Origin of the sequence: Mesorhizobium delmotii, assembly GCF_900149755.1 — a bacterium.
GTDB lineage: Bacteria > Pseudomonadota > Alphaproteobacteria > Rhizobiales > Rhizobiaceae > Mesorhizobium > Mesorhizobium delmotii.
Map to the genome: position 1 here is coordinate 138,646 of NZ_FUIG01000024.1, position 54,302 is coordinate 192,947.

Annotated in this window: 59 protein-coding genes and 1 pseudogene; 41 read left to right on the forward strand and 19 right to left on the reverse strand. The window is 62.4% G+C overall.

Translation table 11 applies throughout. The features are described from left to right. From BQ8482_RS39255 to BQ8482_RS14575, 3 genes are all read right to left on the reverse strand, one after another. The coding region (locus tag BQ8482_RS39255; protein ID WP_244602810.1) for an SDR family NAD(P)-dependent oxidoreductase at positions 1-348 on the reverse strand (348 nt) is incomplete at its 3' end. A gap of 68 nt (positions 349-416) precedes the next feature. Continuing rightward, the gene (gene fabF, locus BQ8482_RS14570) at positions 417-1,721 is read right to left on the reverse strand and encodes a beta-ketoacyl-ACP synthase II (protein ID WP_123148270.1); all 1,305 of its coding nucleotides are present in this window, start codon (positions 1,719-1,721) and stop codon (positions 417-419) included. 47 nt (positions 1,722-1,768) lie between these two features. Next, entirely contained in the window at positions 1,769-2,347 is a 579-nt protein-coding gene (locus tag BQ8482_RS14575) for a TetR/AcrR family transcriptional regulator (protein WP_123148271.1), read from the reverse strand. Between the two features lie 124 nt (positions 2,348-2,471). Here BQ8482_RS14575 and BQ8482_RS14580 point away from each other — a divergent pair, with 124 nt between their 5' ends. Beyond that, complete coding sequence (locus BQ8482_RS14580; protein WP_123148272.1) at positions 2,472-2,930, forward strand: nuclear transport factor 2 family protein; 459 nt, start codon at positions 2,472-2,474, stop codon at positions 2,928-2,930. Between the two features lie 127 nt (positions 2,931-3,057). Here BQ8482_RS14580 and BQ8482_RS39260 read toward each other — a convergent pair. Then, a pseudogene (locus BQ8482_RS39260) lies at positions 3,058-3,258 on the reverse strand (TetR/AcrR family transcriptional regulator); the annotation flags it as partial. A 121-nt stretch (positions 3,259-3,379) separates the two neighbouring features. On the opposite strand from BQ8482_RS39260, the gene BQ8482_RS14590 reads away from it, so the two are divergent. Beyond that, positions 3,380-3,799, forward strand: a complete 420-nt coding sequence (locus BQ8482_RS14590; protein ID WP_165848569.1) for a hypothetical protein — start codon at positions 3,380-3,382, stop codon at positions 3,797-3,799. 73 nt (positions 3,800-3,872) lie between these two features. Here BQ8482_RS14590 and BQ8482_RS14595 read toward each other — a convergent pair whose 3' ends face one another. Continuing rightward, complete coding sequence (locus BQ8482_RS14595) at positions 3,873-4,832, reverse strand: LysR family transcriptional regulator (protein WP_123148273.1); 960 nt, start codon at positions 4,830-4,832, stop codon at positions 3,873-3,875. Between the two features lie 119 nt (positions 4,833-4,951). Between BQ8482_RS14595 and BQ8482_RS14600 the strand changes: the two genes are divergently transcribed. From BQ8482_RS14600 to gph, 10 genes are all read left to right on the forward strand, one after another. Then, positions 4,952-5,998, forward strand: a complete 1,047-nt coding sequence (locus BQ8482_RS14600; protein WP_123148520.1) for a class 1 fructose-bisphosphatase — start codon at positions 4,952-4,954, stop codon at positions 5,996-5,998. A gap of 5 nt (positions 5,999-6,003) precedes the next feature. Beyond that, on the forward strand, positions 6,004-6,876 hold the full coding sequence (locus BQ8482_RS14605; protein WP_123148274.1) for a phosphoribulokinase: 873 nt from the start codon (positions 6,004-6,006) through the stop codon (positions 6,874-6,876). A 10-nt stretch (positions 6,877-6,886) separates the two neighbouring features. Then, positions 6,887-8,893, forward strand: coding sequence for a transketolase (gene tkt / locus BQ8482_RS14610; protein WP_123148275.1), 2,007 nt, complete (start codon positions 6,887-6,889; stop codon positions 8,891-8,893). Positions 8,894-8,907: 14 nt separating this feature from the next. Further along, the gene (fba, locus tag BQ8482_RS14615; protein ID WP_123148276.1) at positions 8,908-9,987 is read left to right on the forward strand and encodes a class II fructose-bisphosphate aldolase; all 1,080 of its coding nucleotides are present in this window, start codon (positions 8,908-8,910) and stop codon (positions 9,985-9,987) included. Positions 9,988-10,008: 21 nt separating this feature from the next. Next, a complete protein-coding gene (locus tag BQ8482_RS14620; RefSeq protein WP_123148277.1) occupies positions 10,009-11,502 on the forward strand; it encodes a ribulose-bisphosphate carboxylase large subunit in 1,494 nt (497 codons plus the stop codon). Positions 11,503-11,520: 18 nt separating this feature from the next. After that, positions 11,521-11,955 carry a ribulose bisphosphate carboxylase small subunit gene (locus BQ8482_RS14625; RefSeq protein WP_123148278.1) on the forward strand — a complete coding sequence of 145 codons (435 nt, stop codon included), beginning with the start codon at positions 11,521-11,523 and terminating at the stop codon, positions 11,953-11,955. Positions 11,956-11,963: 8 nt separating this feature from the next. Beyond that, positions 11,964-12,902 carry a CbbX protein gene (gene cbbX, locus BQ8482_RS14630; RefSeq protein WP_123148279.1) on the forward strand — a complete coding sequence of 313 codons (939 nt, stop codon included), beginning with the start codon at positions 11,964-11,966 and terminating at the stop codon, positions 12,900-12,902. Positions 12,903-12,964: 62 nt separating this feature from the next. Further along, entirely contained in the window at positions 12,965-13,651 is a 687-nt protein-coding gene (gene rpe / locus BQ8482_RS14635) for a ribulose-phosphate 3-epimerase (protein WP_123148280.1), read from the forward strand. A gap of 23 nt (positions 13,652-13,674) precedes the next feature. Next, the gene (locus tag BQ8482_RS14640) at positions 13,675-14,232 is read left to right on the forward strand and encodes a thioredoxin family protein (RefSeq protein ID WP_123148281.1); all 558 of its coding nucleotides are present in this window, start codon (positions 13,675-13,677) and stop codon (positions 14,230-14,232) included. Then, positions 14,229-14,930, forward strand: coding sequence for a phosphoglycolate phosphatase (gene gph / locus BQ8482_RS14645; RefSeq protein WP_123148521.1), 702 nt, complete (start codon positions 14,229-14,231; stop codon positions 14,928-14,930). The genes BQ8482_RS14640 and gph overlap by 4 nt, the downstream gene beginning before the upstream one ends. Before the next feature lie 132 nt (positions 14,931-15,062). On the opposite strand, the gene BQ8482_RS14650 is transcribed toward gph, so the two are convergent. Beyond that, positions 15,063-15,443: a c-type cytochrome gene (locus BQ8482_RS14650; RefSeq protein WP_123148282.1), complete on the reverse strand. Its 381-nt coding sequence runs from the start codon at positions 15,441-15,443 to the stop codon at positions 15,063-15,065. 728 nt (positions 15,444-16,171) lie between these two features. Here BQ8482_RS14650 and BQ8482_RS14655 point away from each other — a divergent pair. The 6 genes from BQ8482_RS14655 (at position 16,172) to BQ8482_RS14680 (ending at position 20,947) form a co-directional block, all read left to right on the forward strand. Then, positions 16,172-16,381, forward strand: coding sequence for a hypothetical protein (locus BQ8482_RS14655; protein ID WP_123148283.1), 210 nt, complete (start codon positions 16,172-16,174; stop codon positions 16,379-16,381). Positions 16,382-16,420: 39 nt separating this feature from the next. Continuing rightward, the gene (locus tag BQ8482_RS14660; RefSeq protein WP_123148284.1) at positions 16,421-17,425 is read left to right on the forward strand and encodes an ABC transporter substrate-binding protein; all 1,005 of its coding nucleotides are present in this window, start codon (positions 16,421-16,423) and stop codon (positions 17,423-17,425) included. Then, the gene (locus BQ8482_RS14665) at positions 17,422-18,249 is read left to right on the forward strand and encodes an ABC transporter permease (protein WP_123148285.1); all 828 of its coding nucleotides are present in this window, start codon (positions 17,422-17,424) and stop codon (positions 18,247-18,249) included. Before BQ8482_RS14660 ends, BQ8482_RS14665 begins: the two co-directional genes overlap by 4 nt. Beyond that, a complete protein-coding gene (locus BQ8482_RS14670; RefSeq protein ID WP_123148286.1) occupies positions 18,218-18,958 on the forward strand; it encodes an ABC transporter ATP-binding protein in 741 nt (246 codons plus the stop codon). Before BQ8482_RS14665 ends, BQ8482_RS14670 begins: the two co-directional genes overlap by 32 nt. Positions 18,959-18,993: 35 nt before the next feature. Continuing rightward, the gene (locus BQ8482_RS14675; RefSeq protein WP_123148522.1) at positions 18,994-19,965 is read left to right on the forward strand and encodes a quinoprotein relay system zinc metallohydrolase 2; all 972 of its coding nucleotides are present in this window, start codon (positions 18,994-18,996) and stop codon (positions 19,963-19,965) included. Between the two features lie 118 nt (positions 19,966-20,083). Beyond that, positions 20,084-20,947: a quinoprotein dehydrogenase-associated SoxYZ-like carrier gene (locus BQ8482_RS14680; protein WP_123148287.1), complete on the forward strand. Its 864-nt coding sequence runs from the start codon at positions 20,084-20,086 to the stop codon at positions 20,945-20,947. A 187-nt stretch (positions 20,948-21,134) separates the two neighbouring features. Here the strand turns inward: BQ8482_RS14680 and BQ8482_RS14685 are convergent, their stop codons facing one another. After that, positions 21,135-21,488, reverse strand: a complete 354-nt coding sequence (locus BQ8482_RS14685; protein WP_123148288.1) for a hypothetical protein — start codon at positions 21,486-21,488, stop codon at positions 21,135-21,137. 672 nt (positions 21,489-22,160) lie between these two features. On the opposite strand from BQ8482_RS14685, the gene BQ8482_RS14690 reads away from it, so the two are divergent. From BQ8482_RS14690 to BQ8482_RS14705, 4 genes are all read left to right on the forward strand, one after another. Next, positions 22,161-24,059, forward strand: a complete 1,899-nt coding sequence (locus BQ8482_RS14690; RefSeq protein ID WP_123148289.1) for a methanol/ethanol family PQQ-dependent dehydrogenase — start codon at positions 22,161-22,163, stop codon at positions 24,057-24,059. Between the two features lie 180 nt (positions 24,060-24,239). Then, a complete protein-coding gene (locus tag BQ8482_RS14695) occupies positions 24,240-24,764 on the forward strand; it encodes a c-type cytochrome, methanol metabolism-related (protein WP_123148290.1) in 525 nt (174 codons plus the stop codon). A 1-nt stretch (position 24,765) separates the two neighbouring features. Next, the gene (locus BQ8482_RS14700; RefSeq protein ID WP_244602811.1) at positions 24,766-25,629 is read left to right on the forward strand and encodes a quinoprotein dehydrogenase-associated putative ABC transporter substrate-binding protein; all 864 of its coding nucleotides are present in this window, start codon (positions 24,766-24,768) and stop codon (positions 25,627-25,629) included. Between the two features lie 10 nt (positions 25,630-25,639). Further along, on the forward strand, positions 25,640-26,197 hold the full coding sequence (locus BQ8482_RS14705; protein ID WP_123148292.1) for a PQQ-dependent catabolism-associated CXXCW motif protein: 558 nt from the start codon (positions 25,640-25,642) through the stop codon (positions 26,195-26,197). 58 nt (positions 26,198-26,255) lie between these two features. Here the strand turns inward: BQ8482_RS14705 and BQ8482_RS38120 are convergent, their stop codons facing one another. After that, positions 26,256-26,393, reverse strand: coding sequence for a hypothetical protein (locus BQ8482_RS38120; RefSeq protein ID WP_165848570.1), 138 nt, complete (start codon positions 26,391-26,393; stop codon positions 26,256-26,258). Positions 26,394-26,613: 220 nt separating this feature from the next. Here BQ8482_RS38120 and pqqB point away from each other — a divergent pair, with 220 nt between their 5' ends. Genes pqqB through pqqE form a run of 4 tightly spaced genes read left to right on the forward strand, consistent with a single transcriptional unit; the run spans position 26,614 to position 29,718 of the window. Continuing rightward, the gene (gene pqqB / locus BQ8482_RS14715) at positions 26,614-27,552 is read left to right on the forward strand and encodes a pyrroloquinoline quinone biosynthesis protein PqqB (protein WP_123148293.1); all 939 of its coding nucleotides are present in this window, start codon (positions 26,614-26,616) and stop codon (positions 27,550-27,552) included. Continuing rightward, positions 27,549-28,307, forward strand: coding sequence for a pyrroloquinoline-quinone synthase PqqC (gene pqqC / locus BQ8482_RS14720; protein WP_123148294.1), 759 nt, complete (start codon positions 27,549-27,551; stop codon positions 28,305-28,307). The genes pqqB and pqqC overlap by 4 nt, the downstream gene beginning before the upstream one ends. After that, entirely contained in the window at positions 28,304-28,600 is a 297-nt protein-coding gene (pqqD, locus tag BQ8482_RS14725) for a pyrroloquinoline quinone biosynthesis peptide chaperone PqqD (protein ID WP_123148295.1), read from the forward strand. Before pqqC ends, pqqD begins: the two co-directional genes overlap by 4 nt. Further along, positions 28,597-29,718 carry a pyrroloquinoline quinone biosynthesis protein PqqE gene (gene pqqE, locus BQ8482_RS14730; RefSeq protein ID WP_123148296.1) on the forward strand — a complete coding sequence of 374 codons (1,122 nt, stop codon included), beginning with the start codon at positions 28,597-28,599 and terminating at the stop codon, positions 29,716-29,718. Before pqqD ends, pqqE begins: the two co-directional genes overlap by 4 nt. 127 nt (positions 29,719-29,845) lie before the next feature. Here pqqE and folP read toward each other — a convergent pair whose 3' ends face one another. Beyond that, positions 29,846-30,679, reverse strand: coding sequence for a dihydropteroate synthase (gene folP, locus BQ8482_RS14735; protein ID WP_123148297.1), 834 nt, complete (start codon positions 30,677-30,679; stop codon positions 29,846-29,848). A gap of 106 nt (positions 30,680-30,785) precedes the next feature. Here folP and BQ8482_RS14740 point away from each other — a divergent pair, with 106 nt between their 5' ends. From BQ8482_RS14740 to BQ8482_RS37715, 4 genes are all read left to right on the forward strand, one after another. Beyond that, complete coding sequence (locus BQ8482_RS14740; protein ID WP_123148298.1) at positions 30,786-31,256, forward strand: SRPBCC family protein; 471 nt, start codon at positions 30,786-30,788, stop codon at positions 31,254-31,256. A gap of 23 nt (positions 31,257-31,279) precedes the next feature. After that, positions 31,280-31,705: a GFA family protein gene (locus BQ8482_RS14745; protein WP_123148299.1), complete on the forward strand. Its 426-nt coding sequence runs from the start codon at positions 31,280-31,282 to the stop codon at positions 31,703-31,705. Between the two features lie 426 nt (positions 31,706-32,131). Beyond that, complete coding sequence (locus BQ8482_RS14750) at positions 32,132-32,329, forward strand: hypothetical protein (protein WP_123148300.1); 198 nt, start codon at positions 32,132-32,134, stop codon at positions 32,327-32,329. A 291-nt stretch (positions 32,330-32,620) separates the two neighbouring features. After that, on the forward strand, positions 32,621-32,863 hold the full coding sequence (locus BQ8482_RS37715) for a hypothetical protein (protein WP_133254773.1): 243 nt from the start codon (positions 32,621-32,623) through the stop codon (positions 32,861-32,863). 218 nt (positions 32,864-33,081) lie between these two features. Here the strand turns inward: BQ8482_RS37715 and BQ8482_RS14755 are convergent, their stop codons facing one another. After that, on the reverse strand, positions 33,082-33,801 hold the full coding sequence (locus tag BQ8482_RS14755; RefSeq protein ID WP_123148301.1) for a DUF899 domain-containing protein: 720 nt from the start codon (positions 33,799-33,801) through the stop codon (positions 33,082-33,084). Positions 33,802-34,256: 455 nt separating this feature from the next. Here BQ8482_RS14755 and BQ8482_RS14765 point away from each other — a divergent pair, with 455 nt between their 5' ends. Next, positions 34,257-34,841 carry a GNAT family N-acetyltransferase gene (locus BQ8482_RS14765; RefSeq protein WP_123148303.1) on the forward strand — a complete coding sequence of 195 codons (585 nt, stop codon included), beginning with the start codon at positions 34,257-34,259 and terminating at the stop codon, positions 34,839-34,841. 123 nt (positions 34,842-34,964) lie between these two features. On the opposite strand, the gene BQ8482_RS14770 is transcribed toward BQ8482_RS14765, so the two are convergent. Continuing rightward, entirely contained in the window at positions 34,965-35,903 is a 939-nt protein-coding gene (locus BQ8482_RS14770) for a carbon-nitrogen hydrolase family protein (RefSeq protein WP_123148304.1), read from the reverse strand. A 474-nt stretch (positions 35,904-36,377) separates the two neighbouring features. On the opposite strand from BQ8482_RS14770, the gene BQ8482_RS14775 reads away from it, so the two are divergent. Both BQ8482_RS14775 and BQ8482_RS14780 read left to right on the forward strand, forming a co-directional pair. Further along, positions 36,378-39,461 carry an ATP-binding protein gene (locus BQ8482_RS14775; RefSeq protein WP_123148305.1) on the forward strand — a complete coding sequence of 1,028 codons (3,084 nt, stop codon included), beginning with the start codon at positions 36,378-36,380 and terminating at the stop codon, positions 39,459-39,461. Positions 39,462-39,486: 25 nt separating this feature from the next. Continuing rightward, on the forward strand, positions 39,487-39,741 hold the full coding sequence (locus BQ8482_RS14780; RefSeq protein ID WP_123148306.1) for a nickel-binding protein: 255 nt from the start codon (positions 39,487-39,489) through the stop codon (positions 39,739-39,741). A 135-nt stretch (positions 39,742-39,876) separates the two neighbouring features. Here BQ8482_RS14780 and BQ8482_RS14785 read toward each other — a convergent pair whose 3' ends face one another. Both BQ8482_RS14785 and BQ8482_RS14790 read right to left on the reverse strand, forming a co-directional pair. Then, positions 39,877-41,019, reverse strand: coding sequence for an S-adenosylmethionine:tRNA ribosyltransferase-isomerase (locus BQ8482_RS14785; protein ID WP_123148307.1), 1,143 nt, complete (start codon positions 41,017-41,019; stop codon positions 39,877-39,879). Next, complete coding sequence (locus BQ8482_RS14790) at positions 41,016-41,738, reverse strand: SDR family NAD(P)-dependent oxidoreductase (RefSeq protein ID WP_123148308.1); 723 nt, start codon at positions 41,736-41,738, stop codon at positions 41,016-41,018. The genes BQ8482_RS14785 and BQ8482_RS14790 overlap by 4 nt, the downstream gene beginning before the upstream one ends. 85 nt (positions 41,739-41,823) lie before the next feature. On the opposite strand from BQ8482_RS14790, the gene soxR reads away from it, so the two are divergent. Then, positions 41,824-42,258: a redox-sensitive transcriptional activator SoxR gene (gene soxR / locus BQ8482_RS14795; protein WP_123148309.1), complete on the forward strand. Its 435-nt coding sequence runs from the start codon at positions 41,824-41,826 to the stop codon at positions 42,256-42,258. A gap of 396 nt (positions 42,259-42,654) precedes the next feature. Here soxR and BQ8482_RS14800 read toward each other — a convergent pair whose 3' ends face one another. The 6 genes from BQ8482_RS14800 to BQ8482_RS14825 form a co-directional block, all read right to left on the reverse strand. Further along, on the reverse strand, positions 42,655-43,491 hold the full coding sequence (locus BQ8482_RS14800) for a 3-oxoadipate:acetyl-CoA acetyltransferase (RefSeq protein ID WP_123148310.1): 837 nt from the start codon (positions 43,489-43,491) through the stop codon (positions 42,655-42,657). 9 nt (positions 43,492-43,500) lie between these two features. Then, positions 43,501-43,935 carry a type II 3-dehydroquinate dehydratase gene (locus BQ8482_RS14805; RefSeq protein WP_123148311.1) on the reverse strand — a complete coding sequence of 145 codons (435 nt, stop codon included), beginning with the start codon at positions 43,933-43,935 and terminating at the stop codon, positions 43,501-43,503. Positions 43,936-43,939: 4 nt separating this feature from the next. Further along, positions 43,940-45,241, reverse strand: a complete 1,302-nt coding sequence (locus BQ8482_RS14810) for a TRAP transporter large permease (RefSeq protein WP_123148312.1) — start codon at positions 45,239-45,241, stop codon at positions 43,940-43,942. Beyond that, on the reverse strand, positions 45,238-45,756 hold the full coding sequence (locus BQ8482_RS14815) for a TRAP transporter small permease (RefSeq protein WP_123148313.1): 519 nt from the start codon (positions 45,754-45,756) through the stop codon (positions 45,238-45,240). The genes BQ8482_RS14810 and BQ8482_RS14815 overlap by 4 nt, the downstream gene beginning before the upstream one ends. A 66-nt stretch (positions 45,757-45,822) precedes the next feature. Continuing rightward, the gene (dctP, locus tag BQ8482_RS14820; protein WP_123148523.1) at positions 45,823-46,809 is read right to left on the reverse strand and encodes a TRAP transporter substrate-binding protein DctP; all 987 of its coding nucleotides are present in this window, start codon (positions 46,807-46,809) and stop codon (positions 45,823-45,825) included. A gap of 48 nt (positions 46,810-46,857) precedes the next feature. Then, positions 46,858-47,766: a shikimate dehydrogenase gene (locus tag BQ8482_RS14825; protein WP_123148314.1), complete on the reverse strand. Its 909-nt coding sequence runs from the start codon at positions 47,764-47,766 to the stop codon at positions 46,858-46,860. Positions 47,767-47,941: 175 nt separating this feature from the next. Here BQ8482_RS14825 and BQ8482_RS14830 point away from each other — a divergent pair, with 175 nt between their 5' ends. The 7 genes from BQ8482_RS14830 (at position 47,942) to BQ8482_RS14860 (ending at position 54,235) form a co-directional block, all read left to right on the forward strand. After that, positions 47,942-48,628 (forward strand): TetR/AcrR family transcriptional regulator, encoded by a 687-nt coding sequence (locus BQ8482_RS14830; protein ID WP_123148315.1) that lies wholly within the window; start codon positions 47,942-47,944, stop codon positions 48,626-48,628. An 83-nt stretch (positions 48,629-48,711) separates the two neighbouring features. Next, on the forward strand, positions 48,712-50,604 hold the full coding sequence (locus BQ8482_RS14835) for a bifunctional sugar phosphate isomerase/epimerase/4-hydroxyphenylpyruvate dioxygenase family protein (protein ID WP_123148316.1): 1,893 nt from the start codon (positions 48,712-48,714) through the stop codon (positions 50,602-50,604). A 5-nt stretch (positions 50,605-50,609) separates the two neighbouring features. Continuing rightward, positions 50,610-51,410, forward strand: a complete 801-nt coding sequence (gene pcaD / locus BQ8482_RS14840; RefSeq protein ID WP_123148524.1) for a 3-oxoadipate enol-lactonase — start codon at positions 50,610-50,612, stop codon at positions 51,408-51,410. Beyond that, on the forward strand, positions 51,407-51,811 hold the full coding sequence (pcaC, locus tag BQ8482_RS14845) for a 4-carboxymuconolactone decarboxylase (RefSeq protein ID WP_123148317.1): 405 nt from the start codon (positions 51,407-51,409) through the stop codon (positions 51,809-51,811). Before pcaD ends, pcaC begins: the two co-directional genes overlap by 4 nt. Beyond that, on the forward strand, positions 51,808-52,566 hold the full coding sequence (gene pcaH / locus BQ8482_RS14850) for a protocatechuate 3,4-dioxygenase subunit beta (protein ID WP_123148318.1): 759 nt from the start codon (positions 51,808-51,810) through the stop codon (positions 52,564-52,566). Before pcaC ends, pcaH begins: the two co-directional genes overlap by 4 nt. Then, the gene (gene pcaG, locus BQ8482_RS14855; protein WP_123148319.1) at positions 52,566-53,180 is read left to right on the forward strand and encodes a protocatechuate 3,4-dioxygenase subunit alpha; all 615 of its coding nucleotides are present in this window, start codon (positions 52,566-52,568) and stop codon (positions 53,178-53,180) included. The genes pcaH and pcaG overlap by 1 nt, the downstream gene beginning before the upstream one ends. After that, complete coding sequence (locus BQ8482_RS14860) at positions 53,177-54,235, forward strand: 3-carboxy-cis,cis-muconate cycloisomerase (protein ID WP_123148320.1); 1,059 nt, start codon at positions 53,177-53,179, stop codon at positions 54,233-54,235. The genes pcaG and BQ8482_RS14860 overlap by 4 nt, the downstream gene beginning before the upstream one ends. The last annotated feature ends 67 nt before the right edge of the window (positions 54,236-54,302 follow it).

Genomic DNA, 54,302 nt, shown 5'->3' on the forward strand with positions numbered 1-54,302 from the left:
CAGGACCGCGTTGGTCACGCGGAGCACGCCGAAGACGTTCACATCGAACAGTGCCTGAGCCTGGACCATTGAGGACTCTTCCGCGCCACCAAACAGACCCATGCCGGCATTGTTGACGAGCAGGTCGATGCGCCCGGTCTCGGCCAGCACGTCATCGACCAGTTTCGCCACGGACGCGTCATCGGTCACGTCACAGGCCAGCATGGTTAGGCCGTCGGAGTTTTTGGCTGCGCGACGGCTGGTGCCGAACACGCGGAAACCGGCGCTTTGCAACGCTATGGCCGTCGCGCGCCCGATGCCGGAGGATGCCCCTGTCACCAGGGCGACGCCAGGATTGGTCTTGTTCATGGAAATCATTTCTTTCTTTGGGTTGGGCTGATTTTGGCTTGGCATGGAAGAAGCACGAAAGGTCGGAGTCAGTTATGAGCGCCTCTGGCGTTCGCACCGGCCAACTCGTCCGTCCAGCGCTGGAATAGCGCGCTGGCGTTGACGCCGCCAAAGCCGAAGCCGTTTGATATCGCGTAGTCCATTGCCATCGGGCGGGCCTGGTTTGCGACGAAGTCAATGCCGTCGCCGGCTGGATCCGGCGCGCCCAGATTGAGCGTTGGCGGCGCCACCTGATCCCTGAGCGCCAAAATTGCGAAGATGGCTCCAAGCCCGCCGGCGGCTCCGAGCAGGTGTCCGGTCGCCGATTTCGTTGCGCTGACGGCGATGGTGGAATCTGCGCCGAAGAGTGTTTTGATCGCCGCGATTTCCCCGAGATCACCGATCGGCGTGGAGGTCGCGTGCGCATTGAGGTGGCGAACCTCACGCGGCGAAATGCCGGCTTGGGCAATTGCGATCTCCATGGCTCGGCGCGCCCCGTCGCCATCCTCGGGACCGGAGGTGACGTGATGCGCATCCGCCGTCGTGCCGTAGCCGACGAGTTCGGCGAGCGGTTTCGCGCCGCGCGCCAGCGCGTGGCTCAACGCCTCGATGACCAGCACGCCGGCTCCTTCGCCCATGACGAAGCCGTCCCGCGACACGTCGAAAGGCCGTGACGCTTGAGCCGGCGCCCAATTGAAGCCGGTTGAAAGAGAGCGTGCGGCAGCAAAACCACCGAGACTGACGATGTTCATGCAGGCTTCCGTTCCGCCGCACACGGCGATATCGGCTTCGTTGGCGCGGATGAGGCGAGCCGCATCGCCGATCGCCTGGATGCCGGCCGCGCACGCCGTCACCGGTGCGCCGAGCGGCCCCTTGAAGCCATGGCGGATCGAGATGTGGCCCGCTGCGAGGTTCACCAGGAAGGACGGCACCGTAAACGGCGACAGACGGCGGACGCCGCGCTCGTCGACCGTGCGCACCGCCTCGGTTATGGCGGGGAAACCGCCGATGCCGGACGCGATGATCGTGGCCGTGCGCAGGCGATCCGCTTCCGAGACGGGCGCCCATCCTGCTTGCGCGAGGGCCTCTTGTGCAGCGGCGAGCCCGAAGATGATGAACCGATCTACCTTGCGCTGGTCCTTCGCAGCCAGGACGGCATCCGGATCGAAACCAGCGTCCGGATCGTCTTCCAGCGAGGGAACCACCCCGCCGATCTTGGCCGGGAGGTCTCCCACCATATCGTCGGGAAGCCTGCGGATGCCCGAGCGACCGGCCAGGAGCCGCGACCACGACGCTTCGACATCGGCAGCAAGGGGCGTGACCGCTCCCATGCCTGTAACAACAATCCGTCGCATCTATTTTCCTATCGATTTGGCTGCGCCGCCGGCGCTGCGCATGCCGTTCAAGCGCCGGCTGCTTCGCGAACCTGTTCGGTCGCCGCGTCCAGGAAGGCCTGGGCGAGATCCGGATCGTTGACGACGCGCGATAGCGTCAGCGCACCGACCATCGTCGAGAGAATGGCCATGGCCTTTCTGTCGGGCTCCTCACCATTGGCGTCGGCAATGAAACGGCCGAGGATTTCGAGATGCTCCTTGATCCCGGCTTCGAACGACGCTTTCACCTCGCTGCCCTGTCTGGCGGCATCCGAACCGAGCGCGACAATCGGGCAGCCGTCCATCTTTTCTCCGCGATGGTCCATACTGAGGTAGAATGCGATCACCGCGCCAAGCGGATCCTCGGATTTTGCCGCAGTCGCGGCCGACCACCGCAGCGTGGCGCTCTCCATCGCCCGCCTCGACGCCTGCACCGCCAGATCGTCCTTGGAGGTGAACTGCTTGTAGAACGCGCCCTGGGTCAGCCCGGCAGCCTGCATCAGGTCCTTGAGGCCGATGCCGTCAAAGCCGCGCTCCCGAAAAAGCCGGCTTGCCACATTGATCACTGTTTCGCGGTTTTCCGCCGCCTGAATGCGACTCACACGCATGTCGACCTCCTTAATTAGCTTGTGTTCGACATCTATAGCAGGTATAGAGTACGAACGCAATCCAATTCGGCTGCGCACGGTGCACCTCGATCACGCCATCGAACAAATTTGGAGGAGAGGTCAAATGCTATACAGTTATTTCGTCGAGAAATCGATCCGGCAGAGCTTCGACCACGTCAACAACCATCGCTGGGATGAGGCGGTGAAAGCACTCGTGCCGCATGTCCATCACCGCGTTTCGGGCGCCCACGCGCTTGGTGGTGAGCGCCACGACAAGCAAGCCGTGCGCCGCTGGTTTGAGCGCCTCGGCCGCGTCCTGCCCAATCTCCATCTCACGGTGAACCACGTCTGGGTGAAGGGCTGGCCGTGGCATACCACCGTGTTTGCCCAGTGGGACGGCACCGCAACGCTGCTCAACGGCGACGCGTCCTACGTCAACAGTGGTCTCCACGTGTTCACCCTGCGATGGGGCAAGGTCTATGCGCTTGAGGAATTCTACGATTCACAAGCAGCGGCCCGCGGTCTTGCCGCCCAAGCGGCAACCGGCCTCGAAGAAGCTGTCGCCGAACCAATTGTGGGCTAGCAGAAGCGCAGTCAGCGGCCCGCAGCGTAACCGCGGGTACGCTAGCCCGAGGCCATGCCGGACATCGCCCGCAGACGACCCATCAGCGCGCTCTCGGCGGCCGCTTGCAGGAACCGCTTCGACAGCCGCTCGTCGTTGACGGTCCGCGAGACCACCGGCGGGCGGTGCTCTCCATCGCCCGCCTGGACGCCTGCGCCGCCAGGTTGTGCTTGGGATGCGAACTGCTTGTAAAACGTGCCCTGAGTGAGCTCGGGCAGCCTCCATCAAAATCCTTAAGGCCGATGCCGTCAAAGCCACGCTCCCGAAAGAGCCGGCCTGCCGCATTGATCGCCGTTTCGCGGTTTTCCGCGGCGCCTCACACGCATCATCAATTTTCATTTTTTAGATTGCATTCGTAATCTATCTCCTATATAGAGTTCGAACGCAATCTAAAAAGAAGGAGATACGAGATGATCCGCAGAACCCTGAGCGCCTCGGTTTTGGCCGCGCTGTTTCTTGCCGCCCCGGCGTTTGCCGAGGAAGCCACCATAGGACGCCCGATCGAAGGCGGCAGCCTGCACGAGGGACACCTCGACATGGTCGTCTATTACGTCTCGGCCGACGGCGACCGCCTGGAGGTCACCGCCACCTTCGCGCCGAAGATCGGCGGCGATCCGCAGCGCGTCGTCATGGGCCTCGCCGACGGCGACTCCGTGGCCTTTTCGATGCCGGGCCACCGCGGCCCGCTCTACGCGTTCTCGAGGTCCGGCGAGCAGGTGACGGTGTCGTCCGAGACCGACCTGCGCGCCGATGCCAATGCACTGACCCGCCTTGCAGACGGCAGCCTGCGTGCTGCTGGCCGTGGGCTCGCGTCCGTGGGGCCGATGTAAAGGTCAAACCTATTTCGACAGGCGACGGACGGCCGTCGTTTGCTCGAAGCGTTTTGCTCATCGGCCGCGCGGCCTAGCTCGCGCGACCTCCAATGTTCGGTCCTTCGTGCGGATAGAGCTTGCCGAACAGGGGCAGGTACATCGCGCCCTTGCGCATCAGGAAATCATGGAACGTCGCCATCGCCGGCGAGATCGCGTGATCGCTGCGCATCACCGAAAACCATTGTCGGCGGATCGGCATGCCGACGACGTCGAGGATGACCAGCCGGCCGGCTTCGGTTTCGGCGGCGATGGTGTGGGCAGAGATGAAGGCAATGCCGAGCCCGGCCATCACCGCCTGCTTGATCGTCTCGTTCGAGCCCATCTCGACGCCGAGATCGTCGATGCGGCCGGGCACGTCGCTCAGGAATATTTCCAGCGAGATGCGCGTGCCCGAGCCGGGCTCGCGGATGAGGAAATGCTCTTCGGCGATCCGCTCCTTGGATATCTCGCGCACTGAGGCCAGCGGGTGGTCGGGCGGCGCGATGATGACCAGCGGGTGATCGCCGAAGACCGAGGCACGCACCGGGACTTCCCTCGCCGGGCGTCCCATCAGCGCGATGTCGATGTCGTGGTTCTTCAGACTGTCGATCGTTTCGGCGCGGTTGCCGATGGCGAGCCGCATATCGATGTCGGGATGTTCTTTCATGAAGCCGGCCATGAGCCGCGGCGCGAAATATTTGGCGGTGGAAACGACGCCGAGCCTCAAGCTGCCGATACGCACGCCCTTGATCGCATCCATTTTGTCTTCGAGCAGGCGAAGCCGCTCCTCGATGGCTTGCGCCGTCTCGACGAAGGCCAGCCCTGCGGCAGTGGGACGCATGCCGTCCGACGTCCGGTCGAACAAGGCCAGCTGGAACTCCTCCTCGACCTGCCGCAACTGGATCGTCACCGCTGGAGGAGACAGGCCTAACACCTTGGCCGCACTGACAATTTTTCCATGGCTGCTGATGGCCTGAACGGTCTTGAATTGCTTGAGCGTGAGGTTTCTCATGCGCCATACTAAATTTTTTTTAGCGCGAAAGTAAAGTTATTGAATTTTACTTATCTCACGCCTTTTGTTCTCATTCCCCAATCCGGCCGGAGGAGTTGCGGCTGGAGCGGGAGGTTACGATGCCAGCGGCAACGCTCGACGCTTTTCTGAATTCCTATCTCGGCCCGCCGGACGAACTGCGCTCTGCGGTCGTAGCGACTGTCCGTCAGCTGACGCAGGCCGCCACCAAGATCCGCAACACCATCAATCAGGGGGTGCTCGGCACCGCCTTTGCCGGGACCCGCGGCGCCAATGCCGACGGCGACATCCAGAAGGATCTCGACATCTTCGCCGACGACATCTTCCTCGACGCCATGCGCCACGCTCCGGTCGCGCTCTACGCCTCCGAGGAACTGGAGCAGCCGGTCCTGCTCGACAGGCAGGCGCCTCTCGCCATCGCCATCGACCCGCTCGACGGCTCTTCCAACATCGACACCAACGTGTCGATCGGAACGATTTTCTCGCTCCTCCCTGCAACTGGCGCGCCGGGCGAAAATCCGGCCGCCTCTTTTTTGCAGCCGGGCGTGAACCAGCTGGGCGCCGGTTTCTTCATCTATGGGCCGCAGCTGGCGCTGGTTCTGTCGCTCGGCAGCGGCACGCATGTCTTCGTTCTCTCGACCAGGCTCGGCACCTTCGTCCAGGCCTATGAAAGCCGGATCATCCCGCAGCGTACCCAGGAGTTCGCCATCAACGCCGCCAATTACCGGCATTGGGACGAGGCGGTGCGGCTCTACATCGACGACTGCCTCGAAGGCACCGAAGGCCCACGCGGAAAGGACTTCAACATGCGCTGGATCGCCTCTCTGGTCGCCGACTGCTATCGTATACTGATGCGCGGCGGTGTATTCCTGTATCCAGGCGACAAGCGCAAGGGTTACCGCCAGGGTCGGCTGCGCCTCGTCTATGAGGCCAACCCGATCGCCTTTCTCATCGAACAAGCCGCCGGCGCCGCTACCGACACGATCACCCGCATCCTCGAAATCGAACCCGAGAGCCTGCACCAGCGCGTGCCCATGGTGTTCGGATCGGCGCGGGAAGTCGCGCGCATCACCCGCTACCACATCGAGCCCAGCGCCATCGGCGAGCGTGCGCCGCTGTTCAGCCGCCGCGGCCTGTTCAGGGCCTGAACATCATGTCGGCAAAGCACCCCATCATCACCATCACCGGGTCGTCAGGCGCCGGCACCACCTCGGTCAAGCGCATCTTCGAGCTGATCTTCCGGCGCGAGAACATCGACGCCGCCTTCATCGAGGGCGATGCCTTTCACCGCTACGACCGCGCCACGATGAAGGCCAAGGTGGCCGAGCAGGAGAAGGCCGGCAATCCGAACTTCACCCACTTCCATGCCGAGGCCAACGAACTCGCAATCCTCGAAGAGGTTTTTGAGGAATATGGCCGCCGCGGAACCGGGAAGACCCGCACCTACATCCATGACGAGGACGAGGAGAAGCAGTACGGCACGCCGCCGGGACAATTTACCGAATGGCGCGAATTCCCGCCGAGCGACCTGCTGTTCTACGAGGGCCTGCATGGCTGCGTCGTCACCGACAAGATAGACCTGGCCCGGCACGCTGACCTCAGGATCGGCGTGGTGCCGGTCATAAATCTCGAATGGATCCAGAAGATCCATCGCGACCGCGCAACCCGCGGCTATTCCACCGAGGCGGTGATGGACGTCATCCTGCGCCGCATGCCGGACTATGTCCGCTACATCGTCCCGCAATTCTCGCAGACCGCCATCAACTTCCAGCGCGTGCCGATCGTCGACACGTCCAACCCGTTCATCGCGCGCTGGATTCCGACGCCCGACGAATCGATGCTGGTCATCCGCTTCGCCAATCCCCGCGGCATCGATTTCCCCTATCTGCTTTCGATGATCCACGACTCGTTCATGTCGCGGCCGAATTCCATAGTGGTTCCAGGCAACAAGCTCGATCTTGCCATGCAGCTGATCCTGACGCCGCTCATCCTGCAATTGATCGAACGCAAGAACCGTGTGTCGTGAGGAGGACGCCATGAACAGCCAAGCAGCAGCCCTGAAGCCCGTCGCCGCCGTCTCGGAACGCGACATGGCGAACGCCATTCGCGCATTGGCGATGGACAGCGTCCAAAAGGCCAATTCCGGTCATCCGGGCATGCCGATGGGCATGGCCGACGTCGCGACGGTGCTGTTCAGCCGCTTCATCAATATCGATCCGTCGGCGCCCAACTGGCCCGATCGCGACCGCTTCGTTCTTTCGGCCGGGCACGGCTCGATGCTGCAATATGCGCTGCATTACCTGCTTGGCTTTGAAGACATGCCGATCGAGGAATTGCAGCGGTTTCGCCAGCTGGGCAGCCGCACTGCCGGACATCCCGAATATGGCCATGCGCTTGGCATCGAGACGACGACCGGTCCGCTTGGACAAGGCATTTCGAACGCCGTCGGCATGGCGCTGGCGGAGCGCATGCTTGCCGTCCGCCACGGCGCCGATCTCGTCGACCATTTCACCTACGTGATCGCCGGCGACGGCTGCCTGCAGGAAGGCATCAGCCACGAGGCGATCGACCTTGCTGGCCATCTGAATCTGTCCCGGCTGATCGTCTTCTGGGACGACAATGCGATCTCGATCGACGGACCGACTTCGCTGTCGACATCGATGGACCAGCCGGCACGGTTCAAAGCCGCCGGATGGCATGTCCAATCGGTGGACGGCCACGACACGGAAGCCGTTGCAGCGGCAATCGAAGCGGCGCAGCAGTCTGACCGGCCGTCGCTGATTGCCTGCCGCACGGTGATCGGCAAGGGCGCGCCCAATCTGGGCGGTTCGGAAAAGACGCATGGCGCGCCGTTGGGCGACGCGGAGATCGCCGCGACGCGCGAAAACATCGGCTGGGCCTACGCGCCGTTCGAGGTGCCGGACGACATCCTGTTCGCCTGGCGCGAAATTGCCGAGCGCGGGCAAGCGGCACGGCACGCCTGGGAGCAGCGGCTTGCCGCCTCGCCGCAGCGCGACGCCTTCGAGAGCGCGGTCGCCGGCACCCTGCCCGACGCGGTCTTCGAAGCGCTCGGCGCTTTCCGCAAGGAGCATGTCGAGAAGGCGACCAAGGTTGCAACGCGAAAAGCCTCCGAAATGGCGCTCGCTGCGATCAACGCCGCAACCGACTTGACCGTCGGCGGCTCCGCCGATCTGACGCACTCGAACCTGACGATCACCAAGGGCATGGATCGCATAGCGCCGGATGACTATGCCGGCCGTTACATCCACTACGGCATCCGTGAACACGGCATGGCCGCGGCCATGAACGGCATCGCACTGCATGGCGGCTTCGTGCCTTATGGCGGCACGTTCCTGTGTTTCGCCGACTATGCGCGCGGCGCGATGCGGCTCTCGGCGCTCATGGGCCAGCGCGTCATCTATGTTATGACCCATGATTCCATCGGTCTCGGCGAGGACGGCCCGACCCACCAGCCGATCGAGCACCTGGCGATGCTGCGGGCGACGCCGAACCTCAACGTCTTCCGTCCGGCCGACATCATCGAAACGGCGGAGTGCTGGGAATTGGCGCTGAAGAGCAAGACCCGGCCGAGCGTGCTGGTGCTCTCGCGTCAGAACCTGCCGATGCTGCGCCAAGCACACAGCGACGAGAACCGGTCGAGCCAGGGCGCCTACGTCCTGCGCGAGCCAGCCGGGCACCGCGCCGTGACGCTGATCGCCACCGGCTCCGAGGTCGAGATCGCCGTTGCCGCCGCTGAACGGCTGGAGACCGAGCACGGCATCGCCGCCGCCGTCGTCTCGATGCCGTGCTGGGAGCTGTTCGAGGAACAGGATGCCGGCACCCGCAAGGCGGTCCTCGGTTCGGCGCCGCGCATCGCCGTCGAAGCCGCAGCACGGCTCGGCTGGGACCGCTGGATCGGCGATACCGGCGTGTTCGTCGGCATGGCCGGTTTCGGCGCCAGCGCCCCTGCCCCGGATCTCTACCGGCATTTCGACATCACGCCCGAAGCCGTCGCCGCAGCGGCGCTGAAGCTCATCATTTAGGAAGGACCCCAAAAATGGCCCGCATCACCCTTCGCCAGCTTCTCGACCATGCCGCCGAGCATGGCTACGGCGTTCCGGCATTCAACATCAACAACATGGAACAGGGCCTTGCCATCATGGAGGCGGCCAGGGCCTGTGACGCGCCGGTCATCATCCAGGCCTCGCGCGGCGCCCGCTCCTATGCCAACGACATCATGCTGGCCAAGATGATGGAGGCGTTGACCGAAATGCATCCGGCCATTCCGCTCTGCATCCATCAGGACCACGGCAACAACGAAGCCACCTGCCTATCGGCGATCCGCCACGGCTTCACCTCGGTGATGATGGACGGCTCGTTGCTGGCGGACGCCAGGACGCCGGCGAGCTACGACTACAACGTCGCCATCACCGAACGTGTCGCACGCATGGCGCATTGGGTCGGCGCTTCGGTCGAAGGCGAGCTCGGCGTGCTCGGCTCGCTGGAAACCGGCCAGGGCGAGGCCGAGGACGGGCATGGCGCCGAAGGTATACTTTCCCACGACCAGCTTTTGACCGATCCCGATCAGGCGGTCGACTTCGTCACCGCCACCCAGGTCGACGCCCTGGCGATCGCCTGCGGCACATCGCACGGCGCCTACAAATTCAGCCGCAAGCCCGACGGCGGCATCCTCGCCATGCAGGTGATCGAGGCGATTCACGAAAAGCTGCCCAACACGCATCTGGTCATGCATGGCTCTTCCTCGGTGCCGCAGGAACTGCAGGACGTCATCAACCGATATGGCGGCGAGATGCCCCAGACCTTTGGCGTTCCGGTTGAGGAGATCGAGCGCGGCATCCGCTACGGCGTGCGCAAGGTCAACATCGACACCGATTGCCGCATGGCCATGGCCGGGCAGTTCCGCCGCGTCGCGACGGAGGATCCGCGCGAATTCGATCCGCGCAAATTCCTGAAACCCGCCATGGACGCCCTGCGCGATCTTTGCCGCGATCGCTTTGAACGCTTCGGCACGGCGGGCAACGCCTCGAAGATCAGGGTCATCGCCATGGACGAGATGGCGAAACGTTACGCCGCGGGAAAACTCGACCCGCAAATCGCAACCGCGAAAGCCGCCTGAGCGGCAAACAGGAGACCTGTCATGAACAAGATCGACATGCCGTCAGCAGGCACGCTCAAGGAAGGCAAGGAACGCTACAAGTCGGGCGTCATCCCCTACAAGAAGATGGGCTACTGGGAGCCGGACTACCGGCCCAAGGAGACCGACCTGATCGCCATGTTTCGGATCACGCCGCAGCCCGGCGTCGACCACGAGGAGGCGGCCGCCGCCATCGCCGGTGAATCCTCTACAGCGACATGGACCGTGGTGTGGACCGACAGACTGACCGCCTGCGAGCTCTACCGCGCCAAGGCGTTCAAATCCGAGCCGGTGCCGAACACAGGTCCCGGCACCAAGACCGAGCAGCAGTACTTCGCCTACATCGCCTACGACCTCGACCTGTTCGAGCCCGGCTCAATCGCCAACCTGACTGCATCGATCATCGGCAACGTGTTTGGCTTCAAGGCAGTCAAGGCCTTGCGGCTCGAGGACATGCGCATCCCGGTGGCTTACCTCAAAACCTTCCAGGGCCCGGCGACCGGCGTCGTGGTGGAGCGCGAGCGGCTCGACAAGTTCGGCCGGCCGCTGCTCGGCGCGACGACGAAGCCGAAGCTTGGCCTGTCAGGCCGCAACTACGGCCGCGTCGTCTACGAGGCGCTGAAGGGTGGCCTCGACTTCGTCAAGGACGACGAGAACATCAACTCGCAGCCATTCATGCACTGGCGCGACCGGTTCCTCTACTGCATGGAGGCTGTGAACAAGGCGTCGGCCGCTACCGGCGAAGTCAAGGGCCATTATCTCAACGTCACCGCCGGCACGATGGAGGAGATGTACGAGCGCGCCGAATTCGCAAAACAGCTTGGCTCCTGCATCGTCATGATCGACCTCGTCATTGGCTACACGGCGATCCAGTCGATGGCCAAGTGGGCACGCCGCAACGACATGATCCTGCACCTGCACCGCGCCGGCAACTCGACCTATTCGCGCCAGAAGAACCACGGCATGAATTTTCGCGTCATCTGCAAATGGATGCGGATGGCCGGCGTCGATCACATCCATGCCGGCACGGTGGTCGGCAAGCTGGAAGGCGACCCGCTGATGATTAAGGGTTTTTATGACACGCTGCGCGAGGAGCGCACGCCGCAGAACCTCGAAACCGGGCTGTTCTTCGATCAGGACTGGGCCTCGCTCAACAAGGTGATGCCCGTCGCCTCGGGCGGCATCCATGCCGGCCAGATGCACCAGCTGATCCATTATCTCGGCGAGGACGTCGTCCTGCAGTTCGGCGGCGGCACGATCGGCCATCCGGATGGCATCCAGGCCGGCGCGACGGCCAATCGTGTCGCGTTGGAGGCGATGATCCTCGCCCGCAACGAGGGCCGCGACTATCTGCGCGAAGGGACCAAAATCCTCGAACAGGCGGCCAGATGGTGCACGCCGCTGAAGGCGGCCCTGGAGACCTGGAAGGACGTCACCTTCAACTACGAATCGACCGACACGGCCGACTTCGTGCCAACAGCAACGCCCAGCTTCTAGACGAAAGGAACCGTCGCCATGATGACCAATCCGGGAAACAAGGTCACGCAGGGACAGTTTTCGTTCCTGCCCGACCTGACCGATGAGCAGATTTCGGCGCAGATCAAATACGCGCTGAAAAACCACTGGGCGGTCAGCGTCGAGTACACGGACGATCCGCATCCGCGAAACACCTATTGGGAAATGTACGGCAACCCGATGTTCGACCTGAAGGACCCGGCGGGCATCCTGCTTGAAATCAATAGCTGCCGGAAAGCCATGCCCAACATGTATGTCCGGGTCACCGCCTTCGATTCGACCAAGGGCTGGGAAGCGCCGCGCATGTCGTTCATGGTCAACCGGCCGCCCAACGAACCCGGGTTCCGGCTGCTGCGCCAGGAGCGCGACGGCCGCAGCCAGGGCTATTCGATCGTGCCTTATGCGACCGACAGACCCGAAGGCGAGCGGAGCTAGCCGAAACCATGCTGGACGCGATAGCAAAGGGCACTGCCGCGCAGGACGAATCGGTTGATCTGCAGGCCGAGTTCGAGGCGTCCAACATCGACGAGGTGATGGGCAAGCTCGACCGCGAACTCGTTGGCCTGAAGCCCATCAAGACCCGCATCCGCGAGATCGCGGCGCTGCTCCTGGTCGACCGGCTTCGCCGCAAGTTCGGCCTGACCTCGGGCGCGCCGACGCTGCACATGAACTTTACGGGAAATCCCGGCACCGGAAAGACCACCGTGGCGCTGAGGATGGCCGAAATCCTGCATCGTCTCGGCTATGTTCGCGAAGGCCACATGGTCGCGGTGACGCGAGACGATCTCGTCGGCCAGTATGTCGGCCACACCGCGCCCAAAACCCGCGAAGTGATCAAGCGCGCCATGGGCGGGGTGCTTTTCATCGACGAGGCCTACTATCTCTACAAGCCCGAGAACGAACGCGACTACGGCCAGGAATCGATCGAAATCCTGCTGCAATGCATGGAAAACAACCGTGACGATCTGGTTGTGATTCTTGCCGGCTATAAGAACAAGATGGACCGCTTCTTCGACAGTAATCCCGGCATGCGCTCGCGCATCGCCCACCACCTCGATTTTCCCGACTACGGCGTCTGCGAACTCAAATCGATCGCCGAGATCATGCTGGCGGAACAGAATTATCGTCTCAGCGAGGCGGCGGCCAAGGCGCTCGAAGAGTATCTCCCGATCCGCATGCGGCTGCCGCATTTCTCCAACGCCCGCTCAGTCCGCAATGGGCTCGACCGGGCGCGGCTTCGCCAGGCCAACCGGCTTTTCGCGTCGCGCGACCGGGTGTTGACGAAAACCGACCTTATCACCATTGAGGAATCCGATATTCGCGGCAGCCGCGTGTTCGCGGAAGGTAAGCTCGAAGGCGAACCGGAGACGAAGGCGCGCTGACAAGATCACGCCGGTTGGTGTGCAGCGACCGGAAACGGAAGACAGAACGGGAGCCGACGACCATGGGTACTAAGACAATCATTGCGCCCTCGGTGCTTTCTGCGGACTTCTCGCGGCTCGGCGACGAGGTCGAAACGGTCGTCCGGGCGGGCGCCGACTGGATCCATCTCGACGTGATGGACGGCCATTTCGTGCCCAACATCACCTTCGGTCCGCCGGTGATCAAGGCGATCCGTGATCGAACGGACAAGATCTTCGACTGCCACCTGATGATCGCGCCGGCCGACGCCTATCTCGCCGCCTTCGCCGATGCCGGCTGCGACATCATCACGGTGCATGCCGAGGCCGGGCCGCATCTCGACCGTTCGCTGCAGGCGATCAGGAATCTTGGCAGGAAGGCCGGCGTGTCGCTGAACCCGTCGACGCCGGAAAGCGTCATCGAATATGTGCTCGACCGGCTCGATCTGGTGCTTCTGATGACCGTCAATCCGGGTTTCGGTGGCCAGGCGTTCATTCCGGCTGTGGTCGACAAGGTCAGGCGGGTCAAGGCACTGATCGGCAGCCGCCCGATCGACATCGAGATCGACGGCGGCGTCACGCCCGAGACCGCTCCGCTGGTCACCGCAGCCGGCGCCAATGTGCTGGTCGCCGGCTCGGCCATTTTTAAGGGCGGCACCGAGGTGGCCTATCGCGCCAATATCGGCGCCATCAGGCAGGCGGCCGACGGGGCGATCCGGAAAGCCGCGTAAAACCATTTCATCGGAGGAAACCCTTGGCGGCAATCCCACCTGTCTGCGATTTCGGCTGGCAAGCCATCGATGCCGTTTTGCCCGGCGTCGACGGCAAATCGCATTCGATCTTCAGCCACGCCGGCCCGAACGGGCTGGTCGTCGCCTTCATCTGCAACCATTGCCCTTATGTGAAGGCGGCGATTTCCCGCATCGTCCGCGATGCCAACGACCTCAAGCCCGAAGGCATCGGCTTTGTCGCGATCAATTCCAACGATGCCGACGCCTATCCGGATGATTCCTTCGACAACATGAAGCTCTTCGCCAGGACGAACGGCTTCACTTTCCCCTACCTCCACGACGAGCGCCAGACGGTGGCACGTGCCTATGGAGCCGTTTGCACTCCGGATTTCTTCGGGCTCAACAGCGACTTGACGCTGCAATATCGCGGCCGGCTGGACGCGGCGCGACGCGACGCCGGACCGCCCGGACTGAGACGCGACCTGTTCGAGGCTATGAAGCAAATTGCCCGGACCGGCGACGGACCGCTGGACCAGATCGCTTCGATCGGCTGCTCGATCAAATGGAAGGACGCCGCATGAACGTCGGCATGAGTAGGCCGTTTCGATCGTCGAAAGCGATCCTGTTCGATCTCGACGGCACGCTGGTCGATTCGGCGCCTGATATAACGGCCGCCGTCAACGAGTTGCTGGCCAGCCGCGATCTGCCGCCGCTGCGCCCGGTACAGGTTAAGGCGTTGATCGGCGGCGGCGTCAGGAAACTGGTCGAGCGAGCCTTCGCCGCTTCCGGTACGCCGCTCCTCGGCAGCGCGCTTGACGAGGCCAACCGCGCCATGACGCCGATCTACCGCAGACATCTGACCGGCCTGACGACGCTGATGCCTGGCGTCAGGGAGGTTCTCACCCACTTCCACTTGAGCGGGTTAGCCATGGGCGTGGTGACCAACAAGCCGCAGTTGGCGGCTCGCGAAATCCTGCTGCATTTTGGGCTGACGGAACATCTCGGCGCGATCGTCGGCGGAGACGCGGTGACATGCCTGAAACCGGCGCCCGACGCTCTGCTGCTGGCGCTCGACCAGCTTCAGGTCGAGCCTCGCGACACGCTGATGGTCGGAGACAGCAGCGCCGACGTGGCCGCCGCCCGCGCCGCCGGCATGCCCGTCATTCTGCTGCGCGGCGGCTACAGCCAAATTGCCGTTGAAGAGCTCGGCGCCGACCTCGTTTGCGATGGCTTGCTCGACCTGCCTTCCGCGATGCGGAGGCTGCAAGACGCCGCTTGACCGGCGCCAACCACCAAGGCGCGCGCCGGCCGAACGCAGTTTCGAACGGCCGGCGAAGTCGGGTTACTTCCTGCGGAAGAACCGGGCTACTTCCTGCGGAAGAACCGGGCTACTTCCTGCGGAAGAACCGGGTTATTTGGAGAATTGCTTCAGATAGGCGATGACGTTGGCGAGATCCTCGTCCTTCTTGAGACCGGGAAACGCCATCTTCGTGCCTTTGATCATGGCCTTGGGATCGCGAAGATAGGTCGTCAGCGTGGCTTCGTCCCATTTGACGCCGGATGCACCCGCCTCGGTCATGGGTTTAGAATATTTGAACCCCGGATGCGTGCCCGCCGTCCGGCCGATAACGCCGCTCAATGACGGACCGATCTTGTTCTTGTCCTCGTCGACGACGTGGCAGGCCTTGCATTTGGCGAAGACCTTCTCACCCGCGGCGGCATCCTGTGCCTGAGATTGGTTTGTGATGAACGTCGCAACGGACACGACGGCGAAAAATGCGATTGCACGCATGGCATTTCCTCATTGATCGTCAAGGTGCCCTGGACGATTTGCGCACGCCGTTGTTTTGATCATCGGCATGCGTCGTTTTATGGCAGAGCGAAAGCTTCTCCCCAATGGAGTTGCGGCGCCTGCATCCTGGAAGCTACCCGGCAGATGAGCGATGTCAACCGCTACCCGAATTCAAGGCAATCGCTTCAGACCAATTGCCGCTCGTGGCGCAGTCGGCGAAGCTGCCGATCTCCCCCCTTGCGGGGGAGATGCCCGGCAGGGCAGAGGGGGTGCTGTCCCGCTGGTCTGTCAGCCAATTACAGCCACGCCGTCAGGCTGGGAATGGTTTAATCGAGAGTTAGCGATCCTTCCCACCCCCTCTGTCCTGCCGGACATCTCCCCCGCAAGGGGCGGAGATTGGATGCCGCTTCGGCTTTCGCCAACCACCAACGCTGGAAGACTGGGCAAGGGGCAGTGCAACCCGAAGCGATTGCCCTGGTTTCGAGCTCGCGATTCGTTGCTTTGTGACGGCATTTGTGCTCGCCGCCGAGGCGGGTTTTTTGTTTCAGGTTCCGGCGCCCCCTATCCATTCGCCTTTGTTGACGGCCATCGGGCGAACGCGTAGCCTCAAACCATTCCGGTTTTCCATGGGCACCTCGGGAGTCCGGCAGTTGGCGATTTTGTCCAGGCTCGCAGATCGGGCCGGATCTCGCCGAAGCGGGCGTCTTCAAGCACGCAAGAGGTGCTGAATGGATATGGTCGACCTCATATTGACGGTTTGCCTGATTGCCAATCCGAGCAATTGCCGAGACGAACATCTCTATTTCGAGAGCCGCGGCTCTCTGGTCCAATGTATGATGCTGGCGCCCAGCGAAATCGCGAAATGGTCGCAGCAACACCCGACCCTCACGGTCAAGCGCTGGAAATGCGCTTTCCCGAACGAGGACCGTGCGATCTGATCGGCGCCCCGGCTTATTACCGCTCTGGGAGGAGACATCATGATGATTTCGCGTCGAGCAACGCTCCGGCTGGCAGCTCTTGGAACAGCCGCGGCTCTTGTCCCAGGGCCGTCCTTCGCCACGGCCCCCTCCTTCGCCACGGCCAGGGTTCGCATTGGTGTGCTGAAGTTCGGCACCGTGAGCTGGGCACTTGACACCATGAAACAACACAAGTTCGACACAGCCAACGGCATCGATCTGCAGATCATCGATTTCGCCGGCGAGGATGCAACCAACGTCGCCATGCTGGCCGGCGCGATCGACATCATCGTCTCCGACTGGCTGTGGGTCTCGCGCCAGCGCTCGGAAGGCGTCGACCTGACATTGGTCCCCTATTCGACCGCCGTCGGGGCAATCATGGTGAAGGAGGCGGCGCCGATCCGGACGATCACCGATCTCAAGCGAAAAAAGATCGGCGTCGCCGGCGGGCCTCTCGATAAAAGCTGGCTGCTGATCCAGGCGCTGGCCAGACGCGATCACGGCCTCGACCTGCCGGCAACCAGCGACATCGTCTTTGGCGCGCCGCCGCTGATTTCGGAAAAGGCGATGCAAGGCGAACTCGATGCGGTGCTCAATTTCTGGCATTTTTGCGCCCGGCTCGAGGCCAACGGCTTTCGTCGGCTGATCGGCGCCGACGATGCGGCGAAAGCGCTCGGGGCCTCGGGCGCCGTATCGGCGCTCGGCTATGTCTTTCATGACAAATGGGCGAACGAAAATCCGGACGCCGTCAGGGGCTTCATCAAGGCTTCGGCGCAGGCCAAGGACTTGCTGGCCAGATCCGACGACGAGTGGCTGCGCCTTGCGCCGATTATCCGCGCACAAGGCCAGGAATTGGCCAAACTGCGTGACCGCTATCGCGAGGGCATTCCCAGACGCCCCGTCGCCGAGGATGCGGCCGACGCGGGCAGGCTCTACCGCGTGCTGGCCGAGATCGGCGGCGACAAGCTGGTCGGCCGCGCGCCCGAGATGGCGCCCGGCACGTTCTGGCAGGAGCTGCCGAAATGACCGCACCTGACACCGGCGATCGCCCGCCTGGCGCTGCGGCCGACATCTCCAGCCAATCCGGCCTTGCAGCGGCGCTGACACCCGTGCTGACGGTCGCGGTCTCTCTGCTCGGGCTTTGCCTGCTGTGGGGTCTTGCAGCAAATGCCTGGCCGAGCCGTGCCTTTCCTGGGCCGGGGCGGGTCTGGCAGGTGCTGCTCGCAGAGGCGGCGAACGGCGACCTTTTCTACCATCTCGGCGCGACACTCGGCCGGGTTGCCGCGGCATATGTCGTCGCGATGGTTGTTGGCTCGGTCATCGGCGTTCTCCTCGGCAGCCACCGCAGCGCAGACCGGTTCTTCAGTCCCTGGCTGGTCCTGTTTCTCAACATTCCCGCGCTGGTCGTCATCGTGCTTGCCTACATCTGGTTCGGCCTCAACGAGGCGGCGGCGATTGGCGCAGTTGCCGTCAACAAGATCCCGAATGTAGTGGTGACGATGCGCGAAGGCGCCGGGGCGCTTGATCCGAGTTACGGCGAAATGGCCGCCGTCTACCGCTTCGGTCCCCTCGAACGCATCCGCCATGTCCTGCTGCCGCAATTGCAGCCCTATCTTGCCGCCGCCTCACGATCCGGCATCGCCCTCATCTGGAAGATCGTCCTTGTGGTCGAACTGCTCGGCCGCTCCAACGGCGTCGGCTTCCAGATCTATCTTTATTTCCAGCTCTTCGACGTCGCCGCCATTCTTGCCTACACGCTGGCTTTCGTGACGGTGATGCTTGTCATCGAACTTCTTCTGGTGCAGCCCATTGAACGACATGCAACCCGTTGGCGCCGTCGTCCCGCTTAGGGTCGACATCGCCGAAAAGACCTTCAGGTCCGCGCAAGGCGTCTCGATCACGGCGCTCCAGGACCTTTCCTTCGAGGTCCGGCAAGGCGAATTCGCCTGCTTGCTGGGACCGTCGGGTTGCGGCAAGACCACGACGCTGCGCATCCTGCTTGGATTGGACAAAGACTTTTCCGGCTCCTTCCAACTGCCTGAAGGCGGCTCCAACCGGATCGCCGCCGTGTTCCAGGAGCCGATCTTGCTGCCGTGGCGGACGGTGGAGCAGAATGTCAGGCTGGCGCTGCCGAAAAGCCTGAGAACGAAGAATCTCGACGGGCTGTTCGACACGCTCGGCCTCGCCGGCATGCGCTCGCTCTATCCGGCGGAGCTTTCGCTCGGCCTTGCGCGCCGGGCAGCACTTGCCAGGGCCTTCGCCACCGAACCGGCGGTGCTTTTCCTGGACGAACCCTTTGCCTCGCTCGACGAACGGACTGCCGAGCGGCTTCGGCACCTGCTTTTGACCGTGTGGTCGGCGCGGCCTACGACCGCCCTGATGGTAACGCACAATCTCCGCGAGGCGCTGATGCTGTCGGACCGCATCATCGTTCTCGCACAGCGGCCAGCCCATGTGCTCGGCATGTTCGACGTAAGGCTGCCGCGGCAATATCGCAATCCACAGGTGATGAGCGACCTTTTGCGGTCGTTCCACCAAAAATTTCCGGGCGTGGCCTGATCGCCTTACAGTTCGGAATGCATATCGGGGAAGCCATGCCGATCGATAGCGTACGACGCAAGCTTGTGAAAGGCTTCGCCTGCACCGCGGTCAGCGCCGCGATGCTGCCCTGTTGCCTCGGGCGGGCCGCTCTCGCCGCTGCCGGCGGCCTTGAATTCAAGCTCAGGAAAATCGCCGACGGCGTCTTCGCCTTCCAAGGCGTCGATGAATTGATGAGCGCCGCCAACCAGGGCGCGATTTCGAACCTGGGCGTCGTCGTCGGGACCGACGCCGTTGCCGTCATCGACAGCGGCGGCAGCCTGATCGAGGCGAACACCCTCATCGCCGCGATCGGCAAGATAAGCGCCAAGCCGGTTCGCTACCTTATCAACACCCATATGCACCCCGACCACATCTTCGGCAATGCGGCGTTCCGGGAGATCGGCGCCACCATTGTCGGCCATCGCAATCTGCCGCGCGCGCTCGAGGCACGCGGCGCGTTCTACCTGCAAAGTTTTCGCGAACAGATCGGCGGCGCGCTGATGAAAGGGATCGAGATCATACCGCCGACGATGCTGGTCGATGATCGCCTGCAGCTCGACCTCGGTGGACGCGTGCTCGAATTGCAGGCATGGAAGGCGGCTCACACCGACAACGACCTGACCGTCTTCGACAGCGCGACCCGCACGCTGTTTGCCGGCGATCTCGTTTTCATAGGTTCCTTGCCGACGCTCGACGGGTCGCTGCTTGGCTGGCTCCGCCAGATGGATGCGCTGGCAGCGATCGGTGCCGCTCGCGTCGTGCCGGGTCATGGCCCGGTGCCGGCCGACTGGCCGGAGGCGCTGACGGCGGAGCGGCGCTATTTCGAGGTTCTAGCGCGCGACATTCGCAAGGCGATCGCCGACGGGGTGCCGCTCAGCGAGGCAGTCAGGACCGCCGGCCGAAGCGAACGGGGCAATTGGCATCTGTTCGACGACTACAATGAACGCAATGCAACGGCCGCCTTTGCCGAACTCGAATGGGAATAGATCACACCGACAAGCGCTGGGCGGGATGAAGTGGGTCGATTTGCCAAATCCATCGTCAAAGGCTTATCCTCGACATCGGCCTGGGCACCACCTCTCTGATATTGGTGGAGGCATCGAAATGCAGAACCACGCTTACACGAGCCGGCAGCTCGTCTTGCCGCTCGCAGCCATCTTTGCCGCGATCACCCTGGCTGTCGGCACGCTCTTTGGCTCCTCCGGAGCCGCCAACGCGCAGCAAACAGCCGCGTCTTCGGACAGGATCTGGCAGGATTTGAAAGGCGACGTGTTCGGCGATCGGGCAATTCTGGTCGATACCGGCGTCGTCAGGGTCGAGGCGCCGAAGCGGGCGCAGGACGCCGCCATCGTGCCCGTCGACATCTATATCGACCCGGCCAAGGCAGCCGACGGCATCAAATCCGTCACCTTGATCATCGACGTCAATCCGGCACCGGTGGCGGCGACGTTCCAGATCGGCAAGGACGCCGGCGTGACGCATCTGTCGACGCGCGTGCGCGTCAACGACTATTCCTATTTGCGCGCCATAGCAGAGACGCAGGGCGGCGAACTCCACATGGCGCAGACCTTCGTCAAGGCGTCAGGCGGATGCTCCGCCCCGGCGGTCAAGAACCAGGACGAGGCGATAGCGACGATGGGGCAGATGAAGCTGCGCCAATTCCCACCGCAAGAGACGATGACAAAGGCGCAGGAATTGCAGCTGATGATCCGGCATCCGAACAATTCGGGCCTGCAGCGGAATCCACAGACCCAGTATTTCATCCCCGCGCATTTTGTTCAGAAACTGTCGATCTCGCAGGCAGACCGGCCGATCCTCTCGATGGAAGGCGGAATATCGATTTCGGAAGATCCCAATTTCCGGTTCGATTTCACCGCGCACGGCACTGGCGACATTCAGGTCGAAGCGATCGATACCGACGGCAAGGTATTTCGCAATCAATGGCCACTGGAGGCTACAGGACTCTGAAGCCTCGAAATCGCATACAGCGGTTGTCCCCCCCGTCGCCGCTCTTACCAGGGCACGCTCTAAAGCGCGTCGCGTTTGACCGGCCTCATGCGACGCGCTTTAGATTGTTGTTTTATGCATGTCGTTATCGCAAAACCGCTGCACACCCTCGGTTCAAGCCCGAGGGCATGCTTTTGCGCGACATGCATTAAAAGCAGCGCACGTCGGCTTCCGCCTGCGCGCGCTTCAATTCCGTGCTTGCGGCTTTTGCCGGCGCGCTTTCGCGAAACAGTCCCGAACGCTCGCCTGTCGTCAGGGACATGCTCTTAAAGGTCTCGGCCCTTTCATAATCCTCGAATGGAAGGATCGAGGCGATGACGTCGATCGAGCAGGAACAGTTCTCCAGCGCCTGACGTGTCTGGCCATTCGTCTGCATGCAGCCGAGCACATAGTCGACAATCGTCGCCGTCGGATAATCTCCGGCGGCGCCGGCCGGATTGGCGAAGGCCAGGGCCGATGCAAGCAACAGCGGCAAGGTCGAAAAGCCGACATATCTGAGCATGGGGAACCTCCGATTGGCGCGGACGTGACAGATCGAGCCCGATGGATCGAGACAGATCACCGCACCAGTTGGCCTCGTGCCACCACGCCAGTCAAGTTCTCATGCAGGCCATATAGTACCAAAGGAGCAAGGCCGTACCGGTCGGCAAAAGGCCTCCCCGACAGCACGAACATCCGCTCCGAAACCTGGTGCTGACCTTCATTTCATGTCTCCTTCACTATCGGCACCCGGAGCGACGCTCGCATACTTAAACCCATATGCTCCAAGGAATATTGCCAAATATAAATCAATACATTTCGCCAAAAAAATACGCAAAATTTGGCAACTTATATAAATCGCTCTTCATTCACAGTCGAACAATAGCTTTCTGTCTGGGTTTTTTCATATCTATTTCTCTATATTGCAGTGCAACATAGACGGAAGTGATTTTTCTTGCCTTCCGCCTGGGGATGACATAGCTTCATCCTGTTTCCGGCTTCAAGGGCGTCACCGTCATTAGGGAGCGGCGACAGTCTTTCGTAGGCCAAGTGGGATGGGCAGTAACGGTGCCCTCTGCTCATTCGGCTTAGGTCGTGACACGCTGCCGGAAATACTTCCCCCACATGAATCGCTTGGGCAAGCCCTCGTGGGCTCGACGGACGATTCGTCATTGTGAACCCTGGGAGGACTTTGATGCGTGTACTTGCGAAAACTGCCTACCTACTAACGACCGCGGCGCTCATGTCGTTCGGCGCGGTCCACATGACGTCGGCCAATGAAGAACTGATGAAAATGGCCGAAAATCCCAAGGACTGGGTGATGCAGACGGGTGACTACGCCAACACCCGCTTTTCCAAACTTAACCAGATCACCAAGGACAATGTGAAGAACCTGCAGGTCAAGTGGAGCTTCTCCACTGGCGTGCTGCGCGGCCATGAAGGCGGGCCGCTGATCATCGGCGATGTGATGTATGTTCACGCGCCGTTCCCGAACACCGTCTATGCTCTCGATCTCAACAATGATGGAAAGATCCTCTGGAAATACGAACCCAAGCAAGACCCCAATGTCATTGGGATCATGTGCTGCGACACGGTCAATCGTGGCGTCGCCTATGGTGACGGCAAGATCATTCTCAACCAGGCCGACACCACCGTCGTGGCGCTCGATGCCAAGTCCGGCAAGGTCGTCTGGTCGGTCAAGAACGGCGATCAGATCGACGGCGGAAAGGGCGAATCCGGCACGTCAGCGCCTGTGGTCGTCAAGGACAAGGTTATCGTCGGCGTCTCCGGCGCCGAATATGGTGTTCGCGGCCACATCTCGGCCTACAATCTGACGGATGGCAAGCTTGCCTGGCGGGCCTATTCGACGGGACCCGATGCAGAAACCCTGATCGATCCCGAAAAGACCACCCATCTCGGCAAACCAGTCGGCGCGGACTCGGGCACGAACACCTGGGAAGGCGAGCAGTGGAAGACCGGTGGCGGCACGACTTGGGGATGGTACGCCTATGATCCCAAGCTTAACTTGATCTACTACGGCACCGGCAATCCATCGACCTGGAACCCGGTCCAGAGGCCGGGCGACAATCGCTGGTCGATGACGATCATGGCTCGCGATGCGGATACGGGGATGGCCAAGTGGCTCTACCAGATGACCCCGCATGACGAGTGGGATTATGACGGCGTCAACGAGATGATCCTTGTCGACGGCATGGACATCAAAGGCGCCAAGCGCGATGTGCTGGTGCACTTCGACCGCAACGGCTTTGCCTACACCATGGATCGCGCCAATGGCGAGCTTCTCGTCGCCAAGAAATACGATCCGGCAGTGAACTGGGCGACGGAAGTCAACATGGACCCCAGCAGCGACCAGTATGGCCGCCCGCAGGTCGTGGCCAAATATTCGACCCAGGCGAACGGCGAAGACACCAACTCGACGGGCATCTGCCCGGCCGCGCTTGGAACCAAGGACCAGCAACCGGCGACCTATTCGCCGAAGACCGGTCTGTTCTACGTGCCGACAAACCATGTCTGCATGGACTATGAGCCCTACAAGGTGAGCTACACCGCCGGTCAGCCTTACGTGGGCGCCACCGTGTCGATGTATCCTCCCCCTGGAGCCGACCACATGGGCAACTTCATTGCCTGGGATGCTGCCAAGGGCGAGATCGTCTGGTCTAAGCCCGAGAAGTTCTCGGTCTGGTCGGGCGCGCTGGCGACCGACGGCGACGTCGTCTTCTACGGCACGCTCGAGGGCTACATCAAGGCGGTCGATCATGACGGGAATGAACTCTACAAGTTCAAGACCCCGTCCGGCATCATCGGCAACATCACGGCCTACGAGCATGGCGGCAAGCAGTACATCGCCGTTCTGTCCGGCGTCGGCGGATGGGCGGGTATCGGTCTGGCAGGTGGACTGCTTTCGCCCGAAAACGCCGCTGCCTGGCATGGCGCCGTCGATCAGGGCCGTGAGCAAGGCGACGAAACCGCGGTTGTTGGGACTGCTGGTCTGGGAGCGGTCGGTGGTTACGCAGCACTTGCCGACTACACGACGCTGGGCGGCCAGCTCACCGTCTTCGGTCTCCCGGACTGATACACGGGAACCTTAGGCACGCCTCGGGTCTTGTGAAAAAGACCAAGGCTTGAAAAGCGAGAGCCCGGATCACCGGGAAGCCAGGACCGGGCTCTCGATTTCGCCGCGCACCCAAAACATCGATCAATGCCGCTTCACGACTGCAAACCCGTGTGCGTGGCAAATGAAGGAAGAGTCTGAATGTCCGTTCGCATTGTAATTGCCGCTCTCGCTCTGGCTCTGCTGCCTCTGGCAAGCTCAAGTCTCGCGCAGGCCTCGGACAGCGCGGAAAAAGCCAAGGCGGTGACGGAAGAGGACGGCAAGCATTTGGATGCGGAGGGAAATCCGACCTACAAGATCGAAAGCGGAACCGTCGATTGGTATACGTTCAGCGGTTACCGCCGGTATCACTCCGATTGCCATGTTTGTCACGGACCGGACGGCACAGGTTCGAGCTACGCGCCGGCCCTGGTCAACAGCCTGAAAACCATGGACTACGCCACGTTCCTCTCGATCGTCGCCGAAGGCCGCAAGAACGTCGGCGGCGGCAAGGAGAACGTCATGCCAGCTTTTGGCGACAACAAGAACGTCTATTGCTACATGGATGATCTCTACGTCTATCTGCGTGCCCGCGCCGACGGTGCAGCGCCCCGCGGCAGACCGCCGAAGAAATCAAACAAGCCACAGGCAGCGAAGGATGCCGAAGCATCCTGTATGGGTGGATGATATGATTGGCCGTGACGCGTTGAAGCTGTGTTTTGTCCTGCCGATGCTCGGCGCACTCGCCTTGCTGCCTCCGAACGCCCAGGCGCAGGACGCCGGCCTTGGTGCCGCGGGAGAACTGGTCGACCCTGACATTCTGCGCGTCTGCGCCGATCCTTCAAACATGCCCTTCACCGACAAGAGCGGCGAAGGCTTCGAAAACAGGCTGGCTGAACTGGTTGCCGCGAAAACCGGCAGAAAGTCCGTCGCCTATACCTGGTTTCCTGTTGTCGCCGGCTTCGTGCGCAACACGCTGGCCGCCAACCGATGCGACATCATCATGGGCTATGCCCAGGGCGATGAACTGGTGCAGAACACCAACGCCTACTATCGCTCGTCCTATGTGTTGGTGCACCCGAGGGGCAACGGCATGGAAGGCGTCGAGACGATCGAGGATCCGAAACTCACCGGCAAGAGGATCGGCGTCGTCGAAAGCACGCCGCCGACTGCCAACATGGCCGCCAACAAGCTCATGCGAACGGCAAAAATCTATCCGCTGGCGGTGGATACGCGCCTCACCGCTTCCATGGGGGAGGTCATGATCAAGGACATGCTCGCCGGCAAGATCGACGCGGCTGTCATGTGGGGACCGATGGCAGGCTACTATGCCAAGGAACTCGGCGCCGATCTCACGATCGTTCCGCTGGTGAAGGAAAAAACCGGCTCGCGCATGTCCTACCGCATCACCATGGGCGTGCGTCCATCCGACCAGGAATGGAAGCGGACGCTCAACCGGGTGATCAGGGAAAACCAGGCGGAGATCAACAGGATCCTGCTGGACTACAATGTGCCGCTGATCGACGAACACGATAATCCGATCACGCAATGACGAAACCGTTATGACGGGAAAGGAGACGATTTTGCTGGTCGCTGCGGGCCTTCTGGGTCTGACCCAACCGATGTGGGCTGGCGATGTCGCCGAGCCCGGCGGCTACCGGATGGACGACTATCGGGCGCCGGTGCCGCAGACGCTGCGGGGCGCAAGCGTGGTGACGACGGCAGAGGCGGAGGCGCTGTGGCGGGAGAAGAAGGCGGTGTTCTTCGACGTCATGCCGAACACGCCGAAGCCGGCCAATTTGCCGGCAGGAACGATTTGGAGAGACACGATCAGAAAGGATATCCCGGGCAGCACCTGGCTCGCCAATGTCGGTTACGGAGCTATCTCCGAGGAGACCGCCAGCTATTTTCGCCAGGGCCTCTCGGCCGAAGCCGGTCCCGACAAGTCGCGCGCTATTCTGTTCTATTGCATGACGAATTGCTGGATGTCCTGGAATGCCGCGAAACGGGCCGTCGAATGGGGCTACAGCGCGGTGATCTGGTATCCGCCCGGCGCCGATGGATGGGAGCGTGCAAACCTCCCGCTGGAGGAGGAGAAGCCTTACGTGATCAGCAATTGAAGCATGAGCATTGTTATTTTCGATCGTCTTGTTTTTCGAGTTTTCAGAACCTACCGTTTCATTTGTCCATTTTGAGAGCTGATGGACGAGCCATTGCAATGGTGCCCAGCAATGGTTGACTGAGAAAAAGATCGGCCCCTTCGGGCTGGTAGAAGAGGAGAAATGCCATGAAGAAGAGCTGGACGAAACCGACCATGTGCCAGGTTGCTGCGGGCTTCGAAATTTCGCGGTATCTGCCTGCTGAAATTCCTCCCAAGAAGTAGGCCGCAGAGGTGCGTGTCCCTGGCAACGGGGGCACGCACTGCCTTGCCGGGCGAGGTCTTCGGGAAAGGCTTTGGCGCGTTCAATACGGGCGCGAAGCCATTCGCGGTCCAAAACTTGCTGTTGGTTGAATGAGCCGCAGAGCGGGCATTGCAATGCGCTTGAAAATCATCGGCTCGGCGGCAGGCGGCGGCTTCCCGCAATGGAATTGCAACTATCGCCTGAGCCGCGCGGCTCGCACCGGGATGGCTGGCGTGCATTCGCGAACCCAATCAAGCATCGCCGCGTCAGTGGATGGGGCCGGCTGGGTGCTCTTCAACGCCTCGCCCGATATTCGCCAGCAGATTGCGCAAACGCCTGAATTGCAGCCCGCGCATGATGCGCCGCTGCGTTCGACGCCTATCCGTGCGGTGGTGCTGACCAATGCCGATGTCGATCATGTCGCCGGCCTGCTCAGCCTGCGTGAGCGGCAGCCCTTCGCCATCTATGCAACGACACAGGTTCTGGCGACGCTGGAGGCGAATTCGATTTTCAATGTTCTCGATCCGGCGCTCGTGCCGCGGCGCATCCTGCCGCCGGCGAAGGAATTGGCGATCTGCGATGCAGACGGCCACGACACCGGCGTGATTGTCGAGAGCTTTCCCGTGCCCGGAAAGATAGCCCTCTATCTCGAGGAAAGAAGCCAGCCGGATGCCAATTTCAGCTCCGAGTCCGGCGACACGGTCGGCGTCCGTATCACTGGTCCCGGCAGTCGCGGCTCCGTCTTCTATATCCCGGGCTGCGCGCGCATCGATGCGACCCTGCGCACGCGTCTAGCCGATGCCGCCTGTGTGCTGTTCGATGGCACGGTCTATACCGACGACGAGATGATTGCCGCCGGCGTCGGACAAAAAACCGGGGCACGCATGGGGCATCTGGCAATGTCGGGAGACGAGGGGTCGATCGCCGGCCTGGCCGATGTGAGGATCGGCCGCCGTGTCTTCGTCCACATCAACAACACCAACCCTGTTCTGGACGAGAATTCCGCCGAACACGCAGCGGTAAAAGCCGCCGGCTGGGAAGTCGCCCGCGACGGGATGGAGATGGAATTTTGAGTGATTTCCACGACGCGGCCAGGAACGGCCTGTCCTCCAGCGAGCTCGAAGCCGTGCTGCGTCAGGTCGGTGCCGAGCGCTATCACAACCGACATCCTTTCCATCACAGGATGACCAGCGGTGCGCTGTCGCGGACCGAGATGCAGGCCTGGGCGCTGAACCGCTATTGCTACCAGGCTGTCATCCCGCGCAAGGATGCCATGATCCTGGCACATGCCGAGGACCCGGCGTTTCGCGCCGCCTGGCGCAAACGCATCGAGGACCATGACGGCGAGGACGGCCGGAGCGGCGGTATCGCGCGCTGGCTGCATCTGGCGACCTCGCTCGGCCTCAATCCCGATGACGTGAAGAGCGAAAGGCTGGCGCTGCCGGTGACACGTTTCGCGGTCGGCGCCTACCTCTCCTTTTGCACGAACCGGACGCTGTTCGAGGCGGTCGCATCGTCGCTGACCGAAATGTTCTCGCCGCTCATCATCGGCGAGCGGGTCCCGGCCATGCTGGCCAAATACGATTACATCACCGAGGATACGTTGGCCTACTTCACCCGACGGCCCGAACAGGCCTCGCGCGACGCCGACTTCGCCCTCGCCTACGTGCTCGGCCATGCCGACACGGCGGAACGCCAGCAGCAGGCGATCGATGCGCTGGTATTCAAATGCGATATACTGTGGGCCATGCTCGACGCGCTTCAACACGCCTATGCCGAGCCGGGAAACATCCCGCCCGGCGCCTTCCGTCCGGAGGCAGCCCTATGATGGCGCTGCGCGAAAGAGCCTTGGTGTCGCCGCAGTCGGTGCCATCGCTGCCGAAGCACGTGCGCATACAATACGATCCCGTGCGGCAGGCGTTCGCCGTGCTTTCGCCGGAAAAGGTATTTTGGCCGAACGATATCAGCCTCGATATATTGCGCCGCTGCGATGGACGGTCCACGGTCGGCCACATCATTGCCGGCCTTGCCGCGGATTATGACGCCGAACAGGAGGCGGTGGCGGCCGACGTCGTCGCCTTCCTGCAGGAATGGTCGGACAAGCTGCTGGTAAAACTATGAGCGAGCCCCTTCTCCCTCCGATCGGCATGCTGGCGGAACTGACGCATCGCTGCCCGCTGCAATGCCCGTATTGCTCCAATCCGCTCGAATTGCTGAAGGCCAATCGCGAACTCGATACACAGACCTGGCTCGACCTGTTCTCGCAGGCGGCCGATCTCGGCGTTCTCCAGGTGCATCTGTCCGGCGGCGAACCGACGCTGCGCCGCGATCTCGAGCAATTGATCGCCGGGCTTTCGGCGCGCGGCGTCTACACCAACCTGATCACCGCCGGCGTCGGCATTGCCGAGGGCCGCATCGAGGCGTTTGCCGAAGCCGGGCTCGACCATCTGCAGCTGAGCTTTCAAGGCGCACGTCCGGCGACCACCGACCGCATCGGCAATCACAAAGGCGGCCACGAAAAGAAGCTGGAGACGGCACGCCGCGCGCGCGCGGCCGGCCTGCCGCTTACGATCAACGCACCGATCCATCGCCACAACATCGAGGAGGTGCCGGAATTCATCGATCTGGCCCTCTCGTTGGGCGCGGAGCGGCTCGAGATCGCCAACGTGCAGTATGCCGGCTGGGCGCTGACCAATCGCGATCAACTGATGCCCGCGCGTGCTGCGGTCGACCGGCAGGCGGAGATCGTCGCGGCGGCGCGCGAACGGCTCACCGGCATCATGAACATCGATTTCGTCCCGCCAGATTATTTCGCCATCTATCCCAAGCCGTGCATGGGCGGCTGGGCGCGCGACGCGTTCATGGTGACGCCGGACGGCACCGTGCTGCCATGCCATGCCGCACAGACCATCCCGTCGCTCAGTTTTGAGCGTTTCGGGACGCGCAGCCTGGCCGAGATCTGGACGGATTCGCCGGCATTCAACGCCTTTCGCGGCACCGACTGGATGCAGCAGCCCTGTCGCAGCTGCGAACGGCGTGAGATCGACTGGGGCGGCTGCCGCTGCCAGGCGATGGCGATTGCCGGGGATGCCGCCGCCACGGACCCGGCTTGCGCGAAATCGCCGATCCATGCGCGCATGGCAATGCTGATCGACGAAGCCCAGCGTGCTGCGGCAGTTCCTTCGCACGACGAACATTTCATCTACCGGCGGATCGGCGTCGTCACCGAGCCCGCCTGACGCGCCTTCTAAAGCGCGTCGCACGAATCGCTTGAACGGATTCAAGGATTCATGCGACACGCTTTAAGTTCTTGTTTTAATGCATGTCGTTATCCCAAAACCGCTGCGCACTTTTGGGCGACATGCATTAATCCACGGTCTCGCGCTCGCGCACCGCGTCGGCGAAAGCCAGTGCATCGCGATTGACCGCGACATTGTGCACGCGGAAGATCGAAGCGCCCTTCAGCCGCAGGATGACGCTGGTCGCCGCTGTGCCGACGTCCCGCCCCTCGTCAGTTCCGCCGACCAGGTGACGGGCAAGACGCTTGCGTGACGTGCCGACCAGCAATGGAAAACCGAGAGCGCGCAATTCACCGAAGCGAGCCATAAGCTCAAGGTTTTCCTCTCCGTCCTTGGCAAAGGCGAAGCCCGGGTCCAGCACGATCCGGTCGTCCGGGATGCCGGCGTCGCGCGCGATCTCCAGCGATCTGTTCAGGAACAGGAACTGGTCGGCGATCACATCCGCCAGTTTTTCACGGTCGCGCCCGGTGTGCATGATGACGAGGCCGGCGCCGGTTTCCGCCGCGACGTGGGCGATGTCGGGTTCGCGCTGCAGGCCATGCACGTCGTTGACGATATGCGCGCCCGCCGCGACCGCCAGACGCGCCGTCTCGGCCCGATAGGTGTCGACCGAAACCAGGCTGCCGCCTTCGGACGACAGCGCCTCGATGACCGGCAGGATGCGCGCTTGTTCCTCGCGCGCCGAAACCGCGTCGGCGCCGGGCCGGGTGGACTCGCCGCCGACATCGATGATCGCCGCGCCCTCGCCGATCATGCGCCGCGCCTGTTGCAGAGCCCGCTCCGGCCGGTCGAATTCTCCGCCGTCGGAAAAACTGTCCGGCGTGACGTTCAAAATCCCCATCAGCAACGATTGCGCGCCAAGATCGAGATGCCGTCCATGAGCAAGCTGCCAGCGCGTCATGCGTCAACCTTTTTTCATATCAGATGCAATTCGCGACACGATTGTCACTCACACGAGTCCGGTTTCCGCATCTACCTATGCTCGCGAAACTACAAGGAGCGTAGTAATGACCAAGGAAAGCTTTATCTACACGACCTATATCGTCTCGACACCGGGAAAGGTGTTCGAGGCCATAACCAAACCGGACCTCGCACGGCGCTACTGGGGCCACGAGAACGTCTCCGACTGGAAGCCCGGTTCGAGCTGGGAGCATGTCCGCGCTAATGATGAACGGACCGTCGAACTCGTCGGCAAGGTCGTCGAGGTCTCGCCGCCGACCCGTCTCGTCATCACCTGGGCAAACGCTTCGCAGGCGTCCGATCCGGCGAGCTACAGCCGTGTGACCTTCGAGCTCGAGGAATACGAGGCCATGGTCCGGCTGACCGTCACCCATGACGAGCTCGAAGCCGGCAGCGGGATGGCGAACGGCATCAAAAAGGGTTGGCCGATCGTCCTCTCCAGCCTGAAATCCTTCCTCGAAACCGGTCAGGCGATCGATGTCTTCGCCAAGCCGCGAGCGTCCGAACGGGCGGCCTGAACCGGGAACTAGGAGCCGAGCAGATGAGCACTCTCTACACCGGCGGATGCGCGTGCGGCGCGGTCCGCTACGAGGCAAAGGCAGCCCCGATCTTCGAGAACCACTGCCAATGCCGCGATTGCCAGAAAAGAAGCGGCACCGGTCACCAATCCTATCTGACGTTTCCGTCGCGGGCAGACGTGAAGATCACCGGCACGGCGACGGACTGGCGCATTGCGGGTGACAGCGGCAACGATAACATCCATTCGTTCTGCCCGGTCTGCGGGACGCCGGTCTACCTGACATTCGCCGCCATGCCGGAGCCGATCGCGGTCTATGCCGGAAGTCTCGACGATCCGGGCCGGTTCAAGCCGACCGTTGTGACCTACGGTATCCGGGCTCTCCCCTGGGACAAGATGGATACCGCGCTGACGACGTTCGAGAAGATGCCGCCAGGCCCGGCGTCGTAGCTGACGCGCACGACGATGATTCCGGCTCCTGCCTTCCGGAAACGGATCAACTGCGCCCACCGCGGGCGCGGGCGTCGGCTGACGTCGTTTGCGCGGCCAAAACCCAGAATTACGGTGACAGTGCACAATTTGGGAAGTCTGCTCGGCCGTCGCTGCGTGTAGACGCACGGCTCGACTTGCATTGCCGCGCCGCCGATGCCGCATCGGGGCGGCCGGTGGGCAGCAAGAAAATAGTGCACTGTCACCGTAATATTTGGCCTTGACCTGCTTCGTTGCCCTGGACCGCGCTCCTGATGGCCTTCCAGCCCCGGTGCGCCGGCCGGCGCCCTTCTTGGTGGCCACACTTTGATTTCCGTTTTATTTTCCGTCGACTATCCAAACCGATTCCGAAGTGCTTTGCTGCCCGCCTTGTTTTAGGGGGCAAATATGCGCAGGACGATTGGGCAAGACGAACTCGATAACTTCGAGGTCGATGGCGACCGGCTCTACTGGAAGGGCAGCGCCGTGGTAATGGAGAGGAAGTTGGCGCTCGATTGGTATCAGACGACCTTGGCAACTGGCGCCGCTTTCGGCGCCCTCCTTGCCGGCATCCACCCTTTCGGCGTTACTTTGGGCTGGTGGTGATATCGTGCCCCAGTCGGACCCGGTTGACCCAGGCGAGGCTCATCGACGAACTACTTGTGCTTGTCAGTGAGTGGCAGAAGGAATCCAATTTCTCGCAATTCTTGCCGAGCTCAGCTATCGTGCGCACGGCAGAGGGGAAGGCTACCCCGCTTGGGGTTCCAGAGGCTTCATGCTGACCGCGCCCAAGGTCTTGGGCACCGAGTGAGAAAATGGCAGCTCACTCCTTGCCTCTGCCACCTGATCTCTAAGCCGCTTTCCGCCGCGCCTCTCGCTGGCGCCTTGGGCAAGAAAATGAAAAAAGCATCCAAGATCCTTTCATCTGCAGACGGCAAACTACGCGTCGTCTTTTATGAAAACGACAATGGTCTATTCCAATGGAGAGAACAGGAAATCATCCCTCCAGACTCAGACCTCGGTCACCCGGACCCCGAATGGGGACCCACCAACCATATCCCATCTGGATATTTTGCGCGGCTGGACGAAGCTGAGGGAGAAGCACGCACGATTGTCGGTTGGCTGCGTGAGTCCAAATAGCGTCGACCGTCCGCCATTCTGATGTCCGCCCCGCTTGGTAGGCTGCGGCGGCCAGTTCCTTAGTCTGGAAATACGCTAGCGCCGAGATGCCCGGCATTCAACCGGGCGGCTAACCCAATCGCGGCGCTACTCCCGAATTGCTTCCGATGGACATTACCGTGACAGTGCACTTTCTGCCGTGCTCGGCTGTCGCTGTCTGTAGATTGGACGCATGCCGCTCAGCGATTGCCGTACTCGTCATGGCGGCGCCACCACGCCTGGGGGAACTCGAGCCCGTTCTCGTTCCTTCCCCACGGAGCCAAGTCGAGGAAACGGTAGACCCCCATAAACACCTCGGTGCCACGGGCGTAGGTCGAGTAGGTGTGGTAGACGGCACCGTCCTGGAGCGCGAAGACGCTCATTCCCTCCTTCTGCGGCTCGGCCCTGTCGACATGCTGATAGTTGTAGTCGGCGCCGTCTCTCTGCTGCTCTTCGGTGAAGGCGGCGCCGAAGTCGTATTTGAAATCGCTCCCGAACGACGAAACCCACGGGAAGCGCCAGCCCATTTTCTGCTTGTAATCCTGGATGTCCTGCAACGGGGCGATCGATTCGCAAACGAGGGTAATGTTGCGGCCGTTCAAGTGGGGGATGACGCAGTCGAAATGATCGGCGATCAAGGAGCATCCGGTGCATCCTTGGCGCTCATCGGTGAGCCGGTATCCGTAGCCGAACATGAAATGATAGACGAAGAGTTGCGAGCGCCCTTGGAAAAGGTCGGCGAGCGAGGCGCTTTCCCCCTCGGTCTCGAATAGATACTCCTTATCGATCCGAACCCACGGCAGCTCCTGTCGCTGTCGCGCCAGCTCGTCGCTCTGCCGCATGAGCCGTTTCTCCGCCTCGAGCAGTGCGAGCCGCGCTCGCAGCCATTCCTCGCGTGTTCCGGTCTTGTGTTTCGTCATCGCTCCTATCTCCTTCCTCGGGGTTTCCTTTCCGTTTCTCGAAACAACTTGTGCGTCAGGAGATAAACTTAACGCCGGAGGCGAAACATGGTAGCCAGATGTGGGGCGGGTTTCCGATGGACTCCCTGATCACGGATGCCAATGATGTCACCTTGGCCTTCGAAGACTACAAGCTGGAAATGGATAGCGCTCCCGCTCGAACACCTCTGCTCGATGCGTTGCGGACCGCTGGCTGAAAAAGAAGGACGGAGTCACAAAGCGGGGGTGCTGATGTTCCCTCGCGGCGGGCATTTCCTGCTTGAGACGCACGCCGAACCGGCGCTCTCCCTCATGATGGAGTTCATCAAGCGAACACAGCGGCGCAATTTGCCTGAGGGGACTCCTGCCCGCTTGTTGCGGAGCCAGTTGAGGACGCGGGCGCCTCGTCGAACCACCTGCGTCACTTGGAGGGCAGCATGAAATCGCCGACAGTGAGAGTTATGGCCGCGGCCGATGAAGATCCGGCGGTCGGAACCATCGTGCTGGCGTTTGCAGAGGATCCCATGGCGCGATGGACCTGGCCGCATGCACACCAGTACCTTGCCGCCATGCCGCGACTGGTCCGCGCGTTCGGGGCCAGGGCATTCTCAAACGGAAGCGCCTTTTGCACCGATGGCTACGCCGGGACGGCGCTGTGGCTGTCGCCCGGTGTGCATCCCGACGAGGAAGGGCTTGGTGCGGTTGTCGAGAGCACGGTTGCGCCCTCTCTTGTCCCTGAAGTCGCCGCTATATTCGAGCAGATGGCCAAGTACCATCCGGCCGAACCGCATTGGTACCTGCCCGTGATCGGCGTCGACCCGACGCATCAGGGCGAAGGTCTCGGCGAAGCCTTGATGGCGTACGCGCTCGCGCAGTGCGATCGCGATCACGCGCCCGCCTATCTGGAATCCTCGAACCCGCGCAACATTCCGTTCTACCGGCGCCACGGCTTCGAACCGCTCGGCGCGATCCAGGTCGGTTCATCGCCGACGCAAGTCCCGATGCTGCGGCGACCGCGTTGAGCCAGGTAGGGCAGACGAGCGAAGCGTCAGCCGCCCGGCTGACCGGCCGGCGTCATGGCCGACGCGCTCCACGACATTCCGGCTCCCGGCTTCCGCCCAGCGCCGGCGCGGACGTCAGCCGGCTCAGTCGGTGAACGCGACGGGTGTAAGCGGTTTCCGGCTGATCGACAGCGAGAAAATATCCGGCCGGGAATAGTGCCCGGCGACGTCAAGCGACCGCCGGGCGCGGCCGACCGCCTCCCGATCAATTTCGGCGAACAGGATTCCCTTGTCGCGGTTCAGCGGTCCGGCCGCGATTGCGCCGCCCGGCTTCACGACGACGGCGTCGCCGTCGTTGATCCACTCTTCGGCCTTGAACAGTCGGTCGCGATCGGGAAAGTCGGCCGGCAGATCGCTGCCCTGCATTGCCGTCGCGGTTCCGATGACCCAGCATCCGCCCTCGCGGGCGATGTGACGCAATGTGGCGAGGCAGAGTTCACCATTGTCCCACGTCGGATTGACGAGAATGTCGATGTTCTGGGCGTAGAGAGCGTAGCGCGCAAGCGGCATATAGCTTTCCCAGCAGATCAGGCACCCCAGGCGGCCAACCGGCGTGTCGACAACTCGGAGGCCGCTCGCGTCGCCCGTCCCCCAGACCATGCGCTCGGGGTTGGTCGGCATCAACTTGCGATGTCGGTTTTGGAGCGTGCCATCCGGTCCAATCACGACCACGGTGTTAAACAGCGTTGTGCCCGAGAAACGACTATCGATCTCGTTCAGGCCGACGACAATCGTCACCGCACGCTGGCTGGCGGCCTTCTGCAGAGGCTCAAGATCATCTCGCTCGATATCGACGGCGTTGCTGCGCAGCCTGGCGTGAAGCTCGCTTGACAACGCCATATCCGTGCCGGGCTTCAGCCGCCAGACCCACGTCGGATATCCGGGAATCCAGGCTTCAGGGAAGATCACCAGGGTGGCGCCTGCATCGGCGGCTTCGTTGATCGCCTCGACGGCTCTGGCGATGGTCGCCTCCCGATCGAGAAAGACCGGCGGCTTCTGAACGATGGCAATTTTTGCTTGCATGGCGGTTTCCTCTACTCCCGATGCATGTTCCCACTACACTTCAGCTGCAATGGTTTTCTTTTGAGCACTTCTGTCGGTGTCGGTGTGCCGTAACACGAAGACATAGCCGCCGGCTTTCAGCGACGGCAGCAGCTTCTGCAATCGCCAATGCGATGGCGGATGCGAATAATCTCATGTTCAGTCCCCCCAGCCTCGACACCCTAGTCGGACATCCCGGTATCCATGCTTAGGGAAAGACGACCAATGTGGCGCCACGTTCGCGGCTTTGATCGCTTTGTTGATGGTGGCTTCGCGGTTGGCGGCGGCAGCCCGCCATTGGTCGTGGGTCGTTTCGTCGCCGTTGTCGTTGTCATCGGCCGGCTCCTCAAGGCTGTTTCGCAAGACCGTGTTCACAGCTAAGCTTGCGGACAATCGTGGAAGCGCCCGTGGAAACCGGCGTCGAATTATCTCGAAGGCAGAGCAGGCAGGCCAGGAATGCAACATCCTATCCCGCTCCGGGTACGTCTGCTCGGCGAGCTCCAGCTTGTCGGCGCCGACGGGAGGGCCCTTGCTTTACCCGCCTCCCGCAAAACGCGCGCGCTTCTTGGCTATCTCATTGCCACCGGTCAGGTGCACCGGCGTGAACGGCTCTGCGATCTGTTCTGGGACGGACCGGACGATCCGCGAGCCGAGTTGCGCTGGAGCCTCAGCAAGATCCGCGCGCTGCTCGGCGACGGCAGCAGAGCTCGGCTCGTGGCGGATCGTGAGCGGGTCGGCATCGAGCTTGGCGATGCGCTGGTCGACCATGCGGTCGTGCGCTCGCTTGCCGCAAGCAGCGTCGCCGCCGCGACCACCGATGTGCTGACCGAGACTGTGGCGCTGTTTGGAGGCGAGTTCCTCGACGGGCTCGATCTGCCGCTCTGCTACCGCTACCAGGAATGGTGCATAGCGGAGCGGGAGGCGATGAGCCAGCTCCGGTTCAGGGTTCTCGCCGCGCTTATCGCGCGACTGGAAGACGTCCCGACGGATGCCCTGCCCTATGCCTACGCATTTGTTGCGGCCGACCCGCTATCCGAAGCCGGCCATGCTGCGGTGGTCCGGCTGCTTGGGAAGATGGGCCGGACCAACGACGCGCTCGTTCATTACGAGCGGGCGCATCGCATATTCGAAGCCGAGCTTGGCGCGCCGCCAGGCGAGGAACTGAAGGCGGCGAGGCAGGCGCTGCGACCGAGCCCAATCGCAGGTGCCCGAGCCGCACCTTCCGGTGCAGCCAGGGGAACCCTGGATGACGCCCCGCGGTCTGCGGCTTCCGGGCCCATGGTTGGGCGCGACGCCGAGCGCACAACCATCGATCGCCTCGTCGGGATGGCAGCCGACAGCGGCCCGGATGTCATCCTCGTGACTGGAGAGCCCGGCATCGGCAAGAGCCACATGCTAGGCTATTTCAGCGAACGGATGGCCGCTGCCGGCGGGCGCGCCTTCAGCGCGCGCGCATTCGAAGCCGAGACGGCACGATCCTATGGCATCTGGATCGATCTCCTGCGCTCGGTCCAGCGGGAGCGACCGCGCCATGGATTGCCTTCGCTTCTCGGCCCGCTGCTCCCCGAGCTTGGAGGCGGCGAAGGCGTGGTCGGGGATCGCACTCAGCTGTTCGACGCCATTGTCGACGTGCTTCACGGGCTCGCCTCCGACGAGCCGGTGGGTATTGCCCTCGACGACGTCCAGTGGATCGACGACGCGTCCGCGTCGCTGCTTCACTACGTTGCGCGCCGGACCGAGGCAGCCCCCGGTCTTGTCATCGCCTGCGCAGCCCGTTCTGGAGAAGTCGCAGACAATATCGCGGTATCGCGGGTGCTGCGCTCGCTCGCCCGCGATGGGCGACTGACAGAGATCGAGCTCGATACATTGAGCGCCGAGCACACGGCAGAGCTCGTCCGGTGGCTCGACCCGGCTCTCGACGCAGCTCAAATCATTGCCGCGAGCGATGGCAATCCGCTGTTTGCGCTCGAACTTGCCCGCGCTCACTTGCGCGGAGATCCTGGCCCCGGCCGTACCGTGAAGGCCCTGATAGAAGGACAACTGGCTGGGCTGACTGACCAGGTGCGCGAAACGCTGGTCTGGGCTGCAGCGCATGGCCGCACCTTCACGCCGGAGGATCTCGCCCGCTTGACGCCGTTTGATGCTGCCGGGCTTCTGATGGCACTGGGGGAGCTTGAGCGGCGCGGGCTGGTGCGGCCGGCAGGCGGCGACGCTTATGACTTCACCCACGACCTCGTCCGGCAAGTCACCTACCGCAGCTTGTCCCATCCCCGGCGCAAGCTGTTGCATCGACATATCGCGCGCGCGCTTCGACCGGCGGCGGAGCGCGGCGGTGACGCTGCGGCCGATCTCGTTCATCACGCCGTGCTCGCCGAGGATGACGAGATGGCCGCACGAGCTTGCATCGTCGCCGGCGAGCGGGCCCTTCGGCTCTTCGCCAATGCCGAGGCCGCCGGCTTGGCCGAGCGAGGGCTACGGCATGTCGCGCGGCTGCCGGAAGCGCCGGAGAAGCTGGTTTCCCGGATTGCGCTGCTCAAGATCCGCGTTCTTGCGGCGACTGGTCCCGGATTGCGATCACTTCCTCCCATTGAAGAGGCGATCGCCGACGCGACCACCGCAGCGGAGGAACAGGGGCTGCAGGCTGCCGCGGCGACAGGGCACTATCTGCTTTCCATTCTCCATCAGCAGGCCGGACAAGTAGAGCAGGCCGAGGCAAGCACGCTTCGTGCCGCCGAGATAGGGCGCAACGCTGACCGCAAAATCCAGGCGCATCAGCTCGCCAATACGGCTCGCTGCCTGCTTGAGCTGGAGACAGAAATTGCGCGCGCGCGCGAATTGATCGCGGAGGCCGGCGATATCGCGCAGTCGCTTGGTACAGAGTTGTGCGAACTGCATTGGGCCAACGGGCTGCTGGAGCGATGGGACGGTCGGCAGGGTCAAGCCGCCGTGTATCTTGCTCGCTCTCTTGCCCTGGCGTGCCGAAGCGAAGACCGCTGGCGCGAGTACAAATGCCTGACCTGGCTGGCGACGCTTCATTTCGAAATGGGACGATATGCCGACATGCACGCCCGCTGTGAGGAGCTACGGTTGGTTGCCGCACGGATTGGGGAGGAGACGCCTTTCGTCGATACCCTGCAGGCGCTTACTGCCCTCATGACGGCGGATGATGCAGCCGACGAGGCGCTGGAGAGCGCCTTGGCGCGGCTTCGAGCCGCCGACGATAAGTCTTACCTGGCTTACGCTCTCAACAGCGCGGCGAGTTTCTACTGTCGTGCCGGCCGAATGGAGCAAGTCCGCCTCCACGCCAGCGAGGCACTGACAGTCGCCTCCAAGATCCGCCGGCGCTGCGAGATCGCCATTGCCAAGGCCCTGCTCAGCGCGGCCGCGAACAGTTCTTCGGCACCGGAAATCGACGACGATTGCCGGGCATCGATCGAGCTTGAGGATTTCAGCGCGAGGGCGCGAGCAGTTTTGCGCCATCCTGCCGAACCCGCGCGCAGCGTTCCAACGGCCGCACCCACGCCGGGCCTTCAGACTTGAACGAGCCATCGAACAGGAGAGCACCATGCCTCGCATAATCGTCGAGCGGTCTTTTGAAGCCCCGTTCACCCAGCAAGAACTCGACGCGATAGAGGCGCGGATGGCGCCGTGCCTCGACCTCTACGATGTCCGCTGGATCCGTAGTTACTGGTCATCCGACCGGCTGCGCATGATCTGCGAATACGAAGCCGCTGATATCGCCAGCGTTCGGAACGTCCAGCACGAGGCTGAAGCCAAGTTTGAGCGGGCCTGGGCTGCCGATGTGCTGGGCGAGCCGTGAAATCCCACCCGCCAGGCTGATACGGGTGAAAGTTGCAAGCCGTTGGATGCTCGCGACCGCCGACAAGTTCCGCGATACGCTCCGCCGCATCGCGCACGGCGTGCCGGAGCGGACCGCGTGCGACACCGGAGGACTTCAGACCTTCGCTCGTGCTTCCGTATCAGGGCAGTTCGATAGGCCCGAGATCCACCGGGCCGCGCAGCGCCGTTTCGTCTCGAGCACCCCGGCCCGGTTCTGCTCGCGCGATAGAAGCAGCGGCTGGCGATTGAGCAGCATGGAATCGCCGAATTCATGCGCACGGTATCGGTACGCGGTGAAGGCTGCGGAGGCCTTGGCGAGCAGAGCGTCGTCGGCAAAGGCACGCAGGAGCTCGAAATGGCTTTCGCCGGGCTGGTGGATGCCTGTGAGAATAGCATCGACCACGTGAAGCCGCGTGTCCCGCGCGATGCGCCCTGTCGCAATGGCATTTCCGGCACGCACATTCCCGGCGGGATTGGCGGCCGCCTCAAGCGCGCGCACTACACTCGTGCCGATCGCGATGATACGGCCGCCGCGGAGCTTCGCCCGCGCAACCTGCGCCGCGGTGCGCTCAGGGATGCGGTACGGCTCGTCGAAAGGGAGTCGCAGGTCGAGCGCGGGATCGCCGGTGGAGGAAACGCCCGCGGCATGGGTGACTGTTGCGAAGCCGACGCCGCGCCGACGCCAGGCTTGGAGCGTGCGCCAGTCGAGTGCAAAGCCTGCCGATGGCGCCTCGAACGCGACCGGCCCGGCGGCAATCTTCGTCCAGACATCCCACAGGGCCAGCGGTTCGGCAACATGCGCGTATTGAATCGGCCGGCCGTGCTGCGCCAGTCCAGCAAGTACCGCTGCGCGGTTGCCTGGGAATCGCAGCTCGAGAAGGCGAGGATGGTCGAGAAGGCGCTCTACGACGGCTTCAAGCGGGCCGAGCCGGAGGCGGTCGCCTGGTGACAGCGGCGGCGGAGGCAGCCGGTCTTCCGTGCGCGTGCGGTGATCGCCCGCGCCGAAGGCAATAGCCACGAAGCGGGTTGGATCGGGAAGTGACAGCCAACCTGCCAGGCGAATCTCGATCGCCTCGTCGCTGGGGACATGCGTGCCGTGCAAGCTGGCAGGCAAGGTCGCGGCGTCATTGGCGACGACCAGGTCGCCGGGATCGAATAGCGTCGCGAGTACAGCGCGCGGCAGGTCGCTCATCGTGCCGCCTGCCTCGACGACGAACAGCTTGGCGGAGCGTCGATCGGGACGGTCGGCGGCAATCATCCGTGTGCCCCGGCGAGAGCAGTTGCGCGGACCGGCAACGCGTTGAGCATCTTTTCGACGATCTCGGCAGCAGCCAGCTCGGGGCGCTTCAAAGTCGCCGGATCGGCATCAGGAACCGCGAGCGCATGCAGCGGGGTATCCATATCGCCGGGATCGAGCACGAGGAGCCGGATGCCGTCGGCTTTCGCCTCCTCGTTCCAAATCGCCGTCAGATGGGCAAGAGCGGCCTTGCTCGCGCCATACGCGCCCCAGCCGGGATAGGCGTTAACCGCTGCGTCGCTGGAGATGTTGATCACCAGCGCGCCACGGCCCTCGCGTGCGGACGCGGCAAGCGCACCGAACAGGGCTTTCGTCAGCCGGAACGCGCCGACGAGATTGACCGCGAGCGCTTTTTCCAACTCCTCGCAATCGGTATCGGCAAGAAGCGCCAGAGGAACAGGTCCGAGACTCGACGCATTGTTGATCAGGACGTCGAGCCCGCCGAGGCTGGCAGTGACTTGCAACGCGATCGGGTAGATGTCTTCCTTCTTGCCGACGTCGCCGACAATGCCGTGCGCGCCGGTCTCGTCGGCGATGCGTTCGACGTCCGCGGTGGTGCGGGCGACGAAGGCGACGGACGCACCCTGCTCGGCAAGCTGCCGCACAAGAGCCAGTCCGAGGCCGGACGTGCCGCCCGTGACCGCCACGCGAAGTCCCTGAAGATCGATATTCGTCTGCATTGCCGGTGCTCCTTCAATCTGCACGGCCTGTTGCTACAAGTTCAAGTTAACTTGAAGTCAAGCGGGAATCGTGCTTTCGTTACGCATGGATTCCATGCTGACCATCACCGACGTGGCGCGGCGCAGCGGCGTCGCGTCATCGGCCCTGCGTTTCTACGAGGAGCGCGGGCTGATCGCGTCCGAGCGGGCCGGCTCGGGACACAGACGTTATCCCCGCTCGGTGCTGCGCCGGATCGCCTTCATCGTCTTCGCGCAGCGAATTGGGCTGACGCTTGAGGAGATCGGCGCCGAGCTCGCCAAGTTGCCAGCCGATCGCGTGCCGTCGCGTCGGGATTGGTCGCGGTTGTCGGGTCAGTGGACCAAGCGCATCGACCAGCGCATCGCCGAGTTGCAGCGCCTGAGGTCTGGGCTTACCGAGTGCATTGGTTGCGGCTGCCTGTCGATCGACCGGTGTAGCCTCGCGAACCCTGCCGATATGGCAGGACGCAAGGGACCGGGGCCGAGGTATTGGCTGGGATGAGTTGGCGGCGTGCCTGTCACCATTGCCAGTTCGGCACCGCAAGACTTCGCCGAGTGCGAGACGCTGTGGTCCGGTAACGGCTCCCGCGAGCGGCGAACGCACTCGTCGCGGCGAGCACATCTCGGCGCGTGATGATCACGCTCGGGCAGGTTTGTTACTGACGCGCGGGGTTCAGAGCAGCTTGTCCGGTGTGATGGGCAGTTCGCGGATGCGTTTGAATTACGGTGACAATGCACTTTTTGTCGTGCTCGGTGGCAAAAGCCGGCTTTATTGATGTCCGGGTGCGCCAGGATGTCGGGCTTCCTCCTTATCGCGGATAGCGATGTCTGAAGGATCGACGAGGACGTTGCCAAGGCGCAACAGGTCCGACAGCGCGGCGCGAAGTTGCAGCCACGATTACGGTCCTGACGGCAGACCAAGCGTTTGGCGCGCCTCGTTGACGGTGGCGACACGCCGGCCAAGCCTCTCGACTGAGGCCGCCGCGAGTTCGACAAGCTCCGCGTTGCTGCGCGCCAGGCGTTCCCTAGTGATCCTGATATTGTCCTCAAGTCCTGTACGCACTGCGTCTGCTCCGCGCGCCAACGCCCATTGCATTACGATCGTCTGGTTGCGGCCTATTCCGGCCGCTGTCCAGGTGGATTGTGGAAACAGGAGTTTCGCTTCCCTGAGGAGCACATCGAGCAATCTCTCCTCCGCAGGCAGTGCGTTTTGCACGCCCATGACAAACTGGATGTGCGGGCGCTCACCTATAAGTCCCCCGTCGGCCAGCCGCCTGGCAGTGTGAAGGTGCGACAGGTCGAAGATCTCGATCTCCGGCAGCACGCCATTTGCCTTCATCGCGGCTGCGAGATCACCGATCAGGGAGGGATGGTTCTCGTAGACCATGGATGGGAAGTTGACCGAACCGGTCGAGAGCGAGGCCATGTCTGGCTTCAGATAAAGTGCCGAGCCACGCGCGGCAGGATCGCGACCGCGCCCGCCGGTCGAGAACTGGACGATCATGCCGGGGCAGTGCCTACGCACCCCCGCCTGAACGGCAGCGAAGCGCGTTGGTTCAGACGATGAACTCTGATCGTCATTGCGCACGTGGATGTGCACCAGTGACGCACCTGCTTCAAAGGCTTCCTGGGTCGACTCGATCTGTTCGGCCACGCTGATTGGCACCGCAGGATTGTCTTCCTTGCGAGGCAGCGAGCCGGTGATCGCAACGGCGATGATACAGGGTTCAGGCATGGCGATACACTATTGGTCGACCTGGTGCATAAGCCAGCGGATCGCGAGCGGATACCCCTCGGCGCCGAGCCCCGCGATCACGCCGGTGGCGACCTTCGATACCAGCGACCGATGATAGATCTCCTCGCGGCGATGGATGTTCGAGATATGCAGTTCGACGATCGGGCCCGGAAACATTTTGAGCGCATCGAGCACCGGGATCGAAATGAAGCTCAAACCCGCGGGATTGATCAGAATGCCCGCGCCTTCGTCGATCGCCTCATGGACCCAGTTGACGATTTCGCCCTCAATGTTCGACTGGTGAAAACGGATCGGACGGTCGCCGGCGGCGTCACGGCACATCGCCTCGATTTCTGCGAGTGTCGTCCTCCCATAGACCTCCGGCTCGCGCATGCCGAGGCGGTTGAGATTTGGGCCGTTGAGAACGAAGATTGGCTTGGTCATGGTCCTATCCTTGATAGCCCAGCAGGCGCGGCAGCCACAGCACCAGCGATGGGAAGAATGTGATCAGCATCAGGGCGGCAATCATGGCGTAGAGAAATGGCATTACGTCGTGCACCAGGTCGCGCAGCGGCACTTCTGCGATGCGAGTCATGATGAACAGCAGCAACCCGTAGGGCGGGGTGACGAGCCCGAGCATGATGTTGACGACGACCATTACGCCGAAATGCACCATGTCGACGCCGAGCGCCTGCGCCGTCGGAATCAACACCGGCACGATTACCAGCAGGATAGTCGTCCCCTCCAGCACGCAGCCCAGGATCAGCAGCAGGATGTTGACGAGGATCAGGAAACCCATCGGCGAAAGATCCCAGGACTGCAGGATCACAGACAGGGACTGCGGAATGTTCTCAACCGTGACGACGTAGTTGAACACCAGGGCGCCGGCGATGAGCATGCCGATCGAGGCCGTGGTGCGGGCGCTGTTGAGAAGCGCATGGTAGAGCTGACCCGGCGTCACGCTGCGATAGATCGCGACCGAAATGAGCAGCGCGTAGCCGGCGGCGACCGCCGCAGCCTCGGTCGGGGTCATCACGCCGCCCCTTATGCCGACCAGCAGAACGACCGGCAGCATCAGCGCCGGAAATGCGCGCAAGGTGATCCCCGGAAGTTCCCTGAGCGGCACCGGCTTCTCGACCGGAAAGTTCTTCCGGCGCGCGTCGATGGCGACGATGATCATCTGCGTCAGGGCGAGAAGAAGGCCCGGCACGATACCCGCAATGAACAGGTAGCCGATGGATGCATCCGAGATTAGCGCATAGATGACCAGCGGAATTGACGGAGGAATGATCGGGCCGATGACGGAGGTGACGGCTGTCAGCGCAGCGGCATAGCTCGCCGGGTACTTGCCATCCTTGGTCATGAGTTGCTGCATCATCTTGCCGGTGCCCGCGGCGTCGGCGATGGCTGAGCCGGACATGCCGGCGAAGATGATCGACTGCAGCACGTTGACTTGCGCCAGGCCGCCGCGGAAACGGCCGACGACAGCGTTGCAGAATTGCAGCAGCCGGTCGGTCATTGTCCCGGCGTTCATTAACTCCGCGGCGAGAATGAACATCGGTACGGCAAGCAGAATGTAGCTTGTGTAGAGCCCGTTGAGGAGCTGCTCGGCGGAGGTGCCCATGTCCAGCCCTGCAAGCCAGAGATAGAGGATCGACCCGGCGATCATCGAGTGACCGATCGGCAGGCCAAGCAACGCCAGCGCTGTGATCGCAACGACTGACAGCGAAAAGGGACTCGCGAGATTCATACGCCGGAGCTCGCTTTCGTGGGGTCGAATTCCGCCGGTGCTTCGCCGCGGAGAGCACGCCACGCCAGCCACAGGTAACGGGCGATCACGGCGATCACGAAGACGAGATAGATCGAGAACAGCCAGTCGAAGCGTATCTTGAGGTAGGCGGTGCTCTCGACCTTCATGAAGGTCACGTAGTCGAAGACGGCCGGAAAGGACCAGCCATAGAGCGCGACGAGAGCGATTGCGAAGGCAAGCGTCATTACCCGCCTAATGTCCGGACCGACTGTGGCGTAGAGGAGATCAAAACGGATTTCCTCTTCTTCACGAACGACGAACGCTGCGCCGAACAGCACAACCCAGATCCAGAGCACGACGGTGAGCTCGTTGCTCCAGCCCGTCGGCCAGTTGAGGAGGTAGCGAAAAACGACCTGCAGCAGAAACGCGGCGAACATGGCGCCGATTGCGATGGCGATTGCATTCTCGGCGCGCCGGTAGAGCCATCCGCCGACCTTTTTCAATCCCGGGTTCATGATGCCTCCCTGCCTGGCCAAACCGGCCAGCCGGCCGCAAGCGGACCGGCCGGCGAGTTCGTGGCGTCAAAGCGCGTTGATCTTGTCGACCATCCCGGCAGGCCATTGCTTGGCCAGGTCCGAGGCAAGGTATTGCTCCTGCACATGCTTGCGGAATGCTGCGACATCGGGCTCGTAGATCTTCAGGCCCTTGCCCTTGAACGTTTCAACGAGTTCCTTCTCGCGCGTCAGGTGTTTCTCTGTCGAGAAGTCGATCGCCTTGTCCGCCGCGGCCTGGACCTTTGCCTGCTTCTCGGCCCCCATCTCGTCCCACACCTTTTTCGAGATGCTGAGAAGGTCGAAACCGACAAGGTGCGAGGTAAGCACGATCTGCGACATGACCTCGTAGAACTTCATGTTCTCGACGTTGGGCAACGGGTTGTCCTGCCCGTCGATTGCGCCTGTCTGCAGGCCGGTATAGACCTCGGCGTAGGCCATTGGCGTAGGATTGGCACCGAGCGCCTGGCCGAGGAATTGCCAGGCGTCGCCACCCGGCATACGCAGCTTGATGCCTGCCATGTCGGCGGGAGTCTTGATTTCCTTGTCCGGCTTCAGACCGACCTGGCGCAGGCCGAAATAGGTAGGGCCGAGCACCCTCACGCCGAGCTGGTCCTCGGCCATCCTCTTCAGCTCCGCGCCGGCGTCGCTGGCAAAGAACGCCTTCACGTGCGCGGCGTCACGGAACAGATAGCCGGCAGTGACGATAGACCACGCCGGAATCTGCTTGGAGATGTCCTGCGGGGCAACGTTGCCCATCTCGAGGTTGCCGCGCTGGATGGCGACAAGTTCGGTGCCCTGCTTGAACAGGTTCCCGCCGTAATAACCCTCGAAGGCAAAGTCGTCCTTGATAGCTTCGGCGAACATTTTCATCATCTCGGCCCGGATGTCCTGCTCCGAGAACACGGCCGAGAAACGCAGCTTCGGCTTATCCTGCGCGAAAGCGGGAACGGCGGTCGCGGCGGCGAGTGCGCCGGCGGCGAGCATAAACAGGCGTCGGTTCATTTCAGCTTTCATGTCGATTTCCTCCCTATGGTCTTTATACAATTATAGGCGACATTGCCTTCATGCGGCGGCCTCGAAATGATCTGCCATGGCGCGGCGGTCGGCCTTGCGCCCGGTGAAGAGTTCGAACGCGCGGACGGCCTGATAAATCGCCATGCCGATGCCCGGCAGCGTTCTGCAGCCGATCGTTCGGGCCGCGACCAACAACTCTGTTTCGGTCGGAAAGTAGATTATGTCGGCGACCCATTTTTCGGCTGTCAAAAGAGCCGTGTCGAACGGTGTTCCGGGGTATTTCGCCATGCCCACCGGGGTCGTGTTGACGATGCCGTTTGCCATGCGCACGGCTGCGGCCGGGTCCGGCCACGTCTCGACGCGACCACCAAACAAGGCGCCCATGCGCGACGCAAGATCCGAGGCGCGACCGGGCTGGCTGTCGAGGACGAACAGCCGGCCAACGCCCATTTCCATCAGCGCGTTTGCGACTGCGGCGCCCGCTCCGCCGGCGCCGAACATTGCCACACAGCCCATCGATGCGCCTGTCATCGCCTCGCGAAAACTCTCCGCGAAACCCCAGCTGTCGGTGTTGTGGCCTTCCTTGCGTCCGCCAGCAAAGACGACCGTATTCACCGCGCCTATCGCGCGCGCTTCCGGCGACAATGCATCGAGGACAGGAATGACAGCCTGTTTAAACGGATGCGTGATGTTGAGGCCGTGAAAGCCTGCAATTTCCGCCGCCGCGATCAAGTCGCCGATCGCCGCGTCGGGAAATCCGAGCCGGTCGAAATCCAGCAAAAGATACGAATAGCCGATACCGAGGCGCCGGGCTTCGCGCTCGTGCATGCCGGGACTGCGCGAGGACTGAATGCCGCGTCCGACAAGGCCAATCACCACCTTTTCGCTGTCGCCGCCGGCGGCGCCCTTGTGCTCGTCGGCAAGACGGCAAAGGAGGTCGACAAGGCTGTCGTCCATCTCCCGAAATTCCTCCCTGTGCGGGCCGCCTCCCGGCCCAAATGCGGCAATTCCCGGATCGCCCTTGTGTTCACGCCAAACGCGCCGGTAAATGAGCCGTCGTGATTTGCGAATGATGTACTAACTGGTTAGTTTAGTCAAATGCCGGCTGCGCCGGAGCGGGAACTCAAACTGCATGGCCGTTATCAAGAAGGAACGAAAGCCGAAGCCGGACGCGAGCGCGACGCGTATCCAGGACCCTGAGGGCACGCGCCGCAACATCCTGGAGATCGCCTCCAAGGAATTTGCCCTGAACGGTTTGTCGGGCGCGCGCATAGACGAGATTGCGGCGCGCACACGCTTCAGCAAGCGCATGATCTACTACTACTTCGGCGACAAGGAAGGCCTCTACCTGCGCGCGCTCGAGAACGCGTATCGCCAGGTGCGCGAGGGCGAGGCTCAACTTGATATCGAAGGTCTGCCCCCCGTGGCGGCACTGGCACGCCTGGTGGAGTTCACGTTCGACCACCATCACCGACACGAGGAATTCATCCGCATGGTGATGATCGAAAACATCCATCACGGCCAATACCTCGAACAATCGGATGCGATCCGCGAACTGAACGTGACTGCGATCGATCATATCTCTCGCATCTATTCACGCGGTGTCGAAGAGGGGGTCTTCCGGCCGGGACTCGACGCGGTCGAACTCCATTGGCAGGTAAGCGCGCTGTGCTTCTTCAACGTTTCCAATCGCACCACCTTTTCGATGATCTTCGGACGCGACTTCGGCGCGCCGGCACAACTCGAGCGGCTCAAACGCAACAGCGTCGAGATGCTGTTGCGTTTTGTCGCCAAGGACGAAGCTCCCGCAGAACGCTGAGCGCCGAACTTGCGATGCTGGCAGCGTTGCCGTAGTTTATGTACGAACTGGTTCGTTCATAACAAACCAGGGAGGAGGCGCGTTTGAAGACGTCGATCGCGACGGTGTCGATCGCCGGTGACCTGGCGGAGAAATTCGCGGCAATTTCCGCCGCAGGCTTCGACGGTGTCGAAATCTTTGAGAACGACTTCCTCGCCTTTGACGGCTCACCGCGCGACGTCGGCCGAATGGCTGGTGACGCAGGTCTGACCATAACGCTGTTCCAGCCGTTCAGGGATTTTGAGGGTTTGCCGGAGCCGCAGCGCAACCGCGCCTTTGATCGTGCCGAGCGCAAATTCGACGTCATGCAGGAACTCGGCACCGACCTGATGCTGGTATGCTCGTCGGTGTCGCCCGTCTCGCTTGGCGGGATCGATCGGGCGGCCATGGACTTTCACGAGCTTGGCGAGCGCGCCGCCAAGCGTGGTCTGCGCGTCGGCTACGAGGCATTGGCCTGGGGGCGTCACGTCAATGATCATCGCGATGCGTGGGAAATCGTGCGCAGGACTGACCATCCGAACGTCGGGCTGGTTCTCGATTCCTTCCACACGCTGGCCCGCAGGATTGAACTCGGCTCCATCCGTTCGATACCCGCCGACAAGATCTTCATTGTCCAACTCGCCGACGCGCCGCTGATCGAAATGGACTTGCTCTATTGGAGCCGGCACTTCCGCAACATGCCAGGCGAAGGTGATCTGCCGGTGCGACAGTTCATGCAGGCGGTCGCGGCAACCGGTTATGACGGCTATCTGTCGCTCGAGATTTTCAACGACCAGTTCCGTGGCGGGTCGGCAAAGGCGATCTCCGTCGACGGGCGGCGTTCGCTCATATGGTTGATGGATCAGGTGCGGCGTGAAGAACCGGCACTTGACATGGCCATCCCGCCAATGCCCGACCGCATAGGTGTTGCAGGGGTCGAGTTCATCGAGTTCGCGGCCGATCGTCAGGACGCCGGACAGCTTGGATCGCTGTTGCGCATGCTCGGCTTTGTCGAGGCCGCTCGGCATGTCTCGAAGGAGGTCACGCTGTACCGCCAGGGCGAGATCAATATTGTCATCAATACCGAGCGGCAGGGCTTTGCCCATTCTTCCTTTGTCGTCCATGGCACGTCGGCATATGCGATGGGCCTGAAGGTCGAGGACGCCGCCGCCACGGTGGCGCGCGCCGAGGCACTGGGCGCCGAGATCTTTCACCAGCGGGTCGGGCCCGGCGAGTTGTCGATCCCGGCGATCCGCGGCGTCGGCGGCGGACTGATCTACTTCCTCGATGCCAAGACCGACCTGGCAAAGGTCTGGGACATAGAGTTCACGCCGGTCACGTCGGCAAGTTCCGGCAATGGCGTTGGCCTCACCCGTATCGATCATGTCGGGCAGACCATGGCACAGGAGGAGATGCCGAGCTGGCTGCTGTTCTATGTCTCGATCTTCAGGACGGCCAAAACCCCCATGGTCGACATCGTCGATCCGGCCGGCCTCGTGCGTAGCCAGGTCATCGAAGGTCTGGACAAGCGCTTCCGCCTGACGCTGAACGGCGCCGAGAGTCACCGCACGCTGGCCGGCCATTTCATCGCCGAAACCTTTGGTTCCGGCGTCCAGCATCTGGCACTCGCGACGGATGACATCTTTGCGACGGCGGCAAAGCTGCAGGCCAACGGCTTCGAACCGCTTCAGATATCGATGAACTACTACGACGACGTAGAAGCGCGCTTCGGTTTGGATCCGGAGGTCGCCGATCGGTTACGCTCAGCCAACATCCTTTATGACCGCGACGACAACGGCGAATTTTTCCAGCTCTATGCACCGACATTCGGAGAAGGGTTTATTATCGAGTTCGTTGAACGGCGCGGCGCGTATGCAGGATATGGTGCGCCGAACGCACCATTCCGCATCGCCGCGCAAAAACGGCTGATGCGGCCCAAAGGAATGCCAAAGCTATGACGGATATGAACTTTGCTCGCATTAATGGCGCGACGATCCACTACCGGCATCGTCCCACAGCTGGCAGGCCGACGGTCGTCTTCGCGAACTCGCTCGGCACGGATATGCGCATCTGGAACGAGGTCGAGCGAAGGCTCGCCGACGACTGTACATCAGTTGCGTTCGACAAGCGCGGACACGGCCTGAGCGAACTGGGTGGCGCGCCGCAAACAATCGAGACCCATGCGACGGACCTTGCAGGGCTGCTCGACCGTCTTGGCGTAAAGCGCGCGGTGATCTGCGGGCTTTCGATCGGCGGCGTCATTGCGCAATGCCTTTACAAGACGCGGCGGGATTTGATCGAGGGGTTGATCCTTTGCGATACGGCAGCAAAAATCGGTACGGCCGAGATGTGGAACGGGCGCATCAACGCGGCCCTGTCGGAGGGCATCGCGAGCTTTGCCGACGACGTGATGCGAAAATGGTTCACACCGGATTTCCATAAGAATCGCAGCGAGGAACTGGCTGGTTATAAAACGATGCTAACGCGCCAGGATCCGGCCGGCTACGCTGCTGCCTGCGCGGCTATCCGCGACGCCGATTTCACCGCTACGACCGCCGCGATCAAAGTGCCGACACTCTGCATTGTCGGCGATCAAGACGGATCGACACCGCCTGAACTGGTGGAATCGCTGGCCCGCTCAATCCCCGCCGCACGGTTCGAGGTCATCGCCGGTGCGGGCCACATCCCATGCGTCGAGCAGCCGGAAAGGCTCGCCGGGCTGATCCGTGGCTTCCTGAACGACATGCGAAGAGAGCGCAAATGAGCAAGCCACAACACGGCGACCGATATGTCGAAGGGATGGCGACGCGCCGTTCGGTGCTGGGTGACGCCCATGTCGACCGCGCAGAGGCGGCCAAGACCGAATTCGACATTCCTTTCCAGGAACTGATCACGGAGGCGGCATGGAGTCACGTCTGGTCGCGGCCTAACATCACCAAGCGCGAGCGTTCTATGATCACTATCGCGCTGCTCGCCGCGCTGAAGCAGGACGAAGAGGTTGCGATGCATCTCCGCGCCAGCGTCAATACCGGGGCGACGCGCGACGACATACGCGAGGCGCTGCTGCATGTGGCAATCTATGCCGGGGTACCGGCGGCAAATCATGCGATGAAGATCGCCAGGAAGACATTCGACGAAATGGACGCTCAAGCCGCCAAATCATGACCAACTCGCGCTTTCCCGCCAACCGCACGCCGGAAATCGGCGCCTTCTTTCAGCGCGACCGCGACTGGCATCCGCCGGCCTTCACGCCGGCCTACAAGACTTCCGTGCTGCGCTCGCCGCAACGGCCGCTTCTTTCCCTCGACAACACCCTGTCGGAGCTTACGGGGCCGGTCTTCGGCCACAATATTCTCGGTGAACTGGACAATGACCTCATACACAATTTTGCCGGGCCGGGCGAAAGCGCGATCGGGCCGCGCATCCTCGTCTATGGCCACCTGCTCGACGAGCGCGGCATCGGCGTCGCCGGTGCATTGCTGGAGGTATGGCAGGCCAACGCCGGCGGACGCTATCGACACAAGAAGGAGACTTATCTCGCGCCACTCGATCCGAACTTCGGCGGCTGCGGCCGCACCATCACCGGCGAGGATGGCTCCTATTGTTTCCGTACGATCCAGCCGGGGCCATATCCCTGGCCCAACGGACCCAACGACTGGCGTCCAGCTCACATCCATTTCTCGATCTTCGGGCACGGCTTCGCGCAGCGCTTGATCACCCAGATGTATTTCGAGGGCGACCCGATGATCTGGAGGTGCCCGATCGTGCGGACCATCAACGACCGCCGCGCTATTGAAGGCCTCACCGCCGCGCTCGATATGGAGGCAACGATACCGATGGATGCGCGGGCATACAAATTCGACATTGTACTGCGCGGCCGCCGCTCGACGCTGTTCGAAAACCGCATTGAGGGCAACTGATGGTCCAGGCTCTCGGTCGGCTGAAGGAAAGCGCCTCGCAGACCGCGGGACCCTACGTCCATATAGGGCTGACGCCCAACTTTGCCGGTATCTCGGGCGTCTATGAACGCGACCTTGGCACCGCGATGGTCAACGACAAGACCAGGGGCGAACGCATCAGGGTCAACATCCGGGTGATCGACGGCGCCGGCTCGCCGCTGAAGGACGCGCTTGTGGAGATCTGGCAGGCGGACGCCGCCGGCATCTACAATTCGCCCTCGGATCTGCGCGGCTCCGCCGACCCGAATTTTACCGGCTGGGGCCGGCTGCCCACCGACATGACGACGGGCGAATGCATGTTCGAAAGCATCAAACCCGGTCGCGTCCCCTTTTTTGACGGCCGCAAGATGGCGCCGCATTTGACGGTCTGGATCGTCGCGCGTGGAATCAACATTGGCCTTCACACCCGCATGTATTTCAGCGACGAGGAAACGGCCAACGCCGAGGATCCCGTCCTGATGCGCATTGAGCAAAGAGAGCGCGTGTCGACGCTGGTCGCGCCGCGCGATGGCGACATCTATAAGTTCGACATTCATCTCCAGGGCATCAACGAGACGGTCTTCTTCGACATATGATCGCAGCATTTGACAATCCCCTCCTGTCCGGGCTTCTCGGCGATGAGAAGATGGCGACGCTGGTCGGCGTCGAGGCCGAACTTGCGACGATGCTGCAATTCGAGAAAGCGCTCGCCGACGCAGAAGCTGCACTCGGCATCGTCCCGGCGGCTGCAGCAAGCGCAATCGGACGCGTCCTCGACAACTTCCGGCCGGAAATCCAGGCCCTGAGGGACGCAACGGCGCGCGACGGCGTCATGGTGCCGGAGCTCGTGCGGCAGATCAGGCATGCTGTCGGAGAGCCGCATTCGGAGCATGTGCATTTCGGTGCGACTAGCCAGGACGTGATCGACACGGCCATGATCCTGAGAATTCGCGCCTGTATCGACCTGTTGGAAGAACGGCTTTCGGCTCTGGTGGTCGCCTTCGCCGATCTCGGCCATCGGTTTGGCGATCGCCCGCTGATGGCCCAAACCCGAATGCAGGCAGCGATTCCGATTTCCGTAGCCGACCGCGTCACAAGCTGGCGCGAACCGCTCGTGCGCCACCACGAGCGGCTTCAATCGGTGCGAGGATCGGTCCTCGTCCTCCAGTTCGGCGGCGCCGTCGGGACACTCGAGAAGTTCGCAAACAAGGGCGCCGCCATCCGCACCGCGCTGGCCCGGCGGCTAAGCCTCGGCGACGCGCCGCAATGGCACAGCCAGCGCGACCGCATCGTTGAACTGGCCAACTGGCTATCGCTTGTGACGGGCGGCCTCGGCAAGTTCGGGCAGGACATTGCGCTGATGGCGCAGGCAGGCGACGAACTCCAACGGGCGGGCGGCGGTTCATCGTCCGCCATGGCGCACAAGCGCAATCCCATCGACGCCGAGATGCTGGTGACGCTTGCCCGCTACAACGCAGTCCAATTGTCGGGAATGCATCATGCGCTGATCCATGAGCAAGAGCGCTCTGGTGCAGCCTGGACGCTGGAATGGTTGATCTTGCCGCAGATGCTCATGGCGGCTGGAGCATCGACCTGTGTCGCGGACAGGCTGGTCCGAACCATAGCGGCAATCGGAGGCAAGATCGACTGATCCCACTAATGCATGTCGCGCAAAAGTGTGCAGCGGTTTTGCGACAACGACATGCATAAAAATAACA

Bases quoted from the DNA above. Each gene is read 5' to 3' on its own strand.
- BQ8482_RS14660 (WP_123148284.1), top strand. From the start codon at position 16,421: ATGATGATTTCGCGTCGAGCAACGCTCCGGCTGGCAGCTCTTGGAACA.
- BQ8482_RS14695 (WP_123148290.1), top strand. From the start codon at position 24,240: ATGTCCGTTCGCATTGTAATTGCCGCTCTCGCTCTGGCTCTGCTGCCT.
- BQ8482_RS14785 (WP_123148307.1), bottom strand. From the start codon at position 41,019: ATGATTGCCGCCGACCGTCCCGATCGACGCTCCGCCAAGCTGTTCGTC.
- BQ8482_RS14765 (WP_123148303.1), top strand. From the start codon at position 34,257: ATGAAATCGCCGACAGTGAGAGTTATGGCCGCGGCCGATGAAGATCCG.
- pqqD (WP_123148295.1), top strand. From the start codon at position 28,304: ATGATGGCGCTGCGCGAAAGAGCCTTGGTGTCGCCGCAGTCGGTGCCA.
- cbbX (WP_123148279.1), top strand. From the start codon at position 11,964: ATGCTGGACGCGATAGCAAAGGGCACTGCCGCGCAGGACGAATCGGTT.
- BQ8482_RS14690 (WP_123148289.1), top strand. From the start codon at position 22,161: ATGCGTGTACTTGCGAAAACTGCCTACCTACTAACGACCGCGGCGCTC.
- gph (WP_123148521.1), top strand. From the start codon at position 14,229: ATGAACGTCGGCATGAGTAGGCCGTTTCGATCGTCGAAAGCGATCCTG.
- pcaD (WP_123148524.1), top strand. From the start codon at position 50,610: ATGAACTTTGCTCGCATTAATGGCGCGACGATCCACTACCGGCATCGT.
- BQ8482_RS14775 (WP_123148305.1), top strand. From the start codon at position 36,378: ATGCAACATCCTATCCCGCTCCGGGTACGTCTGCTCGGCGAGCTCCAG.
- BQ8482_RS14580 (WP_123148272.1), top strand. From the start codon at position 2,472: ATGCTATACAGTTATTTCGTCGAGAAATCGATCCGGCAGAGCTTCGAC.
- tkt (WP_123148275.1), top strand. From the start codon at position 6,887: ATGAACAGCCAAGCAGCAGCCCTGAAGCCCGTCGCCGCCGTCTCGGAA.
- BQ8482_RS14620 (WP_123148277.1), top strand. From the start codon at position 10,009: ATGAACAAGATCGACATGCCGTCAGCAGGCACGCTCAAGGAAGGCAAG.
- BQ8482_RS37715 (WP_133254773.1), top strand. From the start codon at position 32,621: ATGAAAAAAGCATCCAAGATCCTTTCATCTGCAGACGGCAAACTACGC.
- BQ8482_RS14605 (WP_123148274.1), top strand. From the start codon at position 6,004: ATGTCGGCAAAGCACCCCATCATCACCATCACCGGGTCGTCAGGCGCC.
- soxR (WP_123148309.1), top strand. From the start codon at position 41,824: ATGGATTCCATGCTGACCATCACCGACGTGGCGCGGCGCAGCGGCGTC.
- BQ8482_RS14790 (WP_123148308.1), bottom strand. From the start codon at position 41,738: ATGCAGACGAATATCGATCTTCAGGGACTTCGCGTGGCGGTCACGGGC.
- BQ8482_RS14575 (WP_123148271.1), bottom strand. From the start codon at position 2,347: ATGCGTGTGAGTCGCATTCAGGCGGCGGAAAACCGCGAAACAGTGATC.
- BQ8482_RS14665 (WP_123148285.1), top strand. From the start codon at position 17,422: ATGACCGCACCTGACACCGGCGATCGCCCGCCTGGCGCTGCGGCCGAC.
- BQ8482_RS14755 (WP_123148301.1), bottom strand. From the start codon at position 33,801: ATGACGAAACACAAGACCGGAACACGCGAGGAATGGCTGCGAGCGCGG.
- pcaG (WP_123148319.1), top strand. From the start codon at position 52,566: ATGGTCCAGGCTCTCGGTCGGCTGAAGGAAAGCGCCTCGCAGACCGCG.
- pqqB (WP_123148293.1), top strand. From the start codon at position 26,614: ATGCGCTTGAAAATCATCGGCTCGGCGGCAGGCGGCGGCTTCCCGCAA.
- rpe (WP_123148280.1), top strand. From the start codon at position 12,965: ATGGGTACTAAGACAATCATTGCGCCCTCGGTGCTTTCTGCGGACTTC.
- pqqE (WP_123148296.1), top strand. From the start codon at position 28,597: ATGAGCGAGCCCCTTCTCCCTCCGATCGGCATGCTGGCGGAACTGACG.
- BQ8482_RS14800 (WP_123148310.1), bottom strand. From the start codon at position 43,491: ATGCCTGAACCCTGTATCATCGCCGTTGCGATCACCGGCTCGCTGCCT.
- BQ8482_RS14750 (WP_123148300.1), top strand. From the start codon at position 32,132: ATGCGCAGGACGATTGGGCAAGACGAACTCGATAACTTCGAGGTCGAT.
- dctP (WP_123148523.1), bottom strand. From the start codon at position 46,809: ATGAAAGCTGAAATGAACCGACGCCTGTTTATGCTCGCCGCCGGCGCA.
- BQ8482_RS14590 (WP_165848569.1), top strand. From the start codon at position 3,380: ATGATCCGCAGAACCCTGAGCGCCTCGGTTTTGGCCGCGCTGTTTCTT.
- BQ8482_RS14595 (WP_123148273.1), bottom strand. From the start codon at position 4,832: ATGAGAAACCTCACGCTCAAGCAATTCAAGACCGTTCAGGCCATCAGC.
- folP (WP_123148297.1), bottom strand. From the start codon at position 30,679: ATGACGCGCTGGCAGCTTGCTCATGGACGGCATCTCGATCTTGGCGCG.
- BQ8482_RS14860 (WP_123148320.1), top strand. From the start codon at position 53,177: ATGATCGCAGCATTTGACAATCCCCTCCTGTCCGGGCTTCTCGGCGAT.
- BQ8482_RS14705 (WP_123148292.1), top strand. From the start codon at position 25,640: ATGACGGGAAAGGAGACGATTTTGCTGGTCGCTGCGGGCCTTCTGGGT.
- BQ8482_RS38120 (WP_165848570.1), bottom strand. From the start codon at position 26,393: ATGGTCGGTTTCGTCCAGCTCTTCTTCATGGCATTTCTCCTCTTCTAC.
- BQ8482_RS14650 (WP_123148282.1), bottom strand. From the start codon at position 15,443: ATGCGTGCAATCGCATTTTTCGCCGTCGTGTCCGTTGCGACGTTCATC.
- BQ8482_RS14810 (WP_123148312.1), bottom strand. From the start codon at position 45,241: ATGAATCTCGCGAGTCCCTTTTCGCTGTCAGTCGTTGCGATCACAGCG.
- BQ8482_RS14740 (WP_123148298.1), top strand. From the start codon at position 30,786: ATGACCAAGGAAAGCTTTATCTACACGACCTATATCGTCTCGACACCG.
- pcaH (WP_123148318.1), top strand. From the start codon at position 51,808: ATGACCAACTCGCGCTTTCCCGCCAACCGCACGCCGGAAATCGGCGCC.
- BQ8482_RS14680 (WP_123148287.1), top strand. From the start codon at position 20,084: ATGCAGAACCACGCTTACACGAGCCGGCAGCTCGTCTTGCCGCTCGCA.
- pcaC (WP_123148317.1), top strand. From the start codon at position 51,407: ATGAGCAAGCCACAACACGGCGACCGATATGTCGAAGGGATGGCGACG.
- BQ8482_RS14780 (WP_123148306.1), top strand. From the start codon at position 39,487: ATGCCTCGCATAATCGTCGAGCGGTCTTTTGAAGCCCCGTTCACCCAG.
- BQ8482_RS14655 (WP_123148283.1), top strand. From the start codon at position 16,172: ATGGATATGGTCGACCTCATATTGACGGTTTGCCTGATTGCCAATCCG.
- BQ8482_RS14670 (WP_123148286.1), top strand. From the start codon at position 18,218: ATGCAACCCGTTGGCGCCGTCGTCCCGCTTAGGGTCGACATCGCCGAA.
- BQ8482_RS14700 (WP_244602811.1), top strand. From the start codon at position 24,766: ATGATTGGCCGTGACGCGTTGAAGCTGTGTTTTGTCCTGCCGATGCTC.
- BQ8482_RS14825 (WP_123148314.1), bottom strand. From the start codon at position 47,766: ATGGACGACAGCCTTGTCGACCTCCTTTGCCGTCTTGCCGACGAGCAC.
- BQ8482_RS14685 (WP_123148288.1), bottom strand. From the start codon at position 21,488: ATGCTCAGATATGTCGGCTTTTCGACCTTGCCGCTGTTGCTTGCATCG.
- BQ8482_RS14815 (WP_123148313.1), bottom strand. From the start codon at position 45,756: ATGAACCCGGGATTGAAAAAGGTCGGCGGATGGCTCTACCGGCGCGCC.
- BQ8482_RS14625 (WP_123148278.1), top strand. From the start codon at position 11,521: ATGATGACCAATCCGGGAAACAAGGTCACGCAGGGACAGTTTTCGTTC.
- BQ8482_RS14745 (WP_123148299.1), top strand. From the start codon at position 31,280: ATGAGCACTCTCTACACCGGCGGATGCGCGTGCGGCGCGGTCCGCTAC.
- BQ8482_RS14600 (WP_123148520.1), top strand. From the start codon at position 4,952: ATGCCAGCGGCAACGCTCGACGCTTTTCTGAATTCCTATCTCGGCCCG.
- BQ8482_RS14675 (WP_123148522.1), top strand. From the start codon at position 18,994: ATGCCGATCGATAGCGTACGACGCAAGCTTGTGAAAGGCTTCGCCTGC.
- BQ8482_RS14805 (WP_123148311.1), bottom strand. From the start codon at position 43,935: ATGACCAAGCCAATCTTCGTTCTCAACGGCCCAAATCTCAACCGCCTC.
- BQ8482_RS14770 (WP_123148304.1), bottom strand. From the start codon at position 35,903: ATGCAAGCAAAAATTGCCATCGTTCAGAAGCCGCCGGTCTTTCTCGAT.
- fba (WP_123148276.1), top strand. From the start codon at position 8,908: ATGGCCCGCATCACCCTTCGCCAGCTTCTCGACCATGCCGCCGAGCAT.
- BQ8482_RS14830 (WP_123148315.1), top strand. From the start codon at position 47,942: ATGGCCGTTATCAAGAAGGAACGAAAGCCGAAGCCGGACGCGAGCGCG.
- fabF (WP_123148270.1), bottom strand. From the start codon at position 1,721: ATGCGACGGATTGTTGTTACAGGCATGGGAGCGGTCACGCCCCTTGCT.